The following is a 56501-nucleotide window of genomic DNA, read 5'->3' as shown; positions in this document are numbered from 1 at the left end:
GGACTTAACGGTTCGCCATCGAGCGACACCTCCATCCTGAAGTCGAGCAGCGCCTGCCTGCCAAGGAGCGACGGAGGCTGCGTCCCGACGCTCGCCCTGACCGCCGGTCGCGCAGGGCGGCCCATCGACCAGGTCGCCGGTAGTCGAACCATGATGCCGGCCGATTCCAGCGCCGGCACATCGGAGAGAAGGCGCCAGGCATCGGCTGGCATCCAGCGCAACGGGTGGTAGATCTCGCGCGACTCGAGCATCGCGCGCACCCAGTCGCAACGTTCAGCGGCACGCTGAACCGGCATCAGGAGGGAGAGTAGCTGCGCCTTCTTGCGTGCCCCGGAAAATTCCTCGAGCGCCCGCGAAAGCGGTTGGTGCTGCGTCTTGCCATGGGCCGACAGGCGCGCCGCATAGGTTGCCAAAAACGCGAAAGGCGCTTCGGGGTCCTTGCGGTTTTCCGCAAGATTGAAGTGCACACGGCCCACAAGATTCCAGGCAGGGTGGCGCGACCTGAGAAAGGCCTGAAGCGACTCCCCCGTGCCTGCCAGTTCGTCCCGCAAGGCGCCATCGATCTCGCCCCACAGTGCCGCCAGGACATCCGCCGTGAGATATTCGCCGCCCGTCATGGGTGGCGCGTCGTCGATCAGTCGGTCGAGGTCCGCCATGTCTGGATGGGCGACCGCGACTTCCCCGACTTCTGGCGTGGTGCAGACGGACGTGACATAGCGGGCACCCAGGTCGCGCCACCATGCCCATGCGGGCGGCAATGCACGCCCGATGGTCGCGCTTCCCAGATAGAGCAGCCCATGACCGGCGCCGCGCCTGAAGGCAGCGCCCAGTGCCACGTCATCGGGCAGTGCAGGCGCATCGGCGTCCGGCGCGGCAAGCAGGTGGCCTGCCGGGGTGATTTTGGGCGCGAGACGGTCGGTATCAGTCAAGGACATGGACAGTTGAGGGGAAAGTCCCGGGTTCGAATGCCGGCGGAAGACAGCCTCGCCTGCAGATCATGTATCCCGCGCCGCGGGGAACATTGCTTGTCCTCGTCATGGGACAGATTTTCCGCAGCATGTTGCAGGGCATCGCCGCGCGACGCTTGCGTCTGCGCGGCGCGAAGTTTGTCCCCTGGTTGGGCCGTCCGGATTCTGGCCCAGGGCGCAAGCGCGTGCCAGAACGCTCAGTGTTTTGACACGGGCACCGGTCCAGTTCCGCTTACCGATGCAATGCCGTGCGTCTCGATCGTGTTCAATGCTTCGGCCAGCGCGGCCCCATCGGTCGGGAACGGGTCATCCCAGACCGTGGACGTCCCGGACGCGTCGACGATTTCCAGCACCCAGCCGTCGCGACCGTGATTGCCGGCGCGATAGATATGCACATCGACAGACGTGCCGCCCTGCGTGATGCGCGTAGCCAGAGGGGACAATGCGAGCGGGTGAAACGCCTCGTCCGTTACCCGGCCAAGCGAATCGACAAGGAACCGGTCTTGGGACCCCCTCCCGTGCTGCGTGTCCGGATCCCCGCGCCCGGCCTGCCTGGCAGTCCTGCCTTTCGGCTCCTGGCCTGTCGGGATCATGCCCGGCCGCCCGCCCTGCTCCATCAGTTTGCGACGTTCCTCACACCCGTATCGATGGATATTGAGCGCGGAGGCCGCGAGCTGGAGTACGAACGACCGGCGTTGCTCGACCGTATAGTCCCGCTGCGCCAGATCCCGGTATCCGGAGGCGGTACCGAACAGCAGGATGATATTGAACCACTCGGGGTGTCGCTCAATCAGCGGCTCCCAGGCCGCCCGGTCGACGTCGATGCCCTTGCAATACCCCTCGCACCATTCGTCGAGAACGGGAACTTCCTTGCCTTCCCGCGCGGTCGTGGGCAGCGGGAGCTCGAACAGATCGGGACAGTGATTCAGGGTATCGTTGATGTCGTTCCAGTACTGAAAGATCAGTCCGGTGACCTTGCGTGCCCGACCGGCTGACAGGAACCGGGGTTGACGGGTTGCGTGCCTTGCATCCCAGATCCACGGAAGGATCGTGCCCGGCATGAGCATGTTCGGTCCGGAAATGACGGCGGTCAGAAAGCCGTGCAACATGACGCCATCCATCGCATCGTCGCAAACGGCATTGCCCGAAAGGAATCGCTCGAGGAAATCAAGCTCTTCGTCAGTCAGCGGATCGTTGAGTTCGGGACTGGAATGATCGAAATTCATGGCAGGTCCATGGGTCCGGTGGTCGACCCGATGCGGATTGCCGGTGCGCGCATTGCCGCCGATGTTCAGCGCAATGCCGCGCGTCCGGCAGGCGGGCATTTTGGCGGGCGTCAGGGTGTCGGCATTTTACCCGACGGGGCGATGGGCAAACTGGACGCCGGGGCGGCAGGCGACGAACGTTTTTTCTGCCCTGTCGGCAGCCATTCTGTGAGGGTGCGCCAATCACCATGGCAAGCGCAGGGGCCGGCGCGGGAACGGCACGCGCTGACCGGAACGCTTTCACGGCCGGCCACGCGTAGCTGATGCCCCGCGGGGCGCAGCCGTGCGAGAAGAACTGCGAGCGGTACGGGACCTGCTCACCCCGAGCTCGAGATCATTCATCGCGGCAAGTACAAGTCGCTGACCCGGCGACAACGGCGGTGGCTCAAACGTAGCCACGTGGTGGGCCACCTCAGGTCGGACCACCGGATGGATCGTTGCCAGTTGCAAGGTCAATTGGACGACGCCCTGCATACACTGCCCTGTGCCGCCGGCTATACCTTGCGCTGGCTGTTGCGGGCAATGGGTTCGGCTGGGGCTCATTCAGACGTGCCGCACCGGGCCCGGGTAACGGGCGACCGATTCGTCATGGGTGAGCAGCGTGACGCCTTCGGCGATCGCCTGGGCGACCAGCAGCCGGTCGAACGGGTCGCGGTGGATTGGGGGCAGCCCTTCGAGGGCCATCACGTGCGTGCTGAGCACCGGCAATTCCTCATAGCCGTTGTCGAGCAGGTTCCGGCGCAGCACCCGCGGCTCGACCTGGAAATCGGCGCGGTTCAGGGCGCGCTTGATTGCGATTTCCCACAGGCTGGCGACGCTGAACTGCGGGGTATGGTCCGGGTCCCCGATCAAGGCCCGCGCCCCGGCCGACAGCTCCGCGGCGCCCGCGGCCGCCCACAGCAGCAGATGCGTGTCGAGCAACAGCTTCATGCGTCCTTGCCCTCGAACAGCCCGGCGATCTCATCGGCGCCCATCGTGTCGAAGTCGGCTGGAACCTGAATCTGGCCGGCCATGAAACCGATCCGCCGCTGCTGCGTGACGGCCGGCGCATCGAGGGGCACAACCTTCACGAGCGGCCTGCCGGCCTTCGCGATAATGAATGGTTCGCCGTCGTGGACAGCTTCGTCGACCAGCCGGGAAAGCTGGGTCTTCGCCTCATGGATGTTGTAGGTGTGCATGTCGCGCCTAATAAACTTAGTTCATCGGACTTAGTTTATATGATCCCAGGTGGACTGTCGATGGGATTCTCGTCCATAAAGTTCGACTTCAGGCGAACGTAGGGAAATTTGAACCCATAAACGGGCCGCGTGCTGGCAGTCGTCTCCGTTGGCAGTGAACGGCATGGGCAACAGCCCCTGCGTCGTCCGAAGACAGCGTGGATAGCTGGAAAACCCTTGTGTACACGGCGCCGGCAACCGATTTTCAAGAACGGGAAGCGATCTGACCGTTAGTTGCGTCGAATGGCTTCAGCCACGGGCGCACAGGTTGACATATAAGAAATTATCAATCTTTTAGGGTCGCACCCAAAATAATAATCGCCGATGTCCGGCACGGCTTACGCCACGCGCGATGGCATCGCGGTCGAGCGCAAGGCCCGAATCGCTGCCGGGGATTCTCGGCAGCGTCACGGTAACCGCGATCGCGATGATCGCCATGTCGGCCATGGCTGGCGCCGGCCTTGGCGACATGGCGATTCGCTGCGGCTACGAGCGCTACGAAACCCAGGTGATATCAGTGATCCAGTTGGCGCGCGAGTTTTTCACCCGGCGCCTGGATCACAGGCACTGATGCCCGACGGTAGCCCGTGGCTGTCAGGCCTTCACTATGAAGTCGAGGAGTCCTCTCATGCGCACCGGACCGCCGATCGCAAACCGCGGTCTCCACGCAGAACCCTTGCTGTCACGCACGTAAGAGTCAGCATCCGAATCGAGAATGCCGTAAATCACCTCCGCTACGATACGCCCACCGACCCAACCAAGTTGTGTGAGCGCACCAGCTCCGTTCAGCAGATCGTTCTCTGAGAAGACGCCGCTCGCGCCGCCGGTCACCGTGTCGAGTATCGGTGCCTGAGCTTCGGCCAGAATATAGAACCAGAGCGGCGTATCTGTTTGCAAATCTGGATCGATCGGTGTCCACTTGAAAGCCTGCGACTTGGGGTCGGCATCGTTCTCCGGCCGTTCGTCCGTTTCCAGTCTGACGACGAGCCTGTCTGCGGGAAGCGGCCCGCTGCCCTTTCCGGCCGCCTGAAGCTTCTCGGCCACTGTTTGACCACTTACAAGACGATAGGCGTTGCCGCGCAAAAGATTGAGCAGAGCAAGCGACGGACGATCGGGATTCGGAAGCTTGTTATCAACCTGTTCCTTCGCTTCGCTTGTCGCGGTTGAGCCAGCCACGCCAGGCGGCAACACCGTGAGCGGATCCACCAGCGTCGGGTCGAGCTTGTAGGCGAACTGAAGCCGCACACTCGGATCAGGCGTATCGTCCGCGGCTATCCTGCCGGCATCCCCGATATCCGCGCCTGGATCGCTGTCAGGAAAGAACCGGCCCCAGTCGTCGATGATGTGATGCTGAGGAAGCGGGTCGAAGCCAAGCATGCTGTCAACACTCTGATCAGTCTGATTGCTGGCGGGAAAGATTGAAAGACGTGTCTGGGGGTTAAGACGGTACCCCGTGCGCACGCCAGAATGCCCGTAACGATATGCTGCAGCGACGAACTCGCGCGGCAGATTGTTCCTGATGCCATCCTTATCCGGATAAAGCACGTAGCATTCCTTGCGCTGTTCAAAGCTCAGGCCTTGCAGGTCGTTCAGCACCTCTCCCCGAATGATGCGTGGTAAAAAGTCCTCTACGACAATGCGCTGATATGTCCAGCGCACTTCGGTGCGCGCCGATTCGAAAATATCTCCCGGCACAAGCCAACTGTCTGAATTTTCGCCGCTGAGCAACTCGACGATCTTGTTGTGATACTTGATCATTGCCAGCTGAATCTGGCAGACGATCGAGTTTTCGTCGTTGCGTTTGTCACCAATAATGGCGCGACCGTTTGGAGCGCGCAGCAAGTCCCACGTGGCCGTAACGCTTGCTACGAGGCCGTTCGGATTTGCCTGAAGTTGCGGCTGGCCTGTGCCGCCGTATAGCAGAGTGGCACCATCAGCGGCATACATGAATGGCTGGGCAGCAGGACCATCGCCGTAGATGCAATCAAGATCGAGTCGCGGCGTGCGCAGATTTGTCGGCACGCGACTTTTGTCCTCCAGTGTGAGCGCCGGATCGAGCGATGACGTGCTGTCGAAAGTCAAATCGTGATCGACGAACTGACCAAAGTAGGTATAGCCAGCCGGGAGCCAAAGATTCTCTTCGGGATCGGGCCCGTCTTTCACGGTATCAACAGCGCCTTGCATCAACTTCGACAAGGCCAACAACTTGCTCGCGGGATATATTCCATCCCTCAAGGGGAAAAGATTCGTAAAAGGGATCTGCCTCTGCTGGGTAATGAATCCGTGTCCGTTCCCGTCCATTTCGCCTCCTTATTAAGTAAGCATTGCTATCTAATATTCTGAAAAATCTAAGTAACACATCGCTCCGGTCAGAGCGACGCTACTCTTGGACGTCTGCTTCGGAATTTTTTGGTTCGGAGAATCTCTTCTGTCTGGCAGCCAATCGCCTGATTTGTGCGCAACGGTTCAGGCGCGGTACCGCAACCCAATATAGGTACAGTCGATGTCAAGCGCAAGCGTGTAATCCATATTTGAATCGGTTTCCGATCCATACTTTTAATGCCGACGTGCAGCATCGCAGGTCCTTAAATCGCGCGACATTTGCAAACCGAGTCCAGTTTATTAATTAAATGTAAGGAATCAATGATGAATCGATCACTTAATAAAATTAACTCAGACTTCACTCGAAGCACCATGCTAGTGAATCACATCCACTGACGGCTGTAGATTCTGCATCGCAGTGTGGCAAAGCGCACTGATCAATCAAAAATCCCAAATAACGAGTTCAGTTCGCCCTATCATCCAGCGTAGTCATCTTTCCACAAGCTACCTGCGGAATTCAGATCTCCTAGTGCAGCAAACGTTCATGGGATTCATGAGGTGCCTACGTTGGGCGTTCGGCTCGACGGCAGCTTCTCTGCGGGCGTGTTATTCATGGAGCGTGTCAAACATGTCAGAACAGGACACATCAATTTTCTCATCGGGCGCATCCATTAGTTCCGGTGCTGAATCGAATACGCCGGATCCCGATATCGATCCTTATATCGAAAGAGAACCCGATCCTGAGGCCGGCGTGTTCGACATCGGCCTCGTGCTTGCTGGCGCAATATCTGCTGGAGCATACAGTGCAGGCGTCCTTGACTATCTCGTCGAGGCACTGGACGCCTGGGAGGCCGCCAAAAGTGAAAAGCAGGACGTGCCCATGCACCGCGTGCGGATCCGCGTGATCGCCGGGGCTTCGGCCGGAAGCATGAACGGGGCAATCGCCGCCGTAGCATTGCAGTACGATTTCCATCACGTCCGCTCCGGTGACAACGACAAGTCCAATCCTTTCTACGACGCCTGGGTCAAGCGCATCAGCATCGACAAGTTGCTCGCTGTGCATGACCTCGTCGGAAAGTCGCCAGTGGTCCGCTCGGCGCTCGATTCCACAATCCTGCAATCCATCACCGATGACTCGCTGAATTACAAAGCGAAGGTCAAACATCGCCCATATCTCGACGGCCGCGTCCGTTTCATCTTCACGCAGGGTGGATTGCGCGGCATTCCGTACTTCCTGAATCTAAACGGGAATACGAACGAAGGCCTTGCGATGTCGCTGCACAAGTCGTACAGGAGCTTCTCCATTGGCTTCAATGGCATGCCCATCCGGCGCCGCCCCGACGACATGCCGTTAGCCACCAACATCGGTCAGCCGAAGGCGACCGATGTCGGGTGGGCGAGCCTCGGCAATGCGGCATTGGGCTCGGGCGCATTCCCTATCGGACTTGCACCGCGACTGGAAAAGCGCAACGTCTCGGATCTGAACTGGCGCTACGTGACGGGCGTCGGAAACAAGCCCATATGGCTCACACCTGCATGGGCCTCTACAATTAACGGCGTGACGCCGACTCCGCCTTATCCGTATTTCGACGAATTCGTCGTTGACGGAGGCACAATGGATAACGAGCCGCTTGATCTAGCCAGAGCGGAAATGGCTGGGACTGTCGCGCGCAACGAACGCGACGGCTTACTGGCCAAGCGGGCACTGATCATGATCGATCCATTTGCCGACGCGTTGATCACCGATTTCAATAAACAGGAGTCAGGCAGGAGCGGCAACCTGATCTCGTCAGGCATTGGACTGCTCGGCGCCTGGAAGAATCAGGCCCGATTCAATCCAGTTGACCTTGCGCTCGCGCTGGACGACAGCGTCTTCAGCCGCTTTCTGATTGCTCCGAGCAGAAAGCGCTCCGACGGCACTCGGGATCCGAGCAGCGCTTTCGATCTCGCAAGCGGCGCTTTAGGCGGCTTTGGAGGCTTTCTCGAAGAGGAATATCGTCGCCATGACTATCTTCTGGGGCGTCGAAACTGTCAGCAATTTCTCTCGAATTACTTTACCTTGCCCGCGTCCAATCCTCTTTTCCCCCAAGACCTGATGTTTCGTCAACGCTGGGCGCTCGCAGCGAACCAGGAAATTCCCATCATTCCTGTCGTGGGGACGTTGGCGGATCCCGAACCATTGCCTCCGTGGCCTACTCGTCCCGTCGACCTTAAAGCATTGAGGTCGCAAGCCAACACCCGAATCAAGCGCGTGGTGGACGCATCGCTCGCGATGGCGGGAATCAGCGGATGGAAAAGATGGCTTTCTGGCGTGGGGGTGTGGTTCGTCAAAGGTGAGGTGCTGAATCGCGCGATCGCAGCCGTGCAAAAGGACCTGCAAACTCGCAGCCTTCCGACAGAACCTTCGACGCCCTATATCACCAAGCCATTACCAACCGATAACGATCTCTACCCAGACGCGTGATTGCACTAGCCTGCGCATGGTCCCTGCGCACGCTCACGACAGCGCCTGCGCAGGGACGTCAACCATCCTTCAGACTGGCGAATGCACGCGAGACTACTCAAGAAATTGACCCGCAATGCAGTCATTTAGATAAGTATTATTATCATAATAGTCAAATTTCAAAGATAAACTGGATCAGCGGAAACCGTGCTCCCGGCCATGACTCGATTGCCGAATCAAAAAATCACCGCGCAGGCGTCACGCCTGCGTCATCAACGAAACCGACAATCCGAAAGCTTGACCACTAGAGAAGATTCGCACCGATACACACAAGGTGTGACGTTGCCCGCGAATTTCGTATCCGCTAACCGAGCGTTTATTATGCCGCTTGCTTTCGCTGGGCGGCGTGCCAGTTTTGTTCAAATTGCATCGGACTGACGTAGTTCAACGTCGAGTGCAGACGCCCATGATTGTAGAAGCTCAACCAGTCGATCACCTCGTCCATTGCTTCGCGACGCGTCGCAAAGCGTTGACCGTGAATGCGCGCCTGCTTCAGCGATCCCCACAGGCTCTCGGTCGGCGCGTTGTCCCAACAATTTGCTCGGCGGCTCATCGAACTGCGCATGCCGTAACTCTTGAGCAGGTCCTGGAACTCGGCGCTGCAATACTGGCTCCCACGGTCGCTATGTACGATCAGTCCGGCCTCCGGCCGACGCCGGAACCACGCCATTCGCAACGCGTCAGAAACCAGCTCCGTGCGCATGTGCGGCTTGAGCGACCATCCCACGACCTGACGACTGAACAGGTCCAGGATGACCGTCAGGTACAGCCAGCCCTCGTCGGTCCAGAGATAGGTGATGTCTGTCGTCCAGACCTGATCGGGTTTCGCCGGCGAGAAGTCACGTTGCAGCAGGTTCGGCGCGACCGGCAGATTGTGCTTGCTGTCGGTCGTGGCTTTGAAGCGCCGCTTGGTGCGCGCCTTGATGCCGTGCAGCTTCATGAGCCGCTGAACCCGGTCCTTGCTCACGCGAATGCCTTGCGCAAGCAGCTTTTTCCACACGCGCGGCCAGCCGTACTCGCCTTTGGATTCGGCGTGGACGGCGCGAATGTGGACCAGCAACGCGTCGTTGCTGATGCGTCGGCGCGGCCGATCAGGATCAACGTCGCGGGCCTTACGGTTGTGATAACCGCTGGGACTGACGCCCAGCGCCTGGCAGGCCACGGAAACCGGCCATTGCCGGCTATGTCGTTCGATCCACGCGTACTTCACACCGACCCCTTCGCAAGGTGAGTCGCCCCGGGGAGTTTCACCCCGAGGCGCTCCCAGAACCGTACGTGAGGCTCCCACCTCATACGGCTCCCATTACCCAGCCATTACCCTGACCAAGCGCCAGTGAGTGAACAACCTTGGCTCGACTTCCTTTATCTTGCGTAGCCACTCTACGCTCCGCAGCTTGCGCCGCGCCAGCGTCTTGTACTTGCGCCGGGCCCACCGCCACAGCTTGCTATCGATGTAGCGAAACAAGCCGCGTATTGCCCGTTGATAGAATGCACCGTAGTAGTTCCACCACCCTTGTATGATCAGGTTACAGTGCTCCGCGAGGTCTGCCAACGTAGCTGAGGTGCGCCGATGCAGCCGCCATTCCCGTACCTCCTTTCTCATCCGTTTAAGCGCCTCATTACTCACCGCTGGCAGAAAGCTGGTGAATCGCCGGTTATGTTGAGTGTTAAGCGCTTCCCGAGGCCGAAACGTGAACCCCAGGAACGTAAACTGCACGTTCGGATAAGTGCTGGTCCGGTTGCTATCCCTGCAGTACACAATTTTCGACTTCTCCGGATGCATCGTCAGGCCACACGCCTCCAGTCGTGATGCAATGGACCGCATCACTTCTTCCGCTTGCGCCTGAGTACGGCAGTGAACCACCGCATCGTCGGCGTAGCGCGCAAAGGGGCACTGTGGCCAGGTTCGACCTATCCAGCTATCGAACGCGTAGTGCATGAACAGATTCATCAAGATCGGACTGACCACACCGCCTTGGGGTGTACCCCGCGTGCGGGGCAAACTAGCCCCGTCCGCGGTTTCGAACGGTGCAGTCAGCCACCGCTCGATGTACAGCAAGATCCAGTCTTCCTTGATGTGGTTTCGCACCGCCCTCATCAGCAACGTATGGTCGATCTGGTCGAACGCCGCCTTGATGTCAAACTCAACAACCCAGTCATACTGCCAGCAACGCTTGCGTGTCACCGAGATCGCCTGTTTCGCCGACCTTCTTGGACGATATCCATAGGAATCCTCATGGAATATCGGATCGAGAGCCGGCTCAATCATGAGCTTGACAGCAGTCTGTGCGATTCTGTCAGATACAGTGGGCACGCCCAACTTTCTGGTACCACCCTTGGCCTTGGGGATCTCCACTTGCCTGACCGGCGGCGGGAAGTACGACCCCGACGACATCCGGTTCCAGAGCTTATACAGATTCCCCGACAGGTTTTGCTCGAACATGGCAATGGTTTCATCATCCACGCCCGCAGCACCACCGTTGGCTCTCACCAGTTGATACGCTTCCCAAACCACACGCTTCGCAATGTGATACGGCTTTGCTGATGTCATGTCACTCATCCCCGCTATGCAGGTTGGCGACCTTCGTCAGCCGGATAACGCCGCCCCTTCGCTCCACCTTCATTACAAAGGCTTCAACGCTACTACGGGCGTCTCCGCCCCTCAGCCCGGCATCGGTATTCTTCCTCATGGTGTCAGCCATTTGTCATTTCCCTTCGCATCCGGGGCAAGGTTCTCACGTTCCGTACCAAAGCCTGTGTCGAGTTCATGCCGCCTTTACACCGACTGCCATCGGGTCCGTAAGCAGGTTTCGCCCCGACTGTTCGCGCAGAGCGTACTCGGCCGCGCTTTTGACAGTTCCTTGTAGCACTAACGATGCGTCATCGAACGGTTTGCTTTCGCTCATCTACTCGACACCTACCTGCCGTCCTTCTCGGACGACTTTTCCACGGTCGCTCACCACCACGCCTTTTGGAACGCAGCAGCACCGGGCGGTTTGAAGCCTGCCCCTGCAGGCCGACTTCGGGAGGCCGTCTCCCATCTTTGGTACAGCATCGCAGGCTCACGCCCGCGTTCGTGACACACAGTACGCCGTCGCTTTTCCCAGGATATCGCGCTCCATCTTCACGCGGGCCAGCTCGGCGCGCAGCCGGGCAATTTCCATCTGTTCGGCTGACACCTGTTTGCCCGCCCCATTGAGCTTGCCCGCATCATCGGCCTTGATCCACGCGTTCAACGTTTGCGTACTGATGCCCAGAATCTTCGCCGTCGCCGCCTGGCTCTGGCCGTTACGCACCATGCGCACCGCTTCAATCTTGAACTCCAGCGTGTACCGCGCCCTCGGGTTACCCATTGCTAAATCCTCCGTTGCTGAAGTTTTACACACTCTCAGTAACGGATACGTTTTTCGAAGGCAAGGTCAGTGACGGGCACGACAACACTGCGGGGATCGTCCTTCGAGAATGACCAACAACGAATGGAGATCGACCATGCTGCAGATACACCGTCTAATGACTTCTGGGATCATCGCTTTTGCACTGACGAATTACGCAAATGCCGCCGTCGACCTGATCGCAACCGGCCAGTTGAGCGGGACGATCGGCGATCGCTCCACGCAAACAGCTGCCCCGCTTGAAAACGGCGTGGCGGGCAACCTGCTCGGTGGTCTCGGTTCGGGTATAGCCTATGCAGGTTGCGAAACCTTCCTCGCCGTGCCCGATCGTGGACCCAATGCCGTCTCGTACAACGCCGCGGTAGACGACACCGTCTCTTATATCAACCGTTTCCAGACCTTGCGCCTGCGCCTAAGGCCCGCGGCCACGGGCTCGGCACTTCCCTTCACGCTCAGTCCCGAGCTGCGCGCCACCACGCTCCTGCATACGGACGAGGCACTCGTCTACGGAAGTGGCTCTGCGCAGAGCCTGCCCAACGGCGCGCCAGCGCTCAACGCTCGCGAGCACACGCGTTACTTCACAGGCCGCTCCGACAACTTCGCGGCCGCGCACCTTTCGACCTGGCCGCTCGACGCGCGCCTCGACCCCGAGAGCATCCGCGCGAGCAACGACGGCGAGAGCGTCTATATCTCCGACGAGTACGGCCCGTACATCTATCGCTTCGACCGCCACACCGGCCGCCGGATCGATGTCATCAAGGTGCCCGATTCGTTCGCCGTGTCCACGTTGAGTCCTGTCGGTAGTACGGAAATCAGCGCAAACACCTCAGGTCGTGTCGCGAACAAGGGCATGGAAGGCCTCGCCATCTCGCCGGATGGCAAGACGCTCTTCGGCGCGATGCAGAGTCCCTTGCTTCAGGACGGAGGAACCAGTGGCGCCTATACGCGCATCCTGCGGATCGACCTTCGTACGGGCAAGTCGCAGCAGTTCGCCTATCCGCTCAGCAACATCGGCACCGCAGCGAAGCCGAAGTATCCGACCATCAGCGATGTCGTCGCCGTGAACGACCACCAACTGCTGATGGACGAGCGTGACGGCAATGGCCTCGGCGACGACTCGACGGCCTCATTCAAGAAGGTCTTTCTCGTCGATCTCGACCATGCGCAGGACGTGAGCCAGGCGAGCGGTGCGGCGGGACTGGCGCCCTATGCGCTGGTCAAGACGCTCTTCCTCGACGTGGTCTCGGCGTTGACCTCGCACGGTTTTGCGACGGCCGATATTCCGGCGAAGCTCGAAGGTCTCGCGTTCGGCGAAGACGTCACCGTGAATGGCCAGCGCCAACACACGCTCGTGATCGCGAACGACAACGATTTTCTCGGCACGATTACCGACACCCATCACCCGAATGGCATCGCGAATCCGAACCAGTTCTTCGTGTTCGCGTTTTCATCGACCGACTTGCCGGGATTCGCGCCGCAGGATCTGCGCAAACGCACCTGCGACGCCGGCCGCGACGACAATCACAACAACAACGACCAGGGCCACGGCCACTGAAGCATCGCCCGCGCCTGCTGCGGGCGGATAGCGCAGGCTCGGCCCCAAAAGCAAAAGTACCCATGGTTTTCTATCCATTGGGAGCCAGGTGGTTGCTGGAATCAGCGATATAGCCATTTCTCTAACGTGATGCGAAGAACCACACTCGTCAACGCGCTGGGCAGATCACCGTCATCCGGAATGGGCCGCCGTTCGCCGCTGCATAAGCGACTGCTTCGTTCGCATCGTCGAGAGCGAAAGTCGTCACATCGAAATGACCCAGTTGCAGCAGCCCACCTCGAATCAAACCTGTCATCAACGTCACGGCTTGCGTCGGATACATCCACTTACCCCGCAACGTGATGTCGTTGCGCATGATCCACGGATAGGGGAGTTCGAGGCCTGCGCCGCCCAGCATGCCGACACCGCCCATCAGGACCACGCGCCCATACGGGCGAACCGCCATCACCGCGGCACGCACCGTTGTCGCCGGAACCGAAGGCGGCATCAGGTCCATCACGCAGTCGATGGGTCCAGGCGCTGCCCGTTGCATGCGTTCGCGATCCGTTGCTTCGTCGCCGGACAGTAAAACGGTTCGCACGCGCTCGCCGAATCTGCGCGCCAGGTCCTCGAGTGCCTGTGCGTTGCGGCCGGGCGCGACTACGCAGCGCGCGCCCATCGCGAGCGCGACCGCGACGCACGCGCTTCCGAAGTTGCCAGTCGCACCGCTCACGAGCAGGATCTCGCCCGCCCGCAGATCGGACGCGAGCAGCCCGCCATAAGGCACGAGCAGCGTATTGAGCGCGCACCATCGCGCGGCGTCAGCCGGATCGATAGCGCCGATCGGCACCGCGTTTTCGGTCGGCACGCGTATCTGTTCCGCGAACGGTCCGTCATGAAAATAGCGCTGCAGTTGATTGCCGCCTTCACCTCGCGCGCTCCAGCCCTGCAATACGATATCGGGCATCAGCGCATCGTCGCGAGAACGCACGGTCGGATCGCAGAACACCCAGTCGCCCGTTTGCAGATGCGTCGCATCCGGGCCGATAGTGCGCACCCGCCCAATCGCGCCGCACCCAGGCACGATGGGCAGCTCGATCGGATAGCGGCGCTCTCCGCTGAACACCTCCTTCGCATACGACAATACCGGCGCGGCAACCACATCCACGATGACCTCGCCGGTCCCCGCAGAAGGATCCGGCATCTGTTCGATCGAGAGCGGCGCGTTGAGCGTCTTCAGAATGGCAGCTTTCATGGCGCTTCCAGAAAGGGAGATGAACCAGGGAGATGAACCAGGGCGATGAAGGGAGACGAGCCGATTCTGGCAGGCTTAGAATGGGCAACAAGGCCCGCTGCGATCCCAGGATTGCGCAGTCCCACCCTGCCACCCTACCCGACATGAAGCGAACACGATGACCGCCACGACGCGAACCCAATTCGGCGATTTTCTGCGTTCCCGGCGCAAGAAACTGAGCCCCGATGACGTCGGCCTCAACGGCGGCAGGCGCCGCCGCACGCCGGGCCTTCGGCGTGAGGAAGTCGCGGAACTCGCGGGCATCGGTGTGGACTGGTATATCCGGCTCGAACAGGGGCGCGCGGTCGGTCCTTCGGAGGCGACGCTCGACGCGCTTGCCGAAGCGCTGCGGCTCGACAAGGCCGAAGCCGCTCATTTGCGCGCGCTCGCGCATCGCAGCGAGCCGCGCGCCTTCGCCCGCGAGAGCGTGCCGCCCACCCTCGCGCGGATCGTCGCCAGTCTTGCTCTGCCGGCCTACGTGACCGGCCGGCGCTGGGACATCCTCGCGTGCAATGCGGCCGCCTCGGATCTGCTTGGTTTCGATCGCCTCGCCGCGCAAGACCGCAACATCATGATCTACATGTTCATCGAACCCGAAGCACGGCGGCTCTTTGGCGCGCGCTGGGCCGATGAAGCCCGACGCATGATCGCGCTGTTTCGCACGAGCCACGACCTCCATGCGGGCGATCCTGCGTTCGTCGAACTGGTGGAACGCCTTAGTTCGAGCAGCGAGGAGTTCGCGAAATGGTGGAGTGCACACGACGTGCGCAGCGGCGCGTCGGGTCAGAAGGTCTTTGCGCACGCGAGGCACGGCATGCAACGCTACGAGTACGCAACGTTTCAGGCGAACGACGATCCGGCGCTTAAGCTCGCGATCTATACGCCGGTCGACGCGGATGTCGTGTAGCGCAGGCGGCAACAGGCAGGTGGTGTTCCGGAAACTATCGGCCGGACCGATTGCGCACAAGAAGGCATCGTGACACGTGAGGTTTTCGCGGAGGTTCCACCGCGTGTCGAATACTCGTTGACCGAATTCGGAAAAACGCTCGCGCCCGTGCTTGAGGCAATGAAGAAATGGGACGACGCCTGCCTCGAGCGACTGGAGCAATCAGCGTCTTGCTAACCGCGCTCGTCGAGGCTCGCTTATCGGCGCTGAAACGTCGTTTGTGGCTCGACTATGGGCTACTGTATCGCGCTATAGTCCGTCGGCAAGCACCGTTCGGTGTCGCCGCTACGGTGCCATTGCAAAGACCGCTTCGCTTCGACACCGGCCCTATGCACGCTGAGGGTGGCCTATAGCAACGGCACGGATGGGAACAGTGGCGGCAGCCCGAGTTCCCGCCGATGTTCATTAGCGTAGCGCGAGCGTCGTGTCCTTCGCGTTGAGCGCTGCTTCAAACAGAGATTTGCCCGGGCCTGCCAACCACGCGTCGAAGCTCAGCAGCGGTCCGAACGTGCTCGTCAAGGACGCGATATCGGCATTGCCGGCCAGCCGGCCATCGTCAAACAGAGCGGCGAGGCGGCCGAGGAACGCGTTTTCCCGCAACAGGCTGTCAGGAAAGCGGTGATAAGTTATGGGCTTGCCTGCGGCACGACTTAGGCTGTCCTGGAGACTCGCGCCAGTTACGGTATCGCCGGCAATCTCGATTGTCTGGTTTGCGAACCGGTTGGGGTCGCCGAAAATGGTGGCCACAATCATCCCGATATCTTGCGTCGCGATCACCTGGCCATTCTGGTCAGGCCTCACGAATGACGTGAAGATGCCTTTGTCAAGACCCATACCAGGCAACATCAGCAATTCCATAAATCCGGCTGGACGCACGATTGTGTGGAATATGCCAATGGATTGGATATATGCCTCGATCTCGGCCTTGCTGTCGAAATGTCCCATGCCGGTCTTCGTGGAGCCGGCAGCATTAACCGACGTGTAAACGAGATGCTGAACTCCGGCGTTCATGGCAATCTCGGCAATGGTCTTACCGTAGCGAACTTCGTCTGCGTCGGAGACACCGTATACGGCCCCTTGCCCGGAACTCGGCTGGACGCTGAAGACGCCATAGACGCCGGTCATGGCTGTTTTCAGCGAGGTGACATCGGAGAAGTCGCCCTGACTCAACTCCACTCCCGAAGCTGCAAGCGTTTGCGCCCTCACGCTATCGGGGTTCCGAACGAGCGCGCGAACGTGCCATCCTTTCTCCAGCAGCGAAGACGCAACGGCCCCGCCTTGTTGACCTGTTGCGCCGAAAACAAGGATGCGCTTGTTCCCGGAAGTGTTTTGCGTACGGCTACTCGTTGTATGTTCGTTGTGATATGCCATGACTGCGCTCCGTTGAGTTGAGGGTTTCATGGTATAGAAGTTATACTTGAACGCAATTAGGCACCTGGAACCAACCAGGTATCACGGAGTATCCTCGGCCATGCCAGCGTTATCGCAGGAAGCGCTTGAACTGAACCGCCTCGTGCTCGAGGAGATCACGAGCAAGTGGACACTGCTCGTGCTAGGACATTTGTGCGGAGGCCCGATGCGCTTCAACGCTTTACGGCGCGCCAACGACGGCATCACGCAACGCGCCTTGACGCAATGCCTGCGTCGTCTCGAAGCCAGTGGGTTCGTCAAGCGATCGGTGGTCTGCACGGCGCCCGTCGCGGTGATGTACGAGATTTCGCCACTGGGTCGTTCACTGGAACCGCATTTGCGGGCGCTGTTGCAATGGGTGGACGAGAATCGTGATGCAATCAAGGCGTCGCAGTGCGCGTTCGCCGCACAAGGCCCAGGAGACGCACTCAATCAGACGCTGGGGGCCGTGTCGCGATAACGAAGAGGGAGCGGACCTTCTCAAGGCAATGCCCTGGACAACGCAACAAACTATTTTCCAGCGGGTACCCGAGCTTCGACGATCAGAGATCTCAACGACACACTTGTCTTTGTTCGCGGCGTGCAGGCGGGCAGTTTCACGGCGACGGCTAATGCCTTGCAGATTCCGAAGACGACCGTGAGCAGGCGCGTTCGCGCGCGCCAGCGGTTGGACAAGGTGAAAGACTATCGGCGGCACCAGATCCTCAATGAGAAGTCTCGTCGTGCAGCAAAGCCTCGGCATGAGGCACCGCCCACACGAGCGCAGAAATTCGCGCGTCCTCGCCCCCCCCATGAGTGAATGCCGGCAACCTGATTGTCCTGGAAGACTGGGCGGCGACCTCTGCTTTAGTCGCCGCCGTTTGCGCTCACGGCAATGTGATCTTGCGGGTGAATTCGGCCGTCACGTTGGCACTCGTGGCGACGCCGAATAACGGGTAAATAGTTTTAGGTCCACTAGCGGCCAGACCCATGTAATCGCCGAGGAAATGGCCACCCGCTACGGGTGCGTTAAGGATGTTGAACGAGGCGTCAGTCAGTTTCCGTTCGTTCCCCCAATTGGCGGAGTTTGTGCACGCAGTGGCGGTCGAGCAGAACACCGCGAAATAGTCGCTGCCCTCGAAGCCCACAGGCGTGTTCGTGTCGTTACGAAAGTCGTAGTAGGTCACCACGATCGTATTGCCGTCGCCCGACGGCACTATCGCCGGAATATAAGCCTGCTGACGGCAGGGGTTCGTACCGTTTGGCGGCGTCTTGTTGATCATCACGGGTGTTGACCAGGTCGCCCCACCGTCATCCGACTCGCTGAAGACGATCCCGACGATCGGAATCGATCCGGTGGGTGTGGTGCAGGTCCCGGACGAAAAGCGGTCGTCCTGCCAGGCAAGATAGATAGCCCCCTTGACCGGGTTCACAGCGACACTGTAGAGAATGGAGGCGTCGCGTATCGGCTGACCGCTGTCAGGCGTCACCACGCCGGTGACCACGCCGCCGACCGTATGAATATCGTTGGTGAACGTCGGCCCCGACCAGCTCGCGCCTTTGTCCGTCGACTTGATATAGCCGATGCTCAGGGGCGATGGCGTGACGTTGATCGCGGTGAAGAAGTCGAGCAGGGTTCCATCAGGCAGCACGCGCACCATGTTGTCGATTGTCTGCGCGTTCGTGCCCGGCTGGTAGATCGGTACGGCTGTGCTCCACGTCACGCCATTGTCGGTGGACCGTGAGAAGAAGCTCGGGCCGGTGAAACTAAATTTGGAGAAGGGGGCACCGCCCGCGCACGGCGGCGTCCCACATGTCGAAGAAAGGCCCGCCAACTGGCGCGCGATCTCGACACCGTCATTTTGCGCGAGCAGTTGGGCGCCTTCCTTCGTTGGCGGGAACACGCTCAACTGATCCCAGACCGCATAGACGTATTTGTTAGCGGTCGGATCCGCAGTGAGCGAGTTCTTGTCATTGAGCACGTGCGGCGAGTTGGTGCGGATCAGCGTAACGGGAGGCTGCCACGTCGCACCGTGGTCAGCGGAGCGGCTGACCAGCATCCCGCTATTTCGGGTTCCGAAAGGAGTTGTCGGCTGCGCGGGGTCCAGTACCAGAGAGAAGAAGAAGGCCGTTCCGTCTTGCGCAAAATCTACCCAGGGATCGGAAGCTCGCCGGAATTTGCCTCCGGTGCACGCAGTCACGCCGGACGGAATCGAATTCGACCAGGTGCTGCCCGCATCGCTGGAGACGACACCGACTAGCCCGCGTGATCCGCCGTCGATCCAGCGATCCTGCTGGTGGCCGACGAGGAGGCGAGACGGGTCGGTCGGATCGACCGCAATCCATGGCTCGATTGAGGTCGCAGGATACAGGACGCTGCCGAATGCCGACTGCTGCGCATTCACCTTGTCTGCCGTGCATCCGCTAAATGGGTCGCCCGCAGCTACCTGTACTAGCGAACCCAGCGTTTGCGCATGTGCGCTTGGGTCGATCAAGCACGCCAACGCAATGACGCAACCGCCTGCCATGCCATTGAAAGTTGATCGGGATAAGCGCCTGATATTGATTTTCATTCTGAGCCTCGCGAAAAGGGGAAAGCGCCTGTGCATTGCCCACCGCAAAACCAACGCTTGCTGCCGCCCACCAGGACATGCAGCGATGCATCTCCCAGAACACACTAGGTCGCGATAGCAGGATTTGTGTGAAAATTTCATTGCGGATGCCGGTTCATCGCACGGCGCCCCCGTTGCGATTGGCGTGGTACGAGGATTGCAGAACAACCGTCAAACATGTATGCGCTTGCAGAAGCATGCCACTTGATATTTACAGGGCATACTTTTCGAAAGCGCTTTTCTGGTATTGCAACGAGCCCCTTTCTGTATTCGGCTACAAGACCAGCAATACTGGAAGCCGACGATGCCCTGCCACCATCTGCGCGACATGCCCGCGATACGCTGGAAAACCGAAAACCTTCGCAAATTCGCGCATGCGATAAACGCATGCGATAAACAGCGCCTTGCCGATCAGGAAGCACTCCTGCGTGAAGCATTTACGGCGCTTGATAGAGGTGATGATCGCGGCCAGCCGATTTGACTGGCGGTCTAGTCAATTCTTCCCTCGCATCCGCCTACGCGAACGCCTTCTCAAGTACGAAGTCGGCATGTCGCATGCGCCCGTTGCACTGAACGGCACCCGACGCGAACGTAACCGTGCTTTACAACGGCCTCACGGGAGCGATACGGCGTCGACAGCCGATGCGGCTCGAATCCAGGAAGCCTGCTGGCAACTGGCACTTCCCTCGACAAATCCCGGCTAACGCCGTCCGCTGCGACCCCATACGTAGCGCACCCACCGCTGCCACCGGCTTTGCGGCGGAGCGGATGAGTTGTGTCCAGCCAGGGCATCGCGGTCGCGCCGGACGGACTGCTGCACCTGTTCGTGAATCTGTCGCAACGACATGCCACCTGGGCCCTTCAGTTTATCGGGATCCGAAGCAGGATCGGGATCAGGATCGTCTGTCATGGGAATTGCCTGTTTCTGATGTTGCGGCTTGATCTTGATACAGACGTGCAACTGTGACAAGCATGCGGAAACGGCGTAGTCCACTCCGCGCGAAGACGTGCTCGAGGGCGCCCGCCGTCCTGACCGCCAGTGTACCTTCGCGACCGACGAACCGAGTCCGTTGGGTCCGAATACGGCCTCGGCCGGCTGTACTCATTCGCAGAAACCGCCCGAAAGCTGCCTTCGACGGTTTCATCATCAGGTTTATGGGACTCTTCGAACTGGTGCTCCCGTCGGCCATGAAGAGACAGCCGCGTCCCGAACACGAATGCCGGCTGACTATGTGCAACCAGTCCGTCGCACTTCATGCCGGTGGGCACCCATCAAGGGCTGCGGAGACGAGCGTCGTTTGGTTGGAGGAGCGCTCGGCGGAATCATGCAAAATACTCGGCATCCAAGACGTGGAGGCTGGCCGTGGGCGTTAACTTCGACTTGAATGACTTGCAGGCGTTTCGCGCGGTGGTGGAACTGGGAAGCTTCCGAAAGGCCGCCGAGGCGGTGAGCATTTCCCAGCCAGCCTTGAGTCGTCGGATCGACAAGCTCGAGGAAGCGCTCGGCGTGCGTCTCTTCGAGCGCACTACGCGCAGCGTCACGCTCACCACCGTCGGCCGCGTGTTTGCGCCGAGCGCCGAGCAACTGCTCGACGATCTCGATGTCGCGCTGCTCGGCATCCGCGATGTTTCGTCGAGCCGCCTGGGTCATGTGACCATCGCGTGCGTGCCTTCGGTGGCGTACTACTTTCTGCCGAACGTCATCGCGAGCTATCATCGTCGCTTTCCACGCATCCGGGTCAAGCTGCTCGATTCGAGCGCGAACGAGGTGCTTGGCGCCGTCATCAGCGGCGAGGCCGATTTCGGCGTGAGCTTTATGGGCAGTCAGGAGTCCGGGATCGAGTTCAAAGTGCTGCTGCAGGAGCGGTTTGTTGCTGCCTGCCGCCGCGACCATCCCCTCGCTCGCAAGAAGAGCGTGACCTGGAGCGAGCTTTACGAGCACGAGTACGTCTCGGTGGACAAGACTTCCGGTAACCGCCTGTTGCTCGATCAGGCGCTCTCGGCCGTGGCGCCACGTGCGCCGAGCGTCTGCGAGACACGACACGTCACGACCATGCTCGGGTTGATCGAAGCCGGGCTCGGCGTCGCCGCGGTGCCGTCGATGGCCATGCCCGGACATGACCACCCAGTTCTCACGAGCGTGCCGCTCGTCGAACCCGTGGTGAAACGACGCGTGGGAATCGTAAGACGACGCGGACGGCCGCTCACACCGGCTGCACAGGAGTTTCACCGAGCGATCATCGAAACGAAGCGCGCCGGCGTCGCAAGCCGTGATGCCGCGGGCAATAATGTGACGGCGACAGCGAAGACAAGAAGGAATACGCCATTGTGAGGTTGGCAAGACCGCTTCGTTTGCTCTATGTGCAGATCCTGCTGGCCATGGTGTTCGGAATGGCGTTCGGCCACTTCCCGCGGGCTATTCGTTCAATCTGGACGGAACCGCGATCTAATGATGCCTCGACAGACACCCTGCGGTGACGGGAAGGCGGTCTGAGGCAGGCCGTCCCATGGTTCTACCTCAATGTGCGGAGACGGAATCGAGCCCGGTCGATTTCACTTCTGCTTGTACACCGGGTGAAGCGAGATAGTCGAGGAGCGCCTTCGCTTCCTTCGGATGCTGCGCGCCGACGGGAATGCCGGCGGCGAAGCGCGTGACGGACTGCAGAGACTCGGGAATCTTTCCGACGAAGGCCGCGCCCTGGACGGGCAGCAGCTCGCTCACCTGCTGAAAGCCAATTTCGTAGTCGCCGTTCGCCACCACCGACGCCACTGGAATCCGTGGGATCATCTTCGCCTTCGACCTGACCTGATCCTCGATGCCGAGCTTCTCGAACAACTCTCGCTCGATATAGACGCCGCTCGCGCTGTCCGAGTAGGCAATCGACTTCGCATGCAGCAGGGTCTGTCTCAGCCCTTCGATCGAGCTGATGTCGGGCTTCGCCGCGCCTTCGCGCACGACCATGCCGATGCGCGAATCGGCCAGCTCGACCCGCGATCCGGGGATGACCTTGCCTTGCTTGATCAGTTCGTCAAGTGCATAGCCGACCATGATGACGGCGTCCGCAGGCTCCCCACGCTCGAGCCTGTTGGGGATCGCCTCGGGCGATTTGCCCATCGAGGGGCCGAGCGCGGTGTTGAACGTGTTGCCCGTCTGGGACGCGAACCTGGGGCCGAGCACCTTGTACGCGGCGGTGAAGCCGCCCGAGCTCATGATGTGCAGGTCGGCGGCCTGCACGTTCGCCGCCGCGGCCGAGGTTGCGACGAGCGCTGTCGCGCAAAGTTTCAGAAGGAGGTTTCTCATGGTTGTGGTCGCGCGGGGTTGCGATAGGTACTGGAATGCACATCAGTGCGCCGGAGTCAGCGTCACTGCGCGCCGACGATAGAGCGCGAACGTCGCCAAAAGGGCGCACGCCGCGGCGAAGCTCATCCAGTAACCGGGTGCGGCTTTGTCGCCGGTCATATGAATGAGAGCCGTCGAGATTGCGGGCGTGAAGCCTCCGAACACGGCCGTCGCGAGGCTGTAGGCGAGCGAGAAGCCAGCAACGCGTACCTGCACCGGCATCACCTCCGTCAGCGCGACGACCATCGCGCCGTTATAGATGCCGTACATGAACGAGAGCCAAAGGAGGACGAGCAGCATGTTGACGAAGCTCGGCGCGTGAGCGAGCAGCGACAGTGCCGGGTATGCGGTCGCGATGGCGAGCACCGTCATGGCGACGAGGAGCGGCCGGCGGCCAATCTTGTCGGAAAGCGCACCACCGATCGGCAGCCACACGAAGTTCGACACGCCGACACACAGCGTCACGAGCAGACTGTCGGCCGTGCTCAGGTGCAGGACCGTCTTGCCGAAGGTTGGCGCGTAGACCGTGATGAGGTAGAAGCTCGTGGTGGTCATCGCCACCAGCATCATGCCGGCGACAACGACGGCCCAGTTGTGGGCCAGCGTGCCGAACACTTCCTTCATGCCCGGACGGTGCTGGCGCGCCTTGAACTCCTGCGTTTCCTCCAGATTGCGGCGCAGCATGAAGATGAACGGCACGATCATGCAGCCGACGAAGAACGGTACGCGCCATCCCCATGCGGCGATGGCGGGTGTGCTCAACCATTGATTGAGCGCGAAGCCGAGGCCCGCAGCGACGACGATGGCGACCTGCTGGCTCGCGGACTGCCAGCTCGTGAAGAAGCCCTTGCGGCCGGGCGTGGCCATCTCGGCGAGATACACCGACACGCCGCCCAACTCGGCTCCCGCCGAGAAGCCCTGCAGCAGCCGCCCGAGCAGCACGAGCGCGGGCGCCAGAAGTCCGATTGTGGCGTAGCCCGGTACGAACGCGATCAGGATGGTGCCGCTCGCCATGATGGAGAGCGTGACGATGAGGCCCTTGCGGCGGCCGACGTCGTCGATGTAGGCGCCAAGCACGATCGCGCCCAGCGGTCGCATCAGAAAACCGGCACCGAAGACCGCGAACGTCATCATCAATGAGGCGAACTCGCTCTGGGCGGGAAAGAAGACGTTGGCGATCTGCGTGGCGTAGAAGCCGAACAGGAAGAAGTCGAACTGCTCCAGAAAATTCCCGGCCGTTACGCGGAAAACCGCGACGGCCTTTGAATGTCCAGTCGAAAGGTTAGACGAGGGGTGCATCGAGGTGTCTCCTGAAATCCAGAAAATACGCGGCCTTCCGGTCGATTCTGGTTTTGGCAATGTTCGCCCGGCGCCGGCAGAACGATAAGTGCAATTTTTGGAACGATTGATGTTCCACCGTTATCAATCCGAGGCCTGCCGGCATCGAAAAGCGCCTGCACGAGCGCGCGGTAATATGCATGGAACACGTTGTACTCGCCGCGGGCGTGCGTAGCGCTCGGCAGAGCGGCGCGCGAGCGCTTCCAGGATGCGTGTGAGCGCGGTTCCAGACGAGAACGTGTTATTCAGGGGTCCTTCGATCTGTACATTCTTCGCGATGAGATCCAGATCGACGAGCGCAGCCGGGAGTCCACCCGGACCCATCACGATCGTGCCGCCGGTCGTGCCGAGCACGACATTGCGCTGGATGAGGCCCAGTGCGATCTTCGGTCGTCGGGCGCTGAACGGCCCATGAACGGCCAGCCGCGTCGACACAACGAGGGGCCGCTCTTGAGCCGACAGCCGCCCGTCGGCGAGTCTCATGGCGAAGATGCCAGCCTCAAGCCTTTATCAGATTCGATGAAGTGCGGCTGCCTCAGTGGGAACCGGCTACGTCCAGGCGCGGCGCAGCGCGAATGCCTTGGCAAGGGGCTAGCTGCACGCCGGGCCCGCTCCAGGACGTTGAACTGGCGCCGAAGGAGACTCACGAAACGTCGCTAGCCAGTGCCGCGACATTCACGTTCGGCAAGCGGCTCAGTATATTCGGCGAGAGAAGCAGCTTGGCTGCGCGCACGCCGGCTCCCATCACAATCTGTTCGCGCTGCATGACCGCCTCATCGACGAGCACGACCCAATCTTTCGGTGCGCCAAAAGCAGTGATGCCACCGAATTCCATGCCCGTCAACTCGACGGCGACCTCACGTTTGGCAAACGACAGGCGTTGTGCACCGAGTTCGGCCTTGACGGCCCCATTGATGTCGAGCCGCCGCGATCCAAGCGTCACGACAGCCGCATGGTAATCCGCCCCATCCTTCCGGTAACGCAGGACGATCGTATTGGCGCAGTCTTCGAGGCTGAAGCCGTAGCGCTCACTGAATTGCGTCGTGTCAGACGCCTCGCTGTCGACGAGAAAGACTGTAATGTCGTTGCCGGTCAATTCTGCAGCGACCTGTCCCGGCAAATGTTGGTCATATTCCGATTTGGGAACAACGTTCAGATTGCGCAATAGCTTGCTCATTTCTACCTTTCCACTCGTACTAACGACGCCCCAGCAGATTGACGAAGACAACGCCGCCAATCACCATCAAACCTCCAGCGTGAGCGGGCTCAGGATGCTCTCCCGTCAAGGCGACCGACAACAAGGTCGCGGCAGCGCTCGACCAGGAGGCGTCAATCAACCACGGTATGAGTCGGTCGCTCATACGTCCGCTGCACATCTCGTTTCGGCCGTTGGTGGCCTCCTTCAATCCCCCGGAATTCAAGCAATGGTCAACGGCAATGACAGGCGGTGCCACTGCCTGCCGCTCTGTGGATCGCCGTTATGCATTGGGCCATCCCAGCCGCTGCGCCCGATGAAGCGAGGTCCGTACGACCACCCGATGAAAAGGTGCGATGACCGTAATGTAGGCTCTCCCCAGCGGACGATTGTAGAAGACGAGCGTCGTCACGGTGAGGCGGGATCGACCGTGAGATGACGGCTGCACGAGGACCGACACGCGGAAATCCAAATGCGTGTCATCCTCTCCGAGCACGATCTCGTCGTCATATCGTTCGAATACTCGAAACAGGCTTATCCTGTCGCCTCCTTTCTCCTTGAGGTCAACTGTTGTCTTCAAGCCGAACGGCCGCACAAGTATGTCCCGGAATCTCAGCAGCATCCCTATCCATGCCGGCTGCCCGGCAAAGACGTGTCGCGAGAGAGCCTCTGCGTCGTGGCAGGCCCCTTCTGGCAGGTTCACCGAGAACGCGTCCGCGAAATCAGCCCGGCCGTACAATCCTCTCAGCTGCGAGGCCGGCGGCAGATCGGACTGTTCGATCTTCGAATAGCGATACATGTGCAATCCCCAATGCGAGGCTCGTGGGCCGGGAGATCATAGCAGCGAGATGCCGCCATCCACCACCGACTCCGCGCCCAACGTACACCGCGAAACGTCCGTCAGTCGCCAGGGTTAGATGCCAGGAATAGCGCCGCTGTGGCGATATCACTCGCATCGCCCATCCGACCCACCGACACCTGCACCTCGAAGGTCAGAAGGCGTCCTACCGACTCTTTTCCACTGCTACGCCGGCAAAAGACCAGCAATCCGATAGCTTTCAATCAACCCGTCATAGACGGCGATATCTGCGCGGCTTCTGGCGATGAGTTGAGCGCCAGCGACGGCTGCGAAGATCGCGCGAGCACGCCCCTCGCGCTCCCTCGCGCTGGCAATGGCCGTGGCGGACAACACCTTGTTCAGCCATGCAACATTCACGTCAGCAAAGGTTTGGACCTCTTTTGTCACCGCCTCCGGCAAGTCATCAGATTCGGCGGCCATGAAGCTGCACAGGCATATGCGATTACCGCTCTCCAGTGCCTTGCGAAAGGTATCCGGATAGCGGCGCAGACAGTCGAGCGGATTGGCGGATTCGGCCCAAAGTGCATCCAGCGCGGCTGCCGAGTCCTCCCAGTAACGCCGTGCCACTGCAGCTCCGAGATCGGACTTGCTTGCGAAGTGATGGTAGATGCTCGCAGCCTTGATGCCGACAGCCTCAGCTAGATCACGAAAATTCAGGCCGCTGTAGCCGTGTGCCTGCGCAATCTTTGTGGCAGCCACCAGGATTCGTTCCCGGGAGCTCAAGCCCGAATCGTTCTTCACTACGACCGCCTCCGCAAACTGGGGTGACTGTTGACACGGCGAATTATACCATCTATGGTAAACCTAACAAACGTTAGGTAGGTAGATGGACACTCCCCCATCTCCTCCGATCCCAAGTAACTGCCACCTGGAGAGGTAAGCATGACATCGAGCGTCATCCATTCCGATGTAACCAAACTGCCAATCATGACGATCTACGATTTCCCCAAAGGGCCTTATCCGACACGCGTGCGTATCGCCTTGGCCGAAAAGAATCTGCAATCGCGCGTCGAGTTCGTGATGGTCGATCTTTACCGGGGAGAGCACAAAAGGCCGGAGTTCATCTCGGGAAAAAACTACTCAGGTACGCTGCCGGTGCTCGAACTCAATGACGGAACCTGTATCGCCGAATGCACCGCGATTACCGAATACCTCGATACGCTCGATGGCGCACCCACGCTGACCGGCAAGACACCGCTCGACAAGGGCGTGATCCACATGATGAGCAAGCGCGCCGAACTGGAGCTACTCGACGCCATCAGTGTCTATTTCCACCACGCCACGCCTGGGCTCGGGCCCGAAGTCGAGCGCTATCAAAACGCCGAATGGGGGTTTCGTCAGCGCGACAAAGCGCTCAGGGGCATGCAGTACTTCAATGACGTCCTGAAAAAGCAGCCGTTTGTCGCCGGGGATGCGTTCTCGATGGCCGACATCACCGTCATTGGCGGCCTGGTCTTTGCGTCAATCGTGAAGCTGCCGGTGCCCGCAGAGTGCGAAGCCCTTCTCGCCTGGTACGCGAGAATGCGCGAACGCCCGAGCGTCAGGAGCCAGCCGGCATTTAGCTGAATGCGCAGCTGTTGTCGGCCTTCATTGATGAGAGACCAATCTTTGGTTGCAAACCTGGGGCGACCGGTACGCATGTGTTGGACGACTGGTGAACCGCGACCGGATGGCTGCGACGCCAGGGAACGCGAGGCGAATCAGTCAGTCGTTGCGGCATCACGTAATGCGTTGCCATGCCTACCTTCCGGGCGGGCTCGTTCCAGACTGCAGCAAATTCACGGCATATTCCCACCGGAGTCATTCATGTCTGCATCACCTCAAGCAGCTCAACGCGTCAGTGTTTTCGACGGTCCGTACTATCTCAGTATCGCCGGCAAGCTCGTCGAGTCGAGAGACACCTTCGATGTCATCAATCCAGCCACCGGCGAAGTGCTCGCCAAAGCACCAGCGGCCACCGCCGAACAGCTCGACGCGGCCATTGCCGCCGCCAAAGCTGCGTTCAAAGGCTGGTCGGCACTCGGCTACGACGGTCGTCAGAAATACCTGAACGCCTATGCCGAAGCACTGCAAGCGCACCGGGACGAACTGGCACGCCTGCTCACACAGGAACAGGGCAAGCCGCTGAAGAGCATGGCCGAGCCGGAGGTTGACCAGGCGATCTCGTGGATCCGCCAGATCGCCGAGCGTCGCATCCTGGTCGAAATTGTCGAGGAAACCGACGAACATTTCGTCGAACTGCACCACACGCCGCTCGGCGTGATTGGCGCAATCACGCCATGGAATTTCCCGGTACTGCTCGCGCTCTGGAAAGTGGCGCCGGCGCTGATCACCGGCAACACCATGGTAATCAAGCCTTCGCCATTCACGCCGCTCTCCACGCTGCGCTTCGGGCAAATCGCCCAGTCTGTCCTGCCGCCTGGCGTGCTTTCCATCGTCTCGGGCGGAAACGAGCTCGGTCCGCAACTGACCCATCATCCCGACATCGCCAAGATAAGCTTCACCGGTTCGACGGAGACCGGCAAACACGTTCTGCGTGCAGCCGCAGGTACCGTCAAGCGCGTAACCCTTGAACTGGGCGGCAACGATGCCGCGATCGTACTTCCCGATGCGGACTACAGGTCAATCATCCCGCAGTTGTTCTGGGGAGCCATTGGAAACTCGGGGCAATGGTGCGTCGGCATCAAACGGCTCTATGTCCATCGCTCGTTCCACAAGGACTTCGTCCAGGCGTTCATCAGCTACGCCCGGCAGCAAAAGCTGGGCAATGGGCTCGATCATGAGGTCACGGTAGGCCCCGTCCAGAACAGGATGCAATTCGAAAAGATAAAAGCCTTGCTGGACGACATCAAGGCTAGTGACCAGAAGATCGTTCTTGGTGGCGACATCGACGAGAGCCTGCCGGGCTACTTCATCCCCGTCACCGTGGTCGACAACCCGCCCGAAAACTCCAGGATCGTGCAGGAAGAGCAGTTTGGCCCCATTGTTCCGATCATCGCCTATGACGACGTGGAAGACGTGATCGCGCGTGCGAACGACAGCCCTTTTGGATTGGGCGGGTCGGTCTGGGGGCGCGACACGAAGGCAGCCGTTGCTGTCGCCAGGCGCCTGGAGACGGGCATGGTATGGGTGAACGAAATCCACACCCAGGGCGTCGATATTCCGTTCGGGGGACACAAGCAATCTGGTCTTGGCACCGAGCATGGCTTTGAAGGCCGGCTACTCTTCACCAATCCAAAAACCGTGTTGATCCGGAAGTAAATGCTGTCAACTCAGCTGTAGCGTGCGGCCTGCGCATTGGCCTTTAAAGGCAAGCTTCATCGTGTTGCAGCGCTTCCGGCGCGGGGAGGGATAATCGATCTCCCCGCAAGCTTTTGGCCCGAATGTCCGCGGAATTGCTGGAAACCGGCGTTCAACCGCCAGGACCTGTTCACATTCATGACGGGCTTGCGAACGTACCTTGCCGGTCGCAGTGCGTCTGGTACAGCTACGCGAACGAATCAACGACACCGATCGCGCCGGGATCACCGTTTCCCGATGCGCGTCCGGCACCCTACCCGTACGATCCGAAAAAGGCGGAGGCGCCGCTCGAAGCAGCAGCCGTCGAATCCGATGCTCCAAAGATAGAAAGACCGCGCGAAGCGGCCTTGCGTCCATGACCACGCACTGTTATTGCGTCACCGCTTCGCGCAGATAGCGCGGCACCGGACGCCGTAAACCGAGGTTCTCGCGCAGAGTGCGGCCTTCGTATTCGTTGCGAAAGAGCCCGCGCCGCCGCAGTTCGGGCAACACGAGCCGGATAAAGTCATCGAGACTATTGGGCAGCAACGCGGGCATCACGTTGTAGCCATCCGCGCCGTAATGGACGAAGCGCTCCTCCAGCGCGTCTGCAATCTGTGCGGGAGTGCCGACCAGTTGCCAGTGTCCCCGCGCACCGGCGACACGCAGATACAGTTCGCGAATCGTCAGATTTTCGCGCCGCGCGAGTTCGAGCGTCAGCGACTGGCGGCTCTTGCTCGCATTGGTTTCGGGCAGCTCCGGAATCGGGCCGTCGAGCGGGTAGCCCGACAGATCGAAACCTCCCGTCAACGTCGACACCAGCGCAAGTCCCACGGTGGGGTCGATCAAGGCCTGCAGTTGCTCGAACTTTTCCTGCGCCTGGGCTTGCGTCGCACCAACGATCGGCATCACGCCGGGCATGATCTTGAGGTCGTCCGGCTCGCGGCCGTATTCGGTCATCCGGCCTTTGACGTCCGCATAAAATGCAACCGCGTCGGCCAGTGTCTGTTGCGCCGTGAAGATGACCTCCGCCGTGCGTGCCGCCAGCGCCTTACCCGCTTCCGACGAGCCCGCCTGGACGACTACGGGCCGGCCCTGCGGCGAGCGCTCGACATTCAGCGGCCCACGCACCTTGAAGAATTCGCCGCGATGATCGAGCACGTGGCGTTTTGCGGGATCGAAGTAACGCCCTGCCGCCTTGTCCCGCACAAATGCATCTTCGTCCCAGCTGTCCCACAGCCCGTCCACCACTTCGGCGAATTCGACCGCGCGTTCATAGCGCCGCGCATGCGCGAGATGCTCGTCGAAGTTGAAGTTCTTCGCCTCGTGCGCGCTCGACGACGTCACGAGATTCCATCCGGCACGCCCGCCACTGATGTGGTCAAGTGACGCGAATTTGCGCGCGATGTGATACGGCTCGTTGAACGTTGTCGAAGCCGTGCCGACCAGACCGATCTTTTCGGTCACGGCCGCGAGCGCCGACAGCAACGTGAGCGGTTCGAACTGCGCGACATAGCTATGCGCCGTGCGGCTTAGAAAATCGACGTTGTCGCCGCGCGTTCCCGAGCCATCCGCGAGAAAGATCAGGTCGAACTTTGCCGCCTGAGCAGCCTGTGCAAGCTGCACATAATGACGAAAGTCGCGTCCCGCATCGGCGTGCGAATCCGGATGGCGCCATGCTGCGATGTGATGTCCCGTTGGATACAGAAAAGCGCCGAGGCGCAGTTGTCCTTTACGTTGGCTCATGGTATGCGCGAGTCGTAGGTGAGGTAAATGATCGCTGCCGGCCTATGCGCTCTCGCGCCACAATTGCGCGTTGTCGGGGCGCGCAAGCCCGAGATGCTCGCGCAGTGTCGCGCCTTCATAAGCGGTGCGAAAGATACCGCGCTTCTGGAGAATCGGTACCACGCCATCGACGAAATCGCTCAGGCCGCCAGGCAGCACGTCGGGCATCAGGTTGAAGCCATCGGCCGCGCCGCCGTTGAACCAGTGTGTGATGTCGTCGGCGATCTGCTCGGGGGTGCCGACGATGACCCTGTGCCCCGTCCCCCCCGCAAGCGAACGGATCAGCTCGCGAACTGTCTGGCCGTGACGGCGCGCATGCGCAATGGTCGCCTGAAAAAACGTGTGATTGCCATTGCCACTGCCGGGCAACGCGAGATCATCGGGTAAGCGCTCGTCGAGTTTCAGGCGGTCGACGTCGATGCCCAGTGTGCCCGCCAGACGGTTCAGGCTATAACGCCACGGTATCTGGTCCACGAGTTCGTCGCGGCGCCGCAATGCGTCCGTCTCGGTCGCACCGATGATCGTCGTGAGACCGGCCAGCACCTTCACTCCGGGACGGCCATAAACGGCTGCCCGTTCGTTCAGATCGCGCCGATAGGCCGCCGATTCTTCGAACGACTGGGAAGCGGAGAAGACCGCCTCCGCGTGACGCGCTGCGAGTTCGCGGCCGTCGGCCGATGCGCCCGCCTGCACCAGCACGGGATGCCCCTGCGGCGGGCGCGGCAGGTTGAGTGCGCCGTGTACCTCGAAGTGGCGGCCGCGATGTGCGATGGGATGCACTTTATCGACATCGACAAAACGGCCGCCGGCCTTGTCGCCGACAAACGCATCATCTTCCCAGCTGTCCCACAGCGCTTTTACGATCTCCGTGAACTCCGCGGCGCGTTCATACCGTTGCGCGTGATCGGGCACCGTGCCGCGGCCGAAATTGCGCGCGGACGGCAGATCCGCTGTCGTGACGACGTTCCAGCCTGCGCGTCCGTTGCTGACGTGATCGAGCGTCGCAAAGCGACGCGCGATGTTGTACGGCTCGTTGTAGCTCGTAGAGGCGGTACCGATCACGCCGATGTGCGTCGTCGCCGCCGCGATGCTCGCGAGCAATACGGTCGGTTCGAGCGCTGTGATGGGCCGGAAGTCGATCTGATCGACGATCGCCGCATTGTCGGCCAGAAAGACCGCGTCGAGCTTGCCCGCCTCGGCGGTCTGCGCGACGCGCACGTAGTGGCTCACATCGATGAACGCGCGCGGGTCCGCATCGTCGCGTCGCCATGCCGAAGGCACGAAGCCGGAGTGAAGGATATTGACGTTCAGATGCAGGCGGCGCGGCACGCGCTGCGCCGGATTGCGGCTCATCGGGAATCTCCTTTGATGACCATGGCGCTTGCGCGCATACGAGGGTCAATGAACTTTCGGGAAACCATGCCGCGCGGCGAACAGTTCGAGAATGCGGCGCGGATCGGTGACAAAGCGCCGCTCGCCTGGCGCGGCCGCTCGAACGGGCCGCTGAAACGCGTGCGAAATGGCTAGAAAACACGGCCTTCCGTGAGATGCGTCGTCACACCATTGAGCGTGTAGTCGCCGACCACACGCGCCTTGTGCATGAGCGGGTTGTGACTGAAGATCGTGCGCAGATTGCGCCAGTGACGGTCGAAGTTGTGCGCGCGCGAGGTCGCCGACGCCCCCCCTGCTTCGAACATCCGCTCGGCGGCGTAGAGCGCCAGCTTGCTGACGATCAGTTGCGTGCGGGCCGTCGCCAGCGCACTTTCCAGCACGAGCGCGTCCGCGTCGGCGGCGCCGAGGCGGATCGCTCGCGATGAGCGCTCCAGCACACGCGCGTTCTCGCGCACGAGTGCATCGGCTGCGTGACTGTGCGCCGTGAGATCGCCGATTACCTGCTGGATAAACGCGTCCTCCCGGGCTGACGGCGCGGCACTGTGAAGCGCGGGGCGGCCGTGCCGCAACACATAGTGCTTCGCATCCGCGACGACGTTGCGCACGATGCCCGCTCCCACCGCCACCAGATGCAACTGCCGCAGCGCGCCGCCGTGCCGGCCGGCAAGCGTCGTCTGCACGCGTGGCGTGACTTCGTCTGCGCGCACGAGCAGGTTGTCGAATTCGAGGCTGCCGCTTGCCGTCATGCGTTGCCCCATGCCGTCCCAGTCGTCGAGCACGCGAAAACCTTCACGCTTCACCGGCACGATGGCGACGACCGCGTTGCCGTCCTCATCCTGCAGATTCAGGCGTGCGTAATCGGAGAACGCCGTGCCCGTCGCATAGTATTTGCGGCCGGTCAGCCGGTAATGCTCACCATCGCGGCGCAACCGCGTGGTGATTTCGCCAGGGCGCGACGTACCGAGTTCCGTCGATGCGCCACCGAAAATCGCGCCGTCGATGACGCGCTGAATCTGGATTTCGTTGAACGGCGTGCGCGGGGACAGCAACAACGCTTCCGTCTGGTCGTAGTGAATGCGCAGCGCGTGTGCGACGTTGCTGTCTTCGGCGGCGAGCGTGGAAATGACATGGAACTCATCTTCGAGCGTGCCGCCCAGGCCGCCCCACTCGACGGGCAAGCGCAACCGCCCGAGGCCCGACTGCCGGAACAGCGTGAAGCCGTCAAATGGGAGCTCGCGGCGCGCCTCCCGGGATGCCGCGCCTTCTCCAATCGCTTTTGCCAGCGCGGGCAACTCATCGAGTGCGGCTTCGAGCCGTTGGCGCGCAGCGGTGCTCGCCTGATCGTGTGCGGACATGCATGGTTCCTCGTGCTAGACATGCAGGCCGGCATACTTGTTCAGGAAGCCGTGCCTGATCGACAGCGAACCAGTATAGGGACGCACCGTTGTTCAGATAACAATCGATTTGCGCTTACGTTATTCGCTCAAATGCTTTGCCACTGCCGCGCATATCCATAGCTGCAATGCTTCCTTGCCCCTGCAAAGGGCGTCGACAAGAATGAGGCCACGTCCTCTGCGCATCGTCCCGATCAATGACTCATCGAATCCCGCGAAGCTTTCTGCGAACCTTCTCGCTGCTGAAGTCTGCGCTGCTCGCCGCGGCGTTCGCATTCGCGATGCCCCTCGCCCACGCGGACAAACCCACGGTGATCCGCATCGGCGTCGCGCAGCAGGGCGCCGGCGATCCGCCAACGTTCGGCGGGTCGCCCGCCGCCACCGTGCAACAGCTGCAACTGCTCGAAAAGGAATTCGCCGCCGACGGCATCAAGGTCGAATGGCTCTTCTTCAAGGGCGCGGGCCCCGCCGTCAACGAAGCGATCGCCGACAAGTCTCTCGACTTCGCGTTTCAGGGCGACCTGCCTTCCGTGCTCGGCCGCGCAAACGGATTGAAGACGCGCATCCTGCTCGAATCGGGCGTGCGTGCCGGCGTGAAGTTCGCCGTGCCGCCCGACTCGCCCGTACAGAACATCAAGGATCTGCAAGGCCGTCGCGTGTCGATTTTTCGCGGCACCAACCTGCAGCTCGTCGCCGATAACGTGCTCGCGGCCAACCAGCTCGACGAGCGCGATCTGCGCGTGATCAATCTGGATTCGGCCAGCTCGCTCGCGGCGCTCTCGTCCAAAGGCATCGACGCATCGGTCAACGACTATCACCTCTACAAGTTGCGCGATCAGGGTCTCGCGAAGATCGTCTACGAATCGCAGACGGCAGGTCCGCAGTTCACGCGTCAATCGCACCTGCTCGTGCTTGACGATTTCGACCGCGCGCACCCCGACATCGTGCAACGGGTCGTCAACGTGTTCGTCAAAGGCGCACAGTGGTCGTCCGACGAAGCGAACCGCGACGCTCTATTCAAGCTCTGGGCGAAGAGCGGCGTCAGCTACGCGTCGTGGCAGGCCGAGTTCGCGAACCAGACGCTTAAGTCCCGCAACTCGCCGCTGATCGATCCGTTCATCGTCGCGCGCTATAAGGCCGTGGCGGGCGATGCGCTGAAGCTCAAGCTGATCCGTCGGCCCGTCGAGGTCGACGGCTGGTTCGAGCCACGCTATCTCGACAACGCGCTGCACAGCCAGTCGCTCGATCACTACTGGACGCGCTACGACGCGCAAGGCAAACCCCTCGGTTGAGCGGAGAACGACGATGAGCAAGGCGCTTGGCGAATGGTCCCCCGCCGCGGCACACGCCCCGGCGCGCGTGGCAGACGAAGCGAAGACCCAGGCCAATCTGCAGCGGCGCGCACGGGCCGTCGGCTGGCATCTCGCGCCGTGGCTGCTGCCCGCCGCGCTGTTCGCGCTGTGGAGCATCGGCTGCGAACGCGGCTGGATCGCGCCGCAAATCCTGCCGCCGCCGCAGATGGTGTTCGAGACGCTGTGCGATCTCGCGCGCAGCGGCGACCTCGCGCACCATACCTTCGTGAGCCTGCAGCGCGTGCTGCTAGGCTTCGGTGCGGGCACGCTGGCCGGTTTGACGATCGGTGCGGCGCTCGGTTTGTCGCGCACGGTCGAATCGTACGTTCTGCCAGGGTTCAATGCGCTCGTGCAGATTCCCGTGCTCGGCTGGCTGCCATTTCTGCTGCTGCTCGTCGGCGTCGGCGAGCCGCTCAAGTACATCCTGATCGCGCATGCCGCGCTCGTGCCCGTCACGCTGAGCACGATGCAGGGTTTTCGCCAGTCGCCCGCCGCGCTCGATGAAGCCGCGCGCGTGTTCGGCTATGGCCGCTGGCAGCGCATCGCGTACGTGGTGCTGCCCGCCGCCGTGCCCACGCTCGCCACCGGCGTGCGGCTCGCGTTCACGAAAGCGTGGCTTGCGCTGGTCGTCGTCGAACTGGTGGCGTCGTCGGAAGGGCTCGGCTATCTGATCGTCTATGGGCGACAGCTCTTTCAACTCGATCTGGTGATGGCCTCGGTCGTGATCGTCGGCGCGATCGGCTTTGCGATCAACCGTCTGCTCGATGCGCTCGAAGCGCGGCTGCGGCGCGGCCAACCTTCGGCGTTTCGCGAGTAGGCGCTTCGTTTCGGGACTCTGTCATGCCATTCAATTCTGCTTCCGATGCGCTGCGCCGCTTCTTCGAGCCACGGCGCAGCGCTCCACCGCCATGCGATTGCGAGGCGCCTGCCCGGCCGACTCGCATCGTGGCCCTCAGGAACCGGCTTGATGCCCTCAATTGGCGCGGGCTCGTGCTGCCGCTCGCGTTGTTTGCGCTGTGGTGGTTTGTGTCGGCGTTACACCTCGTCACAAGCGGCCTGCTCGTGAGCCCCGCCGATGTCGCGCGTACCGCGTGGCAGCAGATCGAAAGCGGCGCATTGCTGCGTGCGCTGTCGGCATCGCTCGCGCGCGAGGCGAGCGGCTTCGTGGTCGGCACCGCGGGCGGCCTGCTGCTCGGCTCGGCGCTCGGGCTCTCGCGCGTCGCGACGCGGCTGATCGGCCCGAGCTTCGATACCTTCAAGCAGATCTCGCTGTTCGCCTGGATCCCGCTGATTTCGGTCTGGTTCGGCCTCGGCGACATGGCGAAAGTCGTGTTCCTGTCGCTCGCGGCGTTGCTGCCCGTCGCGGCCCATACCTGCGACGGCATCCACGCGGTGCCGCGCCGCTACATCGAGGTCGCGCGCGCCTTGCGCTACTCGCGCATCCAGCTGATCCGCTACGTGATCCTCCCCGCCGCCTTGCCGACGATCTTCACCGGCATCTATCTGGGGCTCATCTATTCGTGGCTCGCGACACTCGGTGCCGAGTATCTGCTGGTCGCGGGCAGCGGCATCGGCAACACGCTGATCGACGGCAGCGAGCAGTTCAGGATGGACCTCGTGCTTTTCGGCATCATCGTCGTCGGACTGACCGGCTGGGCGCTCAATGCGCTCGCCCGCGGCGTCGAGCGACGCGTGATGGCGCGCCGCAGCGGTGCGCCGCAGGAACGCGCCGTCGCGTGAGGTGGTTCAACGGCCAGGCGGCTAATCGACAGGAAGCGAACTCATGACCAGCACGGTTTCCGAAGGCATCCGCATTCGCGGCGTCAGCAAGCGGTATGCGCGTCAGCGCGACGCGCACGACGACCTGCTCGTGCTCGACGACATCTCACTCGACATCGCGGCCGGCGAATTCATCAGCGTGCTCGGCGCGAGCGGCTGCGGGAAGTCGACGCTGCTGCGCCTCGTCGCCGGACTCGACACCGACTATCGCGGCGATATCAGCGTCGATGGCGAGCGCGTGCGCGACACGTCGCTCGATCGTGGCATCGTGTTTCAGGATCATCGGCTGTTTCCGTGGCTGACGGCGTCGCAGAACATTCTAGCCGCGCTGCGCAACGCGCCGCTTTCGCCGCAACAGAAGCGCGATGCGGTGGCCGGGCATGTCGCGCTCGTCGGCCTGCAAGGCTTCGAGCATGCTTATCCGCATCAGTTGTCGGGCGGCATGGCGCAGCGCGTGGCGATCGCGCGCGGACTCGTGAACCGCCCGCGTGTCCTGCTGCTCGACGAGCCGTTCGGCGCGCTCGACGCCCTCACCCGCGCGCGTCTGCAAAATGAACTGCAGCGGATCTGGGAGAGCGAACGCATTACGATGATCCTCGTTACGCATGACGTCGACGAAGCGATCCATCTCGGCGACCGCGTGGTGACGATGGCGCCGCGCCCTGGCCGGATCAAGCGAATTACGCATGTCGGCTTGCCGCGGCCGCGCGAGCGCAGCGACCCGCGTTTCGTGCAGTTGCGCGAGCAAATACTCGCTGACTTCTCCGAGCACGCTGAACACGCCGGCTGACCTCGCCCGCGACAAGCATCCTCGTCCCCCGACGTCCATCACAAGGAGCCAGCAGTGAGCGCAGCATCATAGCGGGCGCGCGCGGACATCAGCAGGTGATCGGCACGCCGCAAAGCATCGCCGACCCGTTGCAGCAATGGTTCGACGAGGCGGGCGCCGACGGCTTCAACATCATGTGACCGTGGCTGCCGGGCGGGCTCAGCGAATTCGCCGATACCGTCTTGCCCGAATTGCAGCGACGTGTACTCTTTCGCACCGAGTACACGGGCCGCACGTTACGCGATCATCTGGGGCTGCCGCGTCCGGTCAATCGCTACACGCAGACGCCACGCGAGCGCGGCGAACTCGCGACGGCCGCTTCCTGAGACAGATGCGCCGGCGAGCGAGGCAATCGGCCCGCCGGCCAGGGGCCTGTCAAAGTTTGCCGGGCCGCGGGTCCGGCACGAAACCATCGCGGTTGGGCATGCGGATGGCGGCCAGCGTTTGCGCGTCGAGGCGCGCGTCGTCCGGCACGATGCCGTTGCGATTCAATATCCACGCGCTGAGGGCATACACCTCGTCGGCGCTCAGCGATTGCGGAGCGTTATAGGGCATGGCCCGGCGGATATAGTCGAACAGCGTCGTCGCATACGGCCAGTAGCTGCCGACCGTGCGCTTCGGATTCGGCGTAGCGAGCGTACCCGCTCCACCGATCAGTTGATCGCCGATCAGCCCCTCCCCTTTCGCGCCATGACAGGCCGCGCATTTCGCCGCGAAAATGCGGCCACCCGTTGCGACGTCACCGCTGCCATTGGGCAGACCGTGGCCGTCCGGCGCGACGTCGATATTCCAGGCACTCAGATCGGCTTCGCTGATGGGCTTGCCGATCGCGTCGACCGATGAGCGCCAGCGCGCCTGTGCGGCGCCCGACTGCGCGTCGCGCGGTGCGTTGAACGAAGAAGAGCAGCCAGCGAGCAGACCGCCAGCCGCGACCACCGTCAGCAGAGCACGCGTCATTCTGGATACCGAACGAGCGAACCGGACAGGCTCATGCATTTTTCACGCTCCCATCCGCTTCGATGCGCCACTGCTGAATGCCGTTGTAGTGATAGTTCGAGTTCAATCCGCGCGCCGCGACAAGCGCTTCGCGCGTCGGTTGCACGTAGCCGGTCGAGTCCGTGGCGCGCGACAGGATCGCGGTCGGCGCGCCATTCCACACGAAGCCAGCCTGGAAACGCGTCAGGGCGCGATCGCGCGCGGGCTCGTCGAGCACTGCGGCTCGCCACGTCGCACCGCCATCGGTCGATACCTCGACCTTGCGGATCGCTCCGCGCCCCGACCACGCGAGCCCGACGACCGGATAGAAGCCCTGCACCGTCAGCCGCTGTCCGGCGGACGGCCGCGTGATCACCGACTTCGCGTCCATCTCGAACACGAACTGACGCGCGCGCCCGTCGGGCAGGATGCTCGTGTACTTCGACGTTTCCTCGCGCGTCTGCAACGGCGCATCGACGATCTTCAGGCGCCGCAGCCATTTCACGTTGGTATTGCCCTCGAAGCCCGGCACGATCAGACGCAGCGGATAGCCGTTCTCGGGCCGCAGGCGCTCGCCGTTCTGCGCATAGACGACGAGCGCGCGCTCGAGAATCCGCTCGAGCGGCAGACTGCGCGTCATGGCGGCCGCGTCGCCGCCTTCGGCGAGCAGCCATTGCGGCGTGGCGCCGTCGCTCGCCGCCGTGCGTCCACCGACCGCTTCGAGCAGCGTCGACAGCCTGACGCCGGTCCACTCGCAGCACGACAGCAGGCCGTGCGTGATCTGCACCGGCAAGCCACTCGGTCCTTTCCACTCGCTCGCCGTGTTGCCCGAGCATTCGAGAAAGTGAATGCGCGACTCCGAAGGCAGGCGCAACAGGTCGTCCATCGTGAAGAGCTTCGGTTCGCGCACGAGGCCGTGAATCACGAGCCGGTGCGCGTCGGGATCGATGTCGGGCACCCCCGCGTGATGCCGCTCGTAGACGAGCCCATTCGGCGTAATCGAACCATGCAGATCCGCGAGCGGCGTCAACGACGACGCGGCGCCCGGCATCGGCCACGCTCGCGCGGCACGGCGAATCACGTTCGCTTCATGCGGCGAAGGCAGTCCATACGGGTGTTCGAGAATCGGCGCGCCGGGTGTTTGCGTCCAGGCATCGACGCCGAGAGGCTGCAACAACGTCGCGGCCTTCAGATGCGGCACCGCCAGCGCGGACAGGGCGAGGCCGCCCAGTAGACGTCGACGCGGCGACGCGGGTTTCGACGCACCATGCGCGTCGCGGGCAAGACGTGAATGTCGCGGCATTTCAGTTCAGCGCCAGCGCTGCCGCCGCCCCCACCGGCGAGCCTTCCAGCGCAACCGACGCGCGTCCGTCCGGCCCCACCGGCACGTCGCCGACGAGTGTCGTGCGGTATAGCTGGCGATCGAAGTCGAGGTCGAAGATATCGGTCGGCGCGAGATGCGCGGTCGCCCGATTGTCCCAGAACGCCACGCTGCCCGCTTCCCATTTGAAGCGCACCGTGAACTCCGGCCGCGTCACGTGCTCCCACAGCAGTTCAAGCAGCAACTCGCTTTCGCGTGGCGAGACCCCCGATATCTGTTTCAGGAAGCCCGGGCTCACATATAGCGCGCGCTCGCCCGTTTCCGGATGCACGCGCACGAGCGGATGCTCGCTTACCAGCGTATGCTGGTCGACCGCCACGGCAAATGAATCAGTGCCCTTCACGCCTTGCGGCGGCGCAAATCGATGTATGCCGCGCAGGCCATCGACAAATCTGCGCAACGGTTCCGAAAGCCTCTCGTACGCGACGACGAGATTGGTCCATTGTGTGTCGCCACCGTACGGCGGGATCGTGACGCCGCGCAGAATCGACGCGAACGGCGGATTCACGGCAGCCGTAACGTCGGTGTGCCAGCCGGTCCAGGGTCGCAACAGCGGTTGTCCTTCGAAGCGCGTCGCCTTACGAAATTTCGAAATCGAGTAAATCTGCGGATGGCCGTCGACATGACCGAACACCGGATGCCCGACCGTCAGTTCGCCAAACTGGGCGGAAAAGGCAACGTGCTGCTCATGGTTCAGGAACTGCTCGCGAAAGAACACGACCCGCCACTTCAGCAACGCTGCGCGGATCACATGAATCTGCTTCGGATCGAGCGGCCGTGCCAGGTCCACTCCGCTAATCACCGCACCAATATGCGCTGACAGCGGGCTGACGTGGACGTCAGCTTCGTCCCCAATGGGGGCTGCACTCATCGTTGTTCTCCTTGATTGGGGCGCTCGCCGCGCGATGCCGCACACGGCTGACATTGAGCCAGTATATGGATGCGCCCGTGCGCCTATAACAACCGATTTGCGCTTTGGTTATTCGCAGGGATGTAATGCAAAGCAAGCCTGGACTCTCACTGGCGCGTTTGTTCTAGCGTAAGAGCTCGACAATCACGACATCTGTGTCGTCTCGCGCCCTCAACATGAGCCGCGCTTCATCCCGAATGGCAATGCCATCGCGCCGCGCCAGCCTGACCGGCCCCACGTCCAGTCGCCCATGATCCGCAACCAGATAAGCAGAACCGGGTACCGGCAAGATGTGCTCCATTGCCGTGCCTTCACGCAGCGTCGCGATTCGCACACGCGCGTCGGCGTGGACGGGCAAGGCGCCGGCGCGGACATCCTCCGGATCGCCGCTCGCCAATGTAACGAATCGGCCATCACGACATCCGGGCGAACAGACTCGCGTCGCGCAGCGCGGCGTACCCACCGCTGTATGTGGACGTAGCCAGATCTGGAACTGCCGTGCGGGTAGATTGTCCTCGTTGCGCTCGGCGTGATGGATCGCCGCTCCGGCACTCATCACATGGACGGAATTGGCGACCAGACGCGCCCGATTGCCCGCGTCGTCTTCGTGCGTGATTGCGCCCGAACGCACCCACGTGACGATTTCCAGGTCGCGGTGAGCTTGCAGGCCGAGGTCCGAGTGCGGCGCGAATTCAACGTCGCTCCACAGGTGGAGCGGACCGAGCGGCGCATGATCGGCGCGCCCGGATTCGCCCACGCTGAAATGCTGGCGCGCGTCGACACGGCCGCGCCGGATTGCGCCAAGCGCAAGAAAAGGCCGATGTTCAATCATGACGGAGTTCGGTTTGAGTACGCGGAGCGCGGATTGCGAGCGTCAAGGACCGCGTCCACCGCACCCCACGCACCCTGGCCACGCTCAGATCTGCTGCTGGCCGCCATCGACAAACAATTCGATGCCGTTCACGAAACTCGCGTCGTCCGAGGCCAGGAACAGCGCCGCGCCTGCGATTTCGCCGGGCTCACCGAGACGGCCCATCGGAATCTGGGCAGCCAGGTAATCGGCAAGACCCTGGCGCTGGGCAGCATCGTCACCGGCCAGGTCGAGCAGGCCGGGCGTGCGGGTCGCACCCGGGCTGATCGTGTTCACGCGGATCTGGCGGTCCTTGAGGTCCAGGATCCAGTTGCGTGCGAAAGAGCGCACCGCAGCCTTCGAAGCCGAATACACGCTGAACGCCGCCGTGCCCGCGCTACCTGCCGTCGATCCCGTGAGAATCACCGATGCTCCCTTGGCGAGCAGCGGTAGCGCCTTTTGCACCGTGAACAGCACGCCCTTTACGTTGCGATTGAACGTGTCGTCGAAGTGTTCTTCGGTGATGCTGCCGAACGACAGCATCGAACCGCCGCCGGCGTTCGCGAACAGCACGTCCAGACGGCCCTGCTCTTCCTTGATCTGCGCGTACAGTGCGTCGAGTTCGCCCAGCTTCGTGGAATCGACACGCACCCCGGTGGCCTTTCCGCCCGCTTCGTGGATGCTCTTCACGGCGGCATCGAGTTCGGCCTGGCGGCGGCCCGTGAGATAGACGTGTGCGCCTTCGGCCGCAAAGCGCTGGGCGGTGGCGAGGCCGATGCCGCTGGTTGCGCCGGTGACGAGTGCGATCTTGTTGTCGAGCTTGCGTGCCATGGTGTTGCTCCTTTCGTGAGGTCAGTGGAGGTTTTCGTGTTGCGTGCTGCGATGTGAGAAGAATATCGACGGCCCCGTCCTTTCGAAATAGAATTGATTGCAATCCAACGTTGCAAAAATGAAAAGATGAGGGGAAATGGCGAAGCTGCCTGATTTCGAAGGACTCGCGATGTTCGCGAAGGTCGCCGAGGAGGGATCGTTCGCGGCTGCGGCGCGCGCGACGGGCGTGTCGGTGGCAACGGTCTCGCGCGCCGTGGCCCGCCTGGAAGACCGGCTGGGTGCGCGGCTTTTCAACCGCACGTCGCGCCAGCTCTCGCTCACGGAGTTCGGCCGGACGATCAGCGAGAAGGCCGCCGAGGTCTATCGCCAGGCCGAGGAGACGGAAAGCGCCGCGCGCGAGATGTCGGTGCAGCCACGCGGCCTCGTGCGTCTGGCCGTGCCGATGTCGTTCGGGCTGCGCTGGGTCGCGCCTCTGCTGCCGGGCTTCTTTCGCCTGTATCCGGAGGTGTCGATCGACCTCCATCTATCCGATGCGCCGGTCGATCTGGTTGCCGATGGCTTTGACGCCGCATTGCGTATCGCCGCGCTGCCGGATTCGTCGCTGGTCGCGCGGCGGCTGTGCGCGGTGACGCAATCCGTGGTGGCGTCGCCGGAATATCTGAGGCGCGAAGGGCGGCCCACGCATCCGCGCGAACTGATAGACAGGCCATGTCTCTCGTACGCGTATCGCGCGCGCAGCGATGTGTGGCGCTTCACGAACGACGCGGGCGAAGAGGAACCGGTGATGCCGACCGGCCCGCTGCGCGTGACAAATTCCGATGCGCTATTGCCCATGCTGCTCGAGGGGCTTGCAATCGCGGAACTGCCCGAGTTCATCGCGGGCGAATACCTGGCCGAAGGCCGTCTCGAAGCGATCCTGACTAACTGGTCGCTGACGAAGGGCGGTCTTTACTTCGTCACGCCCTCGGCCCGCGCGCGGCCTGCGAAAGTCGCGGCGCTGTCGGATTACTTTGCCGAACACCTTTCCGAGCCAACATGGCGATGGTCGAAATGATGCATCGGCGCAGTGGATCAGCCGGCGTCCATCATTGCATGTATGCATGCATGCATGCAACTGTGTCATGGGTGGAGCCCGGGGGTCACGCTGATCGACGGCGCCGCGGCCAGGCTTTTTACGTTCACGGTCAGGCTGTAACCCTTCAGTGGATAGAGCGGCAACCGGATGCGTAGCGGCCGCAGCAGCGCTGCACTGGCAGCTCCCGCCGCCGCCACGATTTGCTCGGCGTCCAGCATCTCCCGTCCGGCGAAAGCGCCAATCCGACCGGTGCCATCCTCGCGAAGGTCGCTGATTCGGGTGGTGACGCGCAATCGCACACCTGCACGCCGCAAGCGCCGCATCAGGTTAAATTGGATGACGCATTTTGAGGGTTATACGACCTTTGAGCCATTCAATTCAGGTTCCATAATTTGCGCAGGAATCAAGTCGGAACACGAGCACAGACGCGATTGCGACTTGTGCTTCCGGTTCGTTCAATCTCGAGCAAAGAAAAGGAACAGAAGATGAGGCTTAAGAACAAGTCAGCTTTGATTACGGGCGGTACCAGCGGCATCGGTCTCGCGACCGCCAGGCTTTTCATTGCAGAAGGCGCCCGGGTTGCGGTAACCGGTCGCGATGATGCAGTGTTAGAGCGCGTGAAGGCCGAGCTTGGCGAGAATGCGTTAGTTCTCAAGGGCGATGTACGTTCGATCGAGGACATGCGAGAGATTGCCGCTGAGGTAAAAGAGAAGTTCGGCGGCCTTGATGTCGTGTTCGCCAACGCTGGTTGGGCTTTCCCGTCTGCACTCAACGACATAGACGACGAACTCTATAGCGAGATCATGGACATCAACGTCAAGGGCGTGGTGCTCACGCTTCAAGCGGTGCTGCCGGACTTGCGAGAGGGCTCCTCAGTCATTCTCAACACATCGTTCGTCGCCCAGACCGGCAAGCATGGCATCTCGTTGACAGCAGCGGCGAAGGCCGCCGTGCGATCGCTTGCCCGTAGTTGGTCCTACGAGTTCCTCGATCGCAAGATTCGGTTCAACGCGATCGCGCCAGGCGGCATGGACACGCCCCTGCTCAGCAAGTGGGGTATGTCGGACGAGGATGTCCGCAACTTCAAAGGCGAGTTCGCGAAGGCCATCCCGGTCGGCCACATGGGCAAGGCAGAGGACATTGCCTACGCTGCGCTCTACCTCGCCAGCGACGAATCCTCCTACGTTGTCGGCAGCGAACTGATTGTCGATGGCGGCGCCTCGCAGCTTTAAGCCCGCGCTTTCCGATTCAGGAGCCCTGCACGTTCCTCCGGCTCATCCACACCTTAATCACACGTCCACCCGCATTCTTGTCGTGGTGGTTTTCAATCCGGCCCAATCTGATTGCGCACACGGAGGGGCCGAAGCGCAAGGAGAAATGATCTTGACCGACAGCAGCGAAAACAATGCCTCTGGAAAGCCACTCACCGGAGCAGGTCGCTCGCGCCGCGATATTCTCAAGTTCGGAAGCATCGCCACGCTGGGTGCAGTGCTGGGTGGCGGAACCCTGCTTGGCCACGCCACGCCTGCTCTTGCGCAGGCAGCCAGCAAGGCAGAACTTGCTCCGAATGACCCGCTCAACATCTTGATTGTCAATTACGACGGCGGGACGCTTCTCGACTTTGCCGGCCCCAGCGAAATTTTCCACCGGTTACCGAATACGAACGTTCGCTATGCGAGCCTCAATGGGGGCAACGTGACCCTCGAATTCGGGGTCGTGTATGGCAAGACTGAACGACTGGCCGATATCGACAATACAGACCTGATTCTGGTGCCCGGCGGGTCCGATTTGACGGCGCCGATGCGGCCCGAGTATCAAGCGCAGATCCGGCGTTTGGCGGAGAGCGCCAAACATGTGACGTCGGTTTGCAACGGATCGCTAGTGCTCGCTGCGACGGGCATTCTCAAGGGTAAGCGAAGCGCCTGCCATTGGGCCTTCGTCAACAAGCTGTCCGAATATGGCGCGATCCCCGTGCCGGATCGATTCGTGGAAGACGACAACGGCCGCTTCATGAGCGGAGGCGGCGTGACGGCGGGCATCGATTTCGCACTTCGCGTCGCAGCGAAGCTGCGCGGTCAACAGGCCGCCGAATTCACGCAACTCGTGATCGAATACGATCCCGCTCCGCCGTTCCATTCCGGTCATCCCAGAGACGCACGGCCGGAAGTCATCGCGATGGTCGACAAAGAACTGCCCGGTGCATCCCGGGGGCTCGCCCGAATTCCAGGCGTTCGCTGAGATGCCCGCAGGCAATCTCTGTGAGGACTTGCAAGGGTTTCGATGAAGCCGCAGCCGACATTGACATTGCTTGCCTCACCTGCCCAATCTGGCACAGCCCCTTCAATTTAAACTCTGATCGGAAATCCTTAAATGCAACAGATTCGTCGTTTTGCTGGAGCCCTTGCAGCCTGTTTTTCCTTTTTCGCGTTTGCCATGCCGGCAATTGCTGGCGGTCCGCAGCCCCAAACCGAAGCGGCTATCAAAGCCGAGAACGCGCGATGGGCGGATGCCTTTGCGCGAGGGGACTATGAGGCGATAGGCCGTCTGTATACCAACGACGGCGCACTCCTGCCGCCCGGCGGCGATCGGGTGACGGGCGGCAGCGCGATTGCCGCGTACTTCACCAGGGGTTATGCCGGGGCGAAACCCGACACTGTATCGTTCAGCAATTACGAGTTCTATGGTAATGACCGGATCGTGACGGAAGTCTCGGATGCGGAAATCCGTGACCATGCTGGAAACCTTAAATACCGCGGCAAGCAGATCCTCCTCTTTCTGAACGAGGGCGGCGCGTGGAAATTGCATCGCGATATCTGGAATGATTACGCTGCCCAGAAATCCGCTGGCCGTTGAGCGCCTGGCGATACAGGTAGTCACGTTGGCGAGAGCGCCAATACGGCGCTCGATCAGCGCGCACCGTTCATTCTGCTTTCGCGCCGGATCGCCTGCGGAGGGTGGCCATGCAGCTTGATGAAGGCCCTCCGCATCCGTTCCGGATCAGTGAATCCCACAGCCAGAGCAATTTGTTCGATCGGTTCGCTACCATCCTGCAGGCGCAGCCTCGCAGCTTCGACGCGCAAACGTTCGACCGCCCTGGCGGGTGTTTCGCCGGTTTCCCGGCGAAACGCGCGTCCGAACTGCCGCGGACTTAATCTTGCTGCATCGGCAAGTCGTTCCACAGGTAGCGCTTCAGCCAGATGTTCTCTCGCGAAGTTCAGGGCAATGCGGATACGATCCGACTCCGGCTCCATTTGGGACATGGCGGAGAATTGGGACTGCCCACCCGGCCGACGATACGGTACAACCAGAAGCCTGGAAACAGCGCGCGCGACTTCCGCACCCATATCCCTTTCAATCAAGCCGAGCGCCAGGTCGATTCCGGAGGCGATGCCCGCCGACGTCCAGATGTGGCCGTCTACGATATAGATGCTGTCGCCCTCGACCCGGGTGCGAGGGAAGCGCGACTGCAACAGTGCAGCGTATCGCCAGTGCGTTGTTGCTTTCACGCCGTCCAGCAAGCCGGTCTCCGCAAGCAGAAACGCTCCCGTACACACGCTCGCCACCCGCGACGCCCTGGCGCCCAATTTCCTGGCAGCGGCGATGTTCTCCGGTGTCTGCATCGGGCCGATATCACCGCCCACGAAAACGACGGTGTCAAACATGCGCCTTCCGACCGGCCTGGTCTCGATCGAAAGGCCGGTATTGCCACGAACCGGGCCTCCGGACTGCGAAATGACGTGAAGATCGTACGGAGTATGGCCGGCGGCTGCAGCCACCTGATTAAAAGCCGATAGTGGCCCACCAAGATCGAGAGCGTCGTGGCCACTGCAAACAAAGAACCCGATTCGATGCATGACGGAGTCGTTAGCCGAATACCTATGGATGGCGTATTTTAAATAAATCCCTCGAATCATGCCATCTTGGCAGAAATGACAGTAAATCGCCATTTGCCGCCCATCCATCAGCTGTACAGCCGATGGTGGGCGCCCCACGACAGGCGCGGCGATCGCCTCGGGCGCGGTTCTCATGGCAAACCCGACCCGAAGCGCTCTTGCACAGGCGTAGAGGGGATTGTCGTGTCATTGCGCAAGAGCGGCCATTCGGCTGTAGCCAAATGGCCGCTCTTGTTTATGACCTGTCCCAATACGACTAATTCGAATGGGTCAAGGCAGCGTTCGCTGGACCTCCAGGAAATCCAGGCGGTTCATGAACGACACCCAAAGATTGGAGCAATGTCCAATTCCCGGGCTGCACTTCAGCGGGGCGTTTCCTGGTCGGGGTGTAATGTATTCACTACCCCGTGAACCTGCGATTAGAAGCGGTGGTACATGCCAACGTTGGCCTGAACCTGGTTACCGCCCGATGCGGTGTTGCCGAAGTCAGCAGCCGAAGCCTGAGCGCCCTGAGCATGGACGTAGGCACCCATGGCGTAGACCGAGGTGCGCTTCGACAGTGCGTACGTCGCACCCAGCGACACCTGGTTGATCGACGCCATCGTGCGGCCCTCAGCGGCTTGCGCAGGCGTGGCTTCCGAACCGTAGACGTACGCGTATCCTGCAGCCAGCGACAGCGCCGGGGTTGCCTGGTACTGCAGAAGGCCAGCGATCACGTTGAAGTGAATCGACTCCTGGCCATCGTTACCCTGGTACTGAGCGTTCGAGTACCGCAGGCCGGCCGTGTACGGACCAAACTGGTACTGGCCAGCGACCTGCGCGATGCCCGCGCTCCTGAATGCATTGCCACCGTAGTAGCCCGAGCTCGGATAGCCCAGCGCGCCGCCGAACGAAGGTTGTGCCGTCGCGTTCTGCCAGCCGTTCTCACCCTGGTTCACAGCCTTGAAGTAGCCGCCAGCGACCGTCAGACCGCCTTGAGCATAATCCGCAGCCACCGACCACGATTGACCCGAACCCATCGCACCGGCAACGCCACCGAACGAGTACGCGCCTTCAGCCTGGAAGCCGTGGAAAATCGGCGAAATGTACTTCACCGCGTTGTTCTGGTTCGTCGTGTTGTCGTTGTTGTCCACGTCGCCCGGAGTCGAGAATGTCGACGCCGAAATGGCATCGCCCGTCAGGCCTTGAACCATTTCCGTCACGGCATCGATCTGGCGCCCCATACGCAGGGTACCGTACTGGTCCGACGCCAGGCCTACGTAAGCCTGGCGGTTGAACAGTGAACGAGTGGAGCCAATGGGGCCCTGACCGCCGATGCCGCCGGTCGCAATGTTGAAACCATTTTCGAGCTTGAAGACTGCCTTGACGCCGCCACCGAGGTCTTCCTGACCCTGGATGCCCCACTTGTTCGAACCTGAGGCGCCCCCGACGAGGGCGACCTGCGAGTGGCCACCGACGTTCGAGGTGTAGCTGATACTTGCGTCGAGCATGCCGTACAGGGTGACCGACGACTGTGCCATTGCTGCCGAGGATGCTGCGAAAGCGGCAACAGCGATAACGCTTGCCTTGATTTTGTTGTTTTTCATCCTGTCGTCCCTCAATTCGTTATCCTGATTTTATTAAAAACCTTAAGGCCAGTCGGTTGTACCGCGCCTGGCCTCTTTCCGTTAAAACAGTCGTGGAGTCCCTACCCAGACCACGACAGCCTCCTTGCTGCCTTCGTTACTCCAGCCATGTGGCACCGTCGACTGGTAGTGGGCTGAATCGCCCGCCTGCAGCACGAACTGCTTACCCTCCAGCTCCAGCGTGACCTCGCCATCAATCACATAGAGGAATTCCTCCCCCGCATGCGTCGTGACTTCCGAGCGCTTCACGCCCTTCGGCAGACGCACAAGTATTGATTCGAGCTGCCGCCCGCCTGCGGTGTTCGTGAGTCGCGCGAACAGGTTCGCCGAATCCGCGAAGCCGAAAAACTCCAGCTTGTTGCCGCGCGTGACCGAGCGCTCCTCCGACGGCGTCTCGACGAAATACTGCATCGTTACACCCAGCGCTTTCGCAATGCCCGAGAGTGAAGTCAGCGACGGCGACGCATGACCCCGCTCCACCTGGGACAGAAACGGCTTGGAAATGCCAGCTGCCGTGGCCGCCTGGTCGAGCGTCTTTCCGAGCCGCTGACGCAGTGCACGAATCTTTTCGCCGAGTGCCACCGCCTTAGGGTCGTGCTTGCCAGAGGTTGAAACCATATCAGGAACGTTTTTTGTCGTCAAAATTTGTTTGATAAAAGTAAATATCGTTTGATACGCTTGCAACCTGCAACGCCCCCGTCGAGCGTCCGACCGGATCCGCCACGCGGAGCGCTCAAGAAGAATGAAATTGTAAACCTTGGGTTCGTGCGATCCACAAGCCTACAGAAAGGAGGAGACATGCATTCTGGCGGCGCCACAAGCGCCCATGCACGCGGCGCAGCATCAGACATCCGTTGCTGCCCGCTTCACGCGCATCCGCGTGTCATCGTTATCATCGCAGGGTATTGAGGTCACAATGAATTTATCGGTTTCCAGGACGAAATCGTTCTCGACGGTATTTCTGATCGAGATGTGGGAGCGCTTCGGCTATTACGGCATGGCCGCGCTGCTGGTTCTTTTCATGGTCGAGCGACTCGGCTTCAGCGACGAGCACGCCACGCTCACCTGGGGCGCGTTCACCGCGCTTGTGTATGCGTCGCCCTCGATCGGCGGCTGGATCGGCGACCAGGTGCTGGGCACGCGCCGCTCGATGGTACTCGGCGCCATCGTGCTATTTGCGGGTTACGTTATGCTTGCCCTGCCCGACGACCGACTCTCGCACATGTATGCGTCGCTCGGTGTAATCGTGGTGGGTAACGGGCTTTTCAAGTCCAACGCCGCCAATCTCGTGCGCCGCATCTACGAAGGAGATGAAGCGCGCATCGACGCCGCGTTCACGATCTACTACATGGCGGTTAATATCGGCTCGACAGTGTCGATGCTGCTCACGCCGTGGATCAAGGATCACTGGGGCTGGCACGCCGCGTTCGCCGTGTGCAGCGCGGGAATGCTGCTCGGCATCGCGAACTTCTTTCTCATGCAACGCACGCTCGCGCACATCGGCTCCGCACCCGACGCGATGCCGGTGCAATGGCGCCGTCTCGCGGCGGTGATTGCGGGCGGCGTCGCGCTTGGCGCGGCGACGCTCTTCGTGCTGCAGCACAAGCAACTCGCCGTCATGTGCGTCTATACGGCCGGCGCAGCGATTCTCGCGATCTTCGCGTACATGCTGCGGACCTGCGAACGCCAGGAGCGCGCCGGTCTCGTGGCCGCGCTGATCCTCACTCTGCAAGTCATTCTGTTCTTTGTGTTTTACCAGCAGATGTCCACATCGCTCACGCTCTTCGCGGTGCGCAACGTCGACCCGAACTTCCGCCTGTTCGGCATGGAGCTCTTTAGCTGGAGTGCGGCGCAGTTCCAGGCGCTCAATCCCATCTGGATCATGATCATGAGCCCGGTGCTCGCGACGATCTATTCGAGCCTCGCGCGACGTGGCCGCGACGTGCCCGTTGCGGCTAAATACGCGCTTGGCTTCGTCGTGGTGGCAGCGGGCTTCTTCGTCTATGCGGCGAGCGGCCATTACGCAGTGAACGGCCGCGTGTCGTCGTGGTTCATGGTGGCTGGCTACGGCCTCTACTCGCTTGGGGAACTACTCGTGAGCGGCCTTGGGCTCGCGATGATCGCACGCTACGTGCCAGCACGCATGGGTGGTTTCATGATGGGTGCGTACTTTGTGGCTACGGGCGTCTCCCAGTATCTGGGCAGCGTGGTCGCGAACTTTGCGAAGATGCCCGCAGGTAATCTCGATCCGATCGAGTCACTGGCGCTCTATACGCGTCTCTTCGACGGTCTCGGCTGGCTCGCGGCAGCAGGCGCCTTGCTGGCGATCCTGCTGCTGCCGGTGATGGGCCGCCTCTCACGCGCGCATCAGTGCTCGGGCGAACAACTCGCAAGCCAGTACGCGGTCGAGTGACCGCGGCTCGTTGACGTCCTCCCCGCCCTCAGCCTGCGGCTGCCGCGCAAGGCGCGGGAAGGACGGGGACTCATGCTGCCAGACGGCGACGTCGCGCCGCGAGACGCTCCTCTGCCGCATTGATGCCGTTGATCTGGCGGCTCACGATGCGCTTCGTGACGATCAAATCTGTCAAACAACAGGACAGCCAAGGGCACATCGCAAGCGCGACATACCGCGCTTGCACGGCAGGACGTCCTCTTGTGCGAGCGTGCGTTGCAATCGTCTGATTGCGTTTTACTGCGCCATATAGTTCGCACAGGCAACCGGATGGCCGGTTACGGGGCGGAGCCGACGCCCGAGCGTCGAAGTATCCGCCAACCCGCCCCTGGCCAGGAGCGCCCCGCCTTACAGGTCTGCAACAGGGTCCAACCCATCATCTTCTGCCGTTCGCCCCTGACTTCGCCGGCCAGTCACGCGGCTGCCACATGCCGGTCTCCTCATCCACCCGCGCGACTTGTACTGCCGTCACTGTGCTCCCAGAACACCACTCGGCGCTGCACGGCGCGCACGGCCTGCGCGCCGCCCACGCCGATGACGGCGAGCAGCACGACGCCGGCAAACATCGTCGCGACGCTCATGTTGACCGAGGCCGAGCTGATCAGATAGCCGAGCCCACGTTGCGAAGAGAGAAACTCGCCGACCACCGCGCCGATCAGTGCCAGCGACACGCCGATCTGCAGGCCGCTGAAGATTTCAGGCGCGGCGCAGGGCAACTTCACGTGAAAGAACAGAAACGCACGCGAGGCCGAGAATGCCCGGCACGCGTCGAGCAGATCCGGGTCGGCGCGCTTAAGGCCATTGACCGTGTTCACGAACAGCGGGAAGAAGCACACGAGCACGACGAGCACGACCTTCGAGGCGCTGCCATAGCCGCACCAAACGAGAATGATCGGCCCGAGCGCGACCTTCGGCATGGCCTGCAGGCCAGCGAGCAGCGGGAACACGAAGCGCTCGAACGTACGCGACTCCGCCAGCACGGCACCCGTTGCGATGGCGAGCACGCTGCCGATCGTGTAGCCAAGCAGCGTCTCGCCGAGGGTCGCGGCAATATGCGGCCACAGCGTGCCGTCCGCGAAGCCTGCCGCGAGTGCCCGGCCCACTTCGGCTGGCGCGGGCAGCACGTAGTCCGGTATTGACCACCACACGACCACGGCCTGCCAGCAAGCTATCGCTGCCGTGAGGCTCGCGAGCGGATATAGCGCGGCCGGTATGCCTTTGTTCTTTCGCTGATTCATTGGAAGTGCCTCCGCAAATACGCGCACGCATCGACGAATTCAGTGGAACTGAGGGTGTCCGCGTCGCGCGGCCGCGCGAGCGGCACCGCCAGTTCGTCGACGATGCGGCCCGGCCGCGCCGACATGACGACGACGCGATCTGCGAGAAAAACCGCCTCAGGAATGCTGTGCGTAATGAACAGCACCGACTTGCGCTGAGCGAGCCAGATACGTTGGAGTTCCAGCGTAAGCCGCTCGCGCGTGAGCGCGTCGAGGGCGGCGAACGGCTCGTCCATCAGCAGCAGTTCGGGCTCGTGAAGCAGCATGCGCGCAATGCCCACGCGTTGCTGCATGCCGCCGGAAAGCTCGGCCGGATAGTTGCGCGCGAAAGCATCCAGACCCACGAGCGTCAACAGTTCGTGTGCGCGCACCTGCGCGTGCTCCATTGGCAGGCCAAGCGTGCGTGCGGGAAGCAGCACGTTGTCGAACACGTTGCGCCACGGCAGCAGGTTCGGCTTCTGAAACGCCACGCCGACCTGGCGGCCCGGCCTCGTAAGCGCCGCGCCGCCGAGGCTCGCGCGCCCCGAGGTCGGCGCGATCAGCGCGGCCGCCACCTTGAGCAAGGTGGACTTGCCGCAGCCGGACGGCCCCAGCAACGCGACGAATTCGCCCGCCTCGATACGCAGATCCACGTCGAGCAGCGCGTCGATCGTGCCGGTACGCGTGCGGTAGCGCACCGAGACACCCTCGGCATGAAAAGCGCTCGTGCTCATTGCGTGCACCTCGCCGCCTCGAGGAATTGCAGCACGCGCGGCCACGACGCCTCGTTTGCGCGAGCATTCGCGGCGGCCGTGCCGCCAGCCGTGACAGGCACGCGCGCGACCGGATGCACGCGCGCGATCTGCGTGGTCGGCACGTGCGGAAACAGGATCGAGTGGCCCGCGCCCTCGTAGCGCAAATGCTCGACACGGTGCGGGAAGCGGCGCGCCGCAAGATCGGCGGCAATCATGTCGGCGTAGTGCGACGATGGCCAGAAGCCGTCGTCGGTGCCGGAAAGCAGCAAGACCGGCCCGGCGATCCGCTCGACGGGAATACGCGCGCGGGCCACCGCCTCGGCGTCGCCAAGCGCCGACTCGAAAGCCGGCGCCTGACGCACCGATTCGCCCGGCGCGCTCGCGTGGCGGAACGCGGTCCAGTCCGCGTGGATATTGCGCTCCCACACATGCGTGAGCGGGCGGCCGCCAAGCGTCCACGCGACTGAATCCGGTGGTTCGCCGGGCGCGCCCGCGCGTAGCGTACCGTGCAGTACGGCGCTCGGCACATAGGCGATCACGGCCGAAACCCGCTCGGGCCACGTCGCCCCGAGCAGCAACGCGAGTTCGCCGCCGCGCGATTGTCCCGCCACGGCCACAAAATCGTTTTGCGGGTGCACGCTTTCGCGCAGCCAGTCGAGCGCCGCCGCGAAGTATTCCAGCGGCGTGCGCGAAATGGTGAGCGGCAGGCCCGGCGCGTTGAAATAGCCGAGCGCGAGCGCCGTGTAACCGTGCGCCGCGTAAAGCGCCGCGCGTGGCTCGTTGATGCCGCCGCCCGAGCCATTGAGCACGACCACGGCTGGATGCGGCCCAGGCGTCGCGGGCGTGAACAGCGTGCCGACCACGCCCGCTTCGCGAATCTCGCGGCGCACGACGCCATCAGCCACGTACAGTTGCACGAACTGCGCCGTGGCTGTGGTACCCGCCCTTCCCGTTTGGCGCGCAAAGAGTTCGACCGTCAGCGGCTCGATGCTTTCGGCACGTGTCGCCTCGCTCACGCAGCGCATCGACCAGACCACGCCCATCGGCTGCACGCCGCTGTGCGCATAGTCGCCCGCCACCGGCGCGACCTCGCCGAGATCGGCGTTGCCGTTGGCATCGGTCGCGAAGCGATTCGTGCTGCGCCATTCGCTGCCGTCGGGCATGTCGAGCCGCGCATCCAGATCGACCTGCGCATGCGGCGCGAAGCCCTTGAGCACGATGCGCCGCGCAACATCGATCAACGCGACGCGCGGCGTTACCTCGATGCGCGCGCTCACGGCTGCTGCCGCGCGCGTTCGCGCAGCGCGGCCTCGTCGAAGTGCCCGAAATCGGCCACGAACCGGTTCGAGAACAGTTGATCGAGCGGCACCTTGCCTTTCGGAAGCTCGCCCACCCGCTGCATCTCGTCCAGATTCGCGCGCACGGCGGGCAAGTCGTATGCGCCTGGCTGGCGCGGCTTGCCGTCCGCTGTCCGTAGCACACGTGAGAGACGCCGCTTGAGCAGTTCCTCGGCCACGCGCAGGTTCCGCGCTTCGTCGCCTGGCGGCTTCGACTCGGGGTGCGCCTCCCAGAAGGCCTTCACGCAGAACGCCGGATTCGCGTCGCACACTATTTGCGCTTCCGTATAGGCGCGCCCGAAGCGCATGATCAGGTCCGGCCGCTCGGCAAACGTATCGCGATGGGCAATGAAGCCGTTGCCGGCCGTTTCGTCGAACACGGCCGGATAGCGGAGGCGGCGGATCGGCGTACCCGTAAGCTCCAGCATGTCGTCCCAGCTGCTGTTGAAATTGAGCGCGTCGACAGCGCCTGTTTTCAGTGCCTGAAACCCGGAGCCGAGCGAGCCCACAGGCACGTAGTCCACATTCTTGCCAGGCGTGAGCCCTGCCTCGCGCAACGCGGCGCGGCCACCCGGAATCGTGCCCCACGTGAGCGCGCCCACGCCGATCTTCTTGCCATCCAGATCGGCCAGTCTTTTCACCGGCGACGATGCGAGCACGGCGAACTCCATCGTGTTCGAGGGCACGCCGTTGTAAAAGTAGCGCACAGGCGGCGGCGTGCCGCCGTTCAGATAGCTCGACAGGAGCGGCTCCGCGCTCGGGTAACCGAACGTGATGTGCTTGCTCGCCACCTGCGGAATCAGCGCCCCGGCGCCCTGGAACACGATGAGCTTCACGTCGAGCCCTTCGCTCTTGAAGAGGCCGAGCTTGTCGGCGGCGGCATAGGGTGCGCCGTCGTGCACGGCGGGCGGAATCGCGAGGCCGACCGTGACGGAATCGAGCGCACAGGCATCGCTTGCAGCGAGCGCAAAGAGCGGCGCGCAGGCGGCGGCGAGCCAGGCGGCCAATATGTTGCGGGGTTTCATAAAATCAGCGGTCTCCGTGGATAGGCGCCATCGTGGCCACGCGGCGTGCGGCCTCGACTTTGAGGGCGGAGCGGTCGATCTTGTTCGTCGAAGCGATCGGGAGCATGTCGACAAACCACACCCGGCGCGGATGCCGAAAAGCGGGCGCATGG

At 62.0% G+C, this 56501-nt stretch carries 52 protein-coding genes and 5 pseudogenes (2 of these 57 only partly in view); 23 read left to right on the top strand and 34 right to left on the bottom strand.

What is annotated here, in order from left to right; genetic code table 11:
- Together C7411_RS01600 and C7411_RS01595 are read right to left on the bottom strand one after the other, a co-directional pair.
- Window positions 1–935 carry the 5' end (the start) of a DEAD/DEAH box helicase gene (locus C7411_RS01600; protein WP_110382812.1) on the bottom strand. 1744 nt of this gene lie to the left of the window's left edge, so only the first 935 of its 2679 coding nucleotides appear in the window; the start codon lies at window positions 933–935; its stop codon lies beyond the left edge, outside the window.
- A gap of 230 nt (window positions 936–1165) precedes the next feature.
- A complete protein-coding gene (locus C7411_RS01595; RefSeq protein WP_110382811.1) occupies window positions 1166–2194 on the bottom strand; it encodes a YecA/YgfB family protein in 1029 nt (342 codons plus the stop codon).
- On the opposite strand from C7411_RS01595, the gene C7411_RS36875 reads away from it, so the two are divergent.
- Together C7411_RS36875 and C7411_RS37975 are read left to right on the top strand one after the other, a co-directional pair.
- Complete coding sequence (locus C7411_RS36875; protein ID WP_133253603.1) at window positions 2180–2497, top strand: hypothetical protein; 318 nt, start codon at window positions 2180–2182, stop codon at window positions 2495–2497. The genes C7411_RS01595 and C7411_RS36875 overlap by 15 nt on opposite strands.
- Before the next feature lie 63 nt (window positions 2498–2560).
- Window positions 2561–2752, top strand: a pseudogene (locus C7411_RS37975) (IS5/IS1182 family transposase); the annotation flags it as partial.
- Window positions 2753–2776: 24 nt separating this feature from the next.
- On the opposite strand, the gene C7411_RS01590 reads toward C7411_RS37975, so the two are convergent.
- Window positions 2777–3163, bottom strand: coding sequence for a type II toxin-antitoxin system VapC family toxin (locus C7411_RS01590; RefSeq protein ID WP_110382810.1), 387 nt, complete (start codon window positions 3161–3163; stop codon window positions 2777–2779).
- The gene (locus tag C7411_RS01585; RefSeq protein WP_110382809.1) at window positions 3160–3411 is read right to left on the bottom strand and encodes a type II toxin-antitoxin system Phd/YefM family antitoxin; all 252 of its coding nucleotides are present in this window, start codon (window positions 3409–3411) and stop codon (window positions 3160–3162) included. The genes C7411_RS01590 and C7411_RS01585 overlap by 4 nt, the downstream gene beginning before the upstream one ends.
- A 415-nt stretch (window positions 3412–3826) precedes the next feature.
- On the opposite strand from C7411_RS01585, the pseudogene C7411_RS01580 reads away from it, so the two are divergent.
- Window positions 3827–4021, top strand: a pseudogene (locus C7411_RS01580) (ABC transporter permease); the annotation flags it as partial.
- A gap of 23 nt (window positions 4022–4044) precedes the next feature.
- Here C7411_RS01580 and C7411_RS01575 read toward each other — a convergent pair.
- The gene (locus C7411_RS01575; protein WP_110382808.1) at window positions 4045–5751 is read right to left on the bottom strand and encodes a peroxidase family protein; all 1707 of its coding nucleotides are present in this window, start codon (window positions 5749–5751) and stop codon (window positions 4045–4047) included.
- A gap of 649 nt (window positions 5752–6400) precedes the next feature.
- On the opposite strand from C7411_RS01575, the gene C7411_RS01570 reads away from it, so the two are divergent.
- Window positions 6401–8236 (top strand): patatin-like phospholipase family protein, encoded by a 1836-nt coding sequence (locus C7411_RS01570; protein ID WP_221206496.1) that lies wholly within the window; start codon window positions 6401–6403, stop codon window positions 8234–8236.
- A 358-nt stretch (window positions 8237–8594) separates the two neighbouring features.
- Here C7411_RS01570 and C7411_RS01565 read toward each other — a convergent pair.
- From C7411_RS01565 to C7411_RS01555, 3 genes and pseudogenes are all read right to left on the bottom strand, one after another.
- A pseudogene (locus C7411_RS01565) lies at window positions 8595–9500 on the bottom strand (IS3 family transposase); the annotation flags it as partial.
- A 78-nt stretch (window positions 9501–9578) separates the two neighbouring features.
- Window positions 9579–10826, bottom strand: coding sequence for a group II intron reverse transcriptase/maturase (gene ltrA, locus C7411_RS01560; protein ID WP_207786517.1), 1248 nt, complete (start codon window positions 10824–10826; stop codon window positions 9579–9581).
- Window positions 10827–11370: 544 nt separating this feature from the next.
- Window positions 11371–11628 (bottom strand): annotated as a pseudogene (locus tag C7411_RS01555) (transposase); the annotation flags it as partial.
- Between the two features lie 136 nt (window positions 11629–11764).
- Between C7411_RS01555 and C7411_RS01550 the strand changes: the two are divergent.
- Complete coding sequence (locus C7411_RS01550) at window positions 11765–13222, top strand: esterase-like activity of phytase family protein (RefSeq protein WP_110382806.1); 1458 nt, start codon at window positions 11765–11767, stop codon at window positions 13220–13222.
- 148 nt (window positions 13223–13370) lie between these two features.
- Here the strand turns inward: C7411_RS01550 and C7411_RS01545 are convergent, their stop codons facing one another.
- A complete protein-coding gene (locus C7411_RS01545; protein WP_110382805.1) occupies window positions 13371–14456 on the bottom strand; it encodes a zinc-binding dehydrogenase in 1086 nt (361 codons plus the stop codon).
- Window positions 14457–14613: 157 nt separating this feature from the next.
- On the opposite strand from C7411_RS01545, the gene C7411_RS01540 reads away from it, so the two are divergent.
- Both C7411_RS01540 and C7411_RS01535 read left to right on the top strand, forming a co-directional pair.
- A complete protein-coding gene (locus C7411_RS01540; protein ID WP_110382804.1) occupies window positions 14614–15402 on the top strand; it encodes a helix-turn-helix transcriptional regulator in 789 nt (262 codons plus the stop codon).
- A gap of 69 nt (window positions 15403–15471) precedes the next feature.
- A complete protein-coding gene (locus C7411_RS01535) occupies window positions 15472–15618 on the top strand; it encodes a winged helix-turn-helix transcriptional regulator (protein ID WP_279306228.1) in 147 nt (48 codons plus the stop codon).
- Between the two features lie 228 nt (window positions 15619–15846).
- Here C7411_RS01535 and C7411_RS01530 read toward each other — a convergent pair whose 3' ends face one another.
- The gene (locus C7411_RS01530; protein WP_110382802.1) at window positions 15847–16812 is read right to left on the bottom strand and encodes an NmrA/HSCARG family protein; all 966 of its coding nucleotides are present in this window, start codon (window positions 16810–16812) and stop codon (window positions 15847–15849) included.
- A 100-nt stretch (window positions 16813–16912) separates the two neighbouring features.
- Between C7411_RS01530 and C7411_RS01525 the strand changes: the two genes are divergently transcribed.
- Complete coding sequence (locus C7411_RS01525; RefSeq protein WP_110382801.1) at window positions 16913–17311, top strand: winged helix-turn-helix transcriptional regulator; 399 nt, start codon at window positions 16913–16915, stop codon at window positions 17309–17311.
- Between the two features lie 406 nt (window positions 17312–17717).
- Here C7411_RS01525 and C7411_RS01515 read toward each other — a convergent pair whose 3' ends face one another.
- Complete coding sequence (locus C7411_RS01515) at window positions 17718–19403, bottom strand: sialidase family protein (protein WP_110382957.1); 1686 nt, start codon at window positions 19401–19403, stop codon at window positions 17718–17720.
- Between the two features lie 343 nt (window positions 19404–19746).
- On the opposite strand from C7411_RS01515, the gene C7411_RS37275 reads away from it, so the two are divergent.
- Window positions 19747–19923: a hypothetical protein gene (locus C7411_RS37275; protein ID WP_165822724.1), complete on the top strand. Its 177-nt coding sequence runs from the start codon at window positions 19747–19749 to the stop codon at window positions 19921–19923.
- A gap of 882 nt (window positions 19924–20805) precedes the next feature.
- On the top strand, window positions 20806–21774 hold the full coding sequence (locus tag C7411_RS01505) for a LysR family transcriptional regulator (RefSeq protein ID WP_110382800.1): 969 nt from the start codon (window positions 20806–20808) through the stop codon (window positions 21772–21774).
- 186 nt (window positions 21775–21960) lie between these two features.
- Here C7411_RS01505 and C7411_RS01500 read toward each other — a convergent pair whose 3' ends face one another.
- From C7411_RS01500 to C7411_RS01475, 6 genes are all read right to left on the bottom strand, one after another.
- Window positions 21961–22743: a substrate-binding domain-containing protein gene (locus C7411_RS01500; RefSeq protein WP_110382799.1), complete on the bottom strand. Its 783-nt coding sequence runs from the start codon at window positions 22741–22743 to the stop codon at window positions 21961–21963.
- Between the two features lie 42 nt (window positions 22744–22785).
- Window positions 22786–24081 carry an MFS transporter gene (tcuC, locus tag C7411_RS01495; protein WP_110382798.1) on the bottom strand — a complete coding sequence of 432 codons (1296 nt, stop codon included), beginning with the start codon at window positions 24079–24081 and terminating at the stop codon, window positions 22786–22788.
- A gap of 123 nt (window positions 24082–24204) precedes the next feature.
- The gene (locus tag C7411_RS38705) at window positions 24205–24603 is read right to left on the bottom strand and encodes a hypothetical protein (RefSeq protein ID WP_110382797.1); all 399 of its coding nucleotides are present in this window, start codon (window positions 24601–24603) and stop codon (window positions 24205–24207) included.
- A gap of 160 nt (window positions 24604–24763) precedes the next feature.
- Window positions 24764–25297, bottom strand: coding sequence for a YbaK/EbsC family protein (locus C7411_RS01485; RefSeq protein ID WP_110382796.1), 534 nt, complete (start codon window positions 25295–25297; stop codon window positions 24764–24766).
- 301 nt (window positions 25298–25598) lie between these two features.
- Window positions 25599–26114, bottom strand: a complete 516-nt coding sequence (locus C7411_RS01480; protein ID WP_110382795.1) for a DUF2867 domain-containing protein — start codon at window positions 26112–26114, stop codon at window positions 25599–25601.
- A gap of 225 nt (window positions 26115–26339) precedes the next feature.
- Window positions 26340–26915, bottom strand: coding sequence for a TetR/AcrR family transcriptional regulator (locus C7411_RS01475; RefSeq protein WP_110382794.1), 576 nt, complete (start codon window positions 26913–26915; stop codon window positions 26340–26342).
- Between the two features lie 141 nt (window positions 26916–27056).
- On the opposite strand from C7411_RS01475, the gene C7411_RS01470 reads away from it, so the two are divergent.
- Together C7411_RS01470 and C7411_RS01465 are read left to right on the top strand one after the other, a co-directional pair.
- Window positions 27057–27740 carry a glutathione S-transferase gene (locus C7411_RS01470; RefSeq protein ID WP_110382793.1) on the top strand — a complete coding sequence of 228 codons (684 nt, stop codon included), beginning with the start codon at window positions 27057–27059 and terminating at the stop codon, window positions 27738–27740.
- 240 nt (window positions 27741–27980) lie between these two features.
- Window positions 27981–29435 (top strand): aldehyde dehydrogenase family protein, encoded by a 1455-nt coding sequence (locus C7411_RS01465; protein ID WP_110382792.1) that lies wholly within the window; start codon window positions 27981–27983, stop codon window positions 29433–29435.
- A 408-nt stretch (window positions 29436–29843) separates the two neighbouring features.
- Here C7411_RS01465 and C7411_RS01460 read toward each other — a convergent pair whose 3' ends face one another.
- Window positions 29844–31199: an LLM class flavin-dependent oxidoreductase gene (locus C7411_RS01460; protein ID WP_110382791.1), complete on the bottom strand. Its 1356-nt coding sequence runs from the start codon at window positions 31197–31199 to the stop codon at window positions 29844–29846.
- Window positions 31200–31241: 42 nt separating this feature from the next.
- Window positions 31242–32591: an LLM class flavin-dependent oxidoreductase gene (locus tag C7411_RS01455; protein ID WP_110382790.1), complete on the bottom strand. Its 1350-nt coding sequence runs from the start codon at window positions 32589–32591 to the stop codon at window positions 31242–31244.
- A 15-nt stretch (window positions 32592–32606) separates the two neighbouring features.
- Between C7411_RS01455 and C7411_RS38565 the strand changes: the two genes are divergently transcribed.
- Window positions 32607–32765 (top strand): hypothetical protein, encoded by a 159-nt coding sequence (locus C7411_RS38565; protein WP_181431295.1) that lies wholly within the window; start codon window positions 32607–32609, stop codon window positions 32763–32765.
- On the opposite strand, the gene C7411_RS01450 is transcribed toward C7411_RS38565, so the two are convergent.
- Entirely contained in the window at window positions 32762–33985 is a 1224-nt protein-coding gene (locus tag C7411_RS01450) for an acyl-CoA dehydrogenase family protein (protein ID WP_110382789.1), read from the bottom strand. The two genes, C7411_RS38565 and C7411_RS01450, sit on opposite strands and share 4 nt — an antisense overlap.
- 236 nt (window positions 33986–34221) lie before the next feature.
- Between C7411_RS01450 and C7411_RS01445 the strand changes: the two genes are divergently transcribed.
- From C7411_RS01445 to C7411_RS01425, 5 genes and pseudogenes are all read left to right on the top strand, one after another.
- Entirely contained in the window at window positions 34222–35316 is a 1095-nt protein-coding gene (locus C7411_RS01445) for an ABC transporter substrate-binding protein (RefSeq protein WP_165822723.1), read from the top strand.
- 13 nt (window positions 35317–35329) lie between these two features.
- Window positions 35330–36193, top strand: a complete 864-nt coding sequence (locus tag C7411_RS01440; RefSeq protein WP_221206499.1) for an ABC transporter permease — start codon at window positions 35330–35332, stop codon at window positions 36191–36193.
- Window positions 36194–36216: 23 nt separating this feature from the next.
- Window positions 36217–37116, top strand: coding sequence for an ABC transporter permease (locus tag C7411_RS01435; protein ID WP_165822722.1), 900 nt, complete (start codon window positions 36217–36219; stop codon window positions 37114–37116).
- A 43-nt stretch (window positions 37117–37159) separates the two neighbouring features.
- Window positions 37160–37945, top strand: a complete 786-nt coding sequence (locus C7411_RS01430) for an ABC transporter ATP-binding protein (protein ID WP_110382787.1) — start codon at window positions 37160–37162, stop codon at window positions 37943–37945.
- A gap of 68 nt (window positions 37946–38013) precedes the next feature.
- Window positions 38014–38310 (top strand): annotated as a pseudogene (locus tag C7411_RS01425) (nitrilotriacetate monooxygenase); the annotation flags it as partial.
- A 49-nt stretch (window positions 38311–38359) separates the two neighbouring features.
- Here the strand turns inward: C7411_RS01425 and C7411_RS01420 are convergent.
- The 5 genes from C7411_RS01420 to C7411_RS01400 form a co-directional block, all read right to left on the bottom strand.
- Window positions 38360–38941 (bottom strand): c-type cytochrome, encoded by a 582-nt coding sequence (locus C7411_RS01420; RefSeq protein WP_243413002.1) that lies wholly within the window; start codon window positions 38939–38941, stop codon window positions 38360–38362.
- 31 nt (window positions 38942–38972) lie between these two features.
- Window positions 38973–40262: a sulfite dehydrogenase gene (gene soxC / locus C7411_RS01415; RefSeq protein WP_110382785.1), complete on the bottom strand. Its 1290-nt coding sequence runs from the start codon at window positions 40260–40262 to the stop codon at window positions 38973–38975.
- A 1-nt stretch (window position 40263) separates the two neighbouring features.
- Window positions 40264–41211 carry a TauD/TfdA dioxygenase family protein gene (locus C7411_RS01410; protein ID WP_110382784.1) on the bottom strand — a complete coding sequence of 316 codons (948 nt, stop codon included), beginning with the start codon at window positions 41209–41211 and terminating at the stop codon, window positions 40264–40266.
- A 163-nt stretch (window positions 41212–41374) separates the two neighbouring features.
- Window positions 41375–42082 (bottom strand): pirin family protein, encoded by a 708-nt coding sequence (locus C7411_RS01405; RefSeq protein ID WP_110382783.1) that lies wholly within the window; start codon window positions 42080–42082, stop codon window positions 41375–41377.
- Window positions 42083–42166: 84 nt separating this feature from the next.
- Window positions 42167–42931, bottom strand: coding sequence for an SDR family NAD(P)-dependent oxidoreductase (locus tag C7411_RS01400; RefSeq protein ID WP_110382782.1), 765 nt, complete (start codon window positions 42929–42931; stop codon window positions 42167–42169).
- 136 nt (window positions 42932–43067) lie between these two features.
- Here C7411_RS01400 and C7411_RS01395 point away from each other — a divergent pair, with 136 nt between their 5' ends.
- On the top strand, window positions 43068–43985 hold the full coding sequence (locus C7411_RS01395) for a LysR family transcriptional regulator (protein ID WP_110382781.1): 918 nt from the start codon (window positions 43068–43070) through the stop codon (window positions 43983–43985).
- Window positions 43986–44050: 65 nt separating this feature from the next.
- Here the strand turns inward: C7411_RS01395 and C7411_RS01390 are convergent, their stop codons facing one another.
- The gene (locus C7411_RS01390; RefSeq protein WP_110382780.1) at window positions 44051–44329 is read right to left on the bottom strand and encodes an FAD-dependent oxidoreductase; all 279 of its coding nucleotides are present in this window, start codon (window positions 44327–44329) and stop codon (window positions 44051–44053) included.
- Window positions 44330–44491: 162 nt separating this feature from the next.
- Here C7411_RS01390 and C7411_RS01385 point away from each other — a divergent pair, with 162 nt between their 5' ends.
- The 3 genes from C7411_RS01385 to C7411_RS01375 all read left to right on the top strand — a co-directional run bounded on the left by C7411_RS01385 (window position 44492) and on the right by C7411_RS01375 (window position 46859).
- Window positions 44492–45238: an SDR family oxidoreductase gene (locus C7411_RS01385; protein ID WP_110382779.1), complete on the top strand. Its 747-nt coding sequence runs from the start codon at window positions 44492–44494 to the stop codon at window positions 45236–45238.
- A 151-nt stretch (window positions 45239–45389) separates the two neighbouring features.
- On the top strand, window positions 45390–46244 hold the full coding sequence (locus tag C7411_RS01380) for a DJ-1/PfpI family protein (RefSeq protein ID WP_110382953.1): 855 nt from the start codon (window positions 45390–45392) through the stop codon (window positions 46242–46244).
- Window positions 46245–46376: 132 nt separating this feature from the next.
- A complete protein-coding gene (locus C7411_RS01375) occupies window positions 46377–46859 on the top strand; it encodes a YybH family protein (protein ID WP_110382778.1) in 483 nt (160 codons plus the stop codon).
- A 53-nt stretch (window positions 46860–46912) separates the two neighbouring features.
- On the opposite strand, the gene C7411_RS01370 is transcribed toward C7411_RS01375, so the two are convergent.
- The 3 genes from C7411_RS01370 to C7411_RS01360 form a co-directional block, all read right to left on the bottom strand.
- Window positions 46913–47860: a GlxA family transcriptional regulator gene (locus C7411_RS01370; RefSeq protein WP_110382952.1), complete on the bottom strand. Its 948-nt coding sequence runs from the start codon at window positions 47858–47860 to the stop codon at window positions 46913–46915.
- 458 nt (window positions 47861–48318) lie between these two features.
- Complete coding sequence (locus tag C7411_RS01365) at window positions 48319–49485, bottom strand: porin (RefSeq protein ID WP_110382777.1); 1167 nt, start codon at window positions 49483–49485, stop codon at window positions 48319–48321.
- Between the two features lie 81 nt (window positions 49486–49566).
- Window positions 49567–50142, bottom strand: coding sequence for a helix-turn-helix domain-containing protein (locus C7411_RS01360; RefSeq protein ID WP_110382776.1), 576 nt, complete (start codon window positions 50140–50142; stop codon window positions 49567–49569).
- 298 nt (window positions 50143–50440) lie between these two features.
- Here C7411_RS01360 and C7411_RS01355 point away from each other — a divergent pair, with 298 nt between their 5' ends.
- Window positions 50441–51937 (top strand): peptide MFS transporter, encoded by a 1497-nt coding sequence (locus tag C7411_RS01355; RefSeq protein WP_110382775.1) that lies wholly within the window; start codon window positions 50441–50443, stop codon window positions 51935–51937.
- Between the two features lie 479 nt (window positions 51938–52416).
- Here C7411_RS01355 and C7411_RS01350 read toward each other — a convergent pair whose 3' ends face one another.
- The 5 genes in view from C7411_RS01350 to C7411_RS01330 are tightly spaced (at most 4 nt apart) and all read right to left on the bottom strand, a layout consistent with a single transcriptional unit that may run on beyond the window.
- A complete protein-coding gene (locus C7411_RS01350) occupies window positions 52417–53214 on the bottom strand; it encodes an ABC transporter permease (protein ID WP_110382774.1) in 798 nt (265 codons plus the stop codon).
- On the bottom strand, window positions 53211–53966 hold the full coding sequence (locus C7411_RS01345) for an ABC transporter ATP-binding protein (RefSeq protein WP_110382773.1): 756 nt from the start codon (window positions 53964–53966) through the stop codon (window positions 53211–53213). Before C7411_RS01345 ends, C7411_RS01350 begins: the two co-directional genes overlap by 4 nt.
- Entirely contained in the window at window positions 53963–55264 is a 1302-nt protein-coding gene (locus tag C7411_RS01340; RefSeq protein WP_110382772.1) for an acyl-CoA thioesterase/bile acid-CoA:amino acid N-acyltransferase family protein, read from the bottom strand. The genes C7411_RS01345 and C7411_RS01340 overlap by 4 nt, the downstream gene beginning before the upstream one ends.
- On the bottom strand, window positions 55261–56349 hold the full coding sequence (locus C7411_RS01335; RefSeq protein ID WP_110382771.1) for an ABC transporter substrate-binding protein: 1089 nt from the start codon (window positions 56347–56349) through the stop codon (window positions 55261–55263). Before C7411_RS01335 ends, C7411_RS01340 begins: the two co-directional genes overlap by 4 nt.
- A gap of 4 nt (window positions 56350–56353) precedes the next feature.
- Window positions 56354–56501: the end of a class I adenylate-forming enzyme family protein gene (locus C7411_RS01330; protein WP_110382770.1), read on the bottom strand. It continues 1418 nt past the right edge of the window; only the last 148 of its 1566 coding nucleotides appear in the window; its start codon lies beyond the right edge, outside the window; the stop codon is at window positions 56354–56356.

Origin of the sequence: Paraburkholderia silvatlantica (assembly GCF_003096715.1) — a bacterium.
GTDB classification, from domain to species: Bacteria; Pseudomonadota; Gammaproteobacteria; order Burkholderiales; family Burkholderiaceae; genus Paraburkholderia; species Paraburkholderia silvatlantica.
Note: the sequence above shows the minus strand (reverse complement) of the source record. Positions and strands in the feature narration are given on the sequence as shown.

Excerpts from the sequence above, each read along its gene's own strand:
- C7411_RS36875 (WP_133253603.1), top strand. The coding sequence starts at position 2,180 with ATGATCGAAATTCATGGCAGGTCCATGGGTCCGGTGGTCGACCCGATG.
- C7411_RS01595 (WP_110382811.1), bottom strand. The coding sequence starts at position 2,194 with ATGAATTTCGATCATTCCAGTCCCGAACTCAACGATCCGCTGACTGAC.
- C7411_RS01590 (WP_110382810.1), bottom strand. The coding sequence starts at position 3,163 with ATGAAGCTGTTGCTCGACACGCATCTGCTGCTGTGGGCGGCCGCGGGC.
- C7411_RS01585 (WP_110382809.1), bottom strand. The coding sequence starts at position 3,411 with ATGCACACCTACAACATCCATGAGGCGAAGACCCAGCTTTCCCGGCTG.
- C7411_RS01575 (WP_110382808.1), bottom strand. The coding sequence starts at position 5,751 with ATGGACGGGAACGGACACGGATTCATTACCCAGCAGAGGCAGATCCCT.
- C7411_RS01570 (WP_221206496.1), top strand. The coding sequence starts at position 6,401 with ATGTCAGAACAGGACACATCAATTTTCTCATCGGGCGCATCCATTAGT.
- ltrA (WP_207786517.1), bottom strand. The coding sequence starts at position 10,826 with ATGACATCAGCAAAGCCGTATCACATTGCGAAGCGTGTGGTTTGGGAA.
- C7411_RS01550 (WP_110382806.1), top strand. The coding sequence starts at position 11,765 with ATGCTGCAGATACACCGTCTAATGACTTCTGGGATCATCGCTTTTGCA.
- C7411_RS01545 (WP_110382805.1), bottom strand. The coding sequence starts at position 14,456 with ATGAAAGCTGCCATTCTGAAGACGCTCAACGCGCCGCTCTCGATCGAA.
- C7411_RS01540 (WP_110382804.1), top strand. The coding sequence starts at position 14,614 with ATGACCGCCACGACGCGAACCCAATTCGGCGATTTTCTGCGTTCCCGG.
- C7411_RS01530 (WP_110382802.1), bottom strand. The coding sequence starts at position 16,812 with ATGGCATATCACAACGAACATACAACGAGTAGCCGTACGCAAAACACT.
- C7411_RS01525 (WP_110382801.1), top strand. The coding sequence starts at position 16,913 with ATGCCAGCGTTATCGCAGGAAGCGCTTGAACTGAACCGCCTCGTGCTC.
- C7411_RS01515 (WP_110382957.1), bottom strand. The coding sequence starts at position 19,403 with ATGAAAATCAATATCAGGCGCTTATCCCGATCAACTTTCAATGGCATG.
- C7411_RS37275 (WP_165822724.1), top strand. The coding sequence starts at position 19,747 with ATGCCCTGCCACCATCTGCGCGACATGCCCGCGATACGCTGGAAAACC.
- C7411_RS01500 (WP_110382799.1), bottom strand. The coding sequence starts at position 22,743 with ATGAGAAACCTCCTTCTGAAACTTTGCGCGACAGCGCTCGTCGCAACC.
- tcuC (WP_110382798.1), bottom strand. The coding sequence starts at position 24,081 with ATGCACCCCTCGTCTAACCTTTCGACTGGACATTCAAAGGCCGTCGCG.
- C7411_RS38705 (WP_110382797.1), bottom strand. The coding sequence starts at position 24,603 with ATGAGACTCGCCGACGGGCGGCTGTCGGCTCAAGAGCGGCCCCTCGTT.
- C7411_RS01485 (WP_110382796.1), bottom strand. The coding sequence starts at position 25,297 with ATGAGCAAGCTATTGCGCAATCTGAACGTTGTTCCCAAATCGGAATAT.
- C7411_RS01480 (WP_110382795.1), bottom strand. The coding sequence starts at position 26,114 with ATGTATCGCTATTCGAAGATCGAACAGTCCGATCTGCCGCCGGCCTCG.
- C7411_RS01470 (WP_110382793.1), top strand. The coding sequence starts at position 27,057 with ATGACATCGAGCGTCATCCATTCCGATGTAACCAAACTGCCAATCATG.
- C7411_RS01465 (WP_110382792.1), top strand. The coding sequence starts at position 27,981 with ATGTCTGCATCACCTCAAGCAGCTCAACGCGTCAGTGTTTTCGACGGT.
- C7411_RS01460 (WP_110382791.1), bottom strand. The coding sequence starts at position 31,199 with ATGAGCCAACGTAAAGGACAACTGCGCCTCGGCGCTTTTCTGTATCCA.
- C7411_RS01455 (WP_110382790.1), bottom strand. The coding sequence starts at position 32,591 with ATGAGCCGCAATCCGGCGCAGCGCGTGCCGCGCCGCCTGCATCTGAAC.
- C7411_RS38565 (WP_181431295.1), top strand. The coding sequence starts at position 32,607 with ATGACCATGGCGCTTGCGCGCATACGAGGGTCAATGAACTTTCGGGAA.
- C7411_RS01450 (WP_110382789.1), bottom strand. The coding sequence starts at position 33,985 with ATGTCCGCACACGATCAGGCGAGCACCGCTGCGCGCCAACGGCTCGAA.
- C7411_RS01445 (WP_165822723.1), top strand. The coding sequence starts at position 34,222 with ATGACTCATCGAATCCCGCGAAGCTTTCTGCGAACCTTCTCGCTGCTG.
- C7411_RS01440 (WP_221206499.1), top strand. The coding sequence starts at position 35,330 with ATGAGCAAGGCGCTTGGCGAATGGTCCCCCGCCGCGGCACACGCCCCG.
- C7411_RS01435 (WP_165822722.1), top strand. The coding sequence starts at position 36,217 with ATGCCATTCAATTCTGCTTCCGATGCGCTGCGCCGCTTCTTCGAGCCA.
- C7411_RS01430 (WP_110382787.1), top strand. The coding sequence starts at position 37,160 with ATGACCAGCACGGTTTCCGAAGGCATCCGCATTCGCGGCGTCAGCAAG.
- C7411_RS01420 (WP_243413002.1), bottom strand. The coding sequence starts at position 38,941 with ATGACGCGTGCTCTGCTGACGGTGGTCGCGGCTGGCGGTCTGCTCGCT.
- soxC (WP_110382785.1), bottom strand. The coding sequence starts at position 40,262 with ATGCCGCGACATTCACGTCTTGCCCGCGACGCGCATGGTGCGTCGAAA.
- C7411_RS01410 (WP_110382784.1), bottom strand. The coding sequence starts at position 41,211 with ATGAGTGCAGCCCCCATTGGGGACGAAGCTGACGTCCACGTCAGCCCG.
- C7411_RS01405 (WP_110382783.1), bottom strand. The coding sequence starts at position 42,082 with ATGATTGAACATCGGCCTTTTCTTGCGCTTGGCGCAATCCGGCGCGGC.
- C7411_RS01400 (WP_110382782.1), bottom strand. The coding sequence starts at position 42,931 with ATGGCACGCAAGCTCGACAACAAGATCGCACTCGTCACCGGCGCAACC.
- C7411_RS01395 (WP_110382781.1), top strand. The coding sequence starts at position 43,068 with ATGGCGAAGCTGCCTGATTTCGAAGGACTCGCGATGTTCGCGAAGGTC.
- C7411_RS01390 (WP_110382780.1), bottom strand. The coding sequence starts at position 44,329 with ATGCGGCGCTTGCGGCGTGCAGGTGTGCGATTGCGCGTCACCACCCGA.
- C7411_RS01385 (WP_110382779.1), top strand. The coding sequence starts at position 44,492 with ATGAGGCTTAAGAACAAGTCAGCTTTGATTACGGGCGGTACCAGCGGC.
- C7411_RS01375 (WP_110382778.1), top strand. The coding sequence starts at position 46,377 with ATGCAACAGATTCGTCGTTTTGCTGGAGCCCTTGCAGCCTGTTTTTCC.
- C7411_RS01370 (WP_110382952.1), bottom strand. The coding sequence starts at position 47,860 with ATGCATCGAATCGGGTTCTTTGTTTGCAGTGGCCACGACGCTCTCGAT.
- C7411_RS01365 (WP_110382777.1), bottom strand. The coding sequence starts at position 49,485 with ATGAAAAACAACAAAATCAAGGCAAGCGTTATCGCTGTTGCCGCTTTC.
- C7411_RS01360 (WP_110382776.1), bottom strand. The coding sequence starts at position 50,142 with ATGGTTTCAACCTCTGGCAAGCACGACCCTAAGGCGGTGGCACTCGGC.
- C7411_RS01355 (WP_110382775.1), top strand. The coding sequence starts at position 50,441 with ATGAATTTATCGGTTTCCAGGACGAAATCGTTCTCGACGGTATTTCTG.
- C7411_RS01350 (WP_110382774.1), bottom strand. The coding sequence starts at position 53,214 with ATGAATCAGCGAAAGAACAAAGGCATACCGGCCGCGCTATATCCGCTC.
- C7411_RS01345 (WP_110382773.1), bottom strand. The coding sequence starts at position 53,966 with ATGAGCACGAGCGCTTTTCATGCCGAGGGTGTCTCGGTGCGCTACCGC.
- C7411_RS01335 (WP_110382771.1), bottom strand. The coding sequence starts at position 56,349 with ATGAAACCCCGCAACATATTGGCCGCCTGGCTCGCCGCCGCCTGCGCG.